Origin of the sequence: Sutcliffiella rhizosphaerae (genome assembly GCF_917563925.1) — a bacterium.
In the GTDB taxonomy this organism is placed as follows: Bacteria; Bacillota; Bacilli; order Bacillales; family Bacillaceae_I; genus Sutcliffiella_A; species Sutcliffiella_A rhizosphaerae.
This window is the reverse complement of the sequence record NZ_CAKJTJ010000007.1, coordinates 57,672-114,525: the sequence shown is the minus strand read 5'-3', so window position 1 is coordinate 114,525 and position 56,854 is coordinate 57,672. Positions and strand designations below refer to the sequence as shown.

At 36.4% G+C, this 56,854-nt stretch carries 65 protein-coding genes (2 of these 65 only partly in view); 37 read left to right on the top strand and 28 right to left on the bottom strand.

What is annotated here, in order from left to right; translation table 11 throughout:
• The 3 genes in view from LRP81_RS08920 to LRP81_RS08910 are tightly spaced (at most 28 nt apart) and all read left to right on the top strand, a layout consistent with a single transcriptional unit that may run on beyond the window.
• On the top strand, positions 1-130 hold the 3' portion of the coding sequence (locus LRP81_RS08920; RefSeq protein ID WP_230500920.1) for a gas vesicle protein. Its footprint begins 125 nt before the window's first position; 130 of the gene's 255 nt are visible here — the last part of the coding sequence; its start codon lies off the left edge, out of view; the stop codon is at positions 128-130.
• Positions 91-375: a gas vesicle protein K gene (locus LRP81_RS08915; protein WP_230500919.1), complete on the top strand. Its 285-nt coding sequence runs from the start codon at positions 91-93 to the stop codon at positions 373-375. The genes LRP81_RS08920 and LRP81_RS08915 overlap by 40 nt, the downstream gene beginning before the upstream one ends.
• Before the next feature lie 28 nt (positions 376-403).
• Positions 404-706 carry a gas vesicle protein gene (locus LRP81_RS08910; RefSeq protein WP_230500918.1) on the top strand — a complete coding sequence of 101 codons (303 nt, stop codon included), beginning with the start codon at positions 404-406 and terminating at the stop codon, positions 704-706.
• A gap of 145 nt (positions 707-851) precedes the next feature.
• Here the strand turns inward: LRP81_RS08910 and rodA are convergent, their stop codons facing one another.
• The 10 genes from rodA to LRP81_RS08860 form a co-directional block, all read right to left on the bottom strand.
• Positions 852-2,018, bottom strand: a complete 1,167-nt coding sequence (rodA, locus tag LRP81_RS08905; RefSeq protein WP_230500917.1) for a rod shape-determining protein RodA — start codon at positions 2,016-2,018, stop codon at positions 852-854.
• A complete protein-coding gene (ftsW, locus tag LRP81_RS08900; RefSeq protein WP_230500916.1) occupies positions 1,994-3,145 on the bottom strand; it encodes a putative lipid II flippase FtsW in 1,152 nt (383 codons plus the stop codon). Before ftsW ends, rodA begins: the two co-directional genes overlap by 25 nt.
• Before the next feature lie 282 nt (positions 3,146-3,427).
• Positions 3,428-3,868, bottom strand: coding sequence for an SRPBCC family protein (locus LRP81_RS08895; RefSeq protein WP_230500915.1), 441 nt, complete (start codon positions 3,866-3,868; stop codon positions 3,428-3,430).
• A gap of 356 nt (positions 3,869-4,224) precedes the next feature.
• Complete coding sequence (locus tag LRP81_RS08890) at positions 4,225-5,091, bottom strand: ABC transporter ATP-binding protein (protein ID WP_230500914.1); 867 nt, start codon at positions 5,089-5,091, stop codon at positions 4,225-4,227.
• 18 nt (positions 5,092-5,109) lie between these two features.
• A complete protein-coding gene (locus LRP81_RS08885; protein ID WP_230500913.1) occupies positions 5,110-5,919 on the bottom strand; it encodes a hypothetical protein in 810 nt (269 codons plus the stop codon).
• Positions 5,870-6,475, bottom strand: coding sequence for an RNA polymerase sigma factor (locus tag LRP81_RS08880; protein ID WP_230500997.1), 606 nt, complete (start codon positions 6,473-6,475; stop codon positions 5,870-5,872). Before LRP81_RS08880 ends, LRP81_RS08885 begins: the two co-directional genes overlap by 50 nt.
• A gap of 6 nt (positions 6,476-6,481) precedes the next feature.
• Entirely contained in the window at positions 6,482-8,716 is a 2,235-nt protein-coding gene (locus LRP81_RS08875) for an ABC transporter permease (RefSeq protein ID WP_230500912.1), read from the bottom strand.
• Positions 8,717-9,580, bottom strand: a complete 864-nt coding sequence (locus tag LRP81_RS08870) for an ATP-binding cassette domain-containing protein (RefSeq protein WP_230500911.1) — start codon at positions 9,578-9,580, stop codon at positions 8,717-8,719.
• 543 nt (positions 9,581-10,123) lie between these two features.
• Positions 10,124-10,522, bottom strand: a complete 399-nt coding sequence (locus LRP81_RS08865; RefSeq protein WP_230500910.1) for a glucose-1-phosphate adenylyltransferase family protein — start codon at positions 10,520-10,522, stop codon at positions 10,124-10,126.
• A gap of 340 nt (positions 10,523-10,862) precedes the next feature.
• Positions 10,863-11,705 carry an SDR family oxidoreductase gene (locus LRP81_RS08860; protein WP_230500909.1) on the bottom strand — a complete coding sequence of 281 codons (843 nt, stop codon included), beginning with the start codon at positions 11,703-11,705 and terminating at the stop codon, positions 10,863-10,865.
• A 139-nt stretch (positions 11,706-11,844) separates the two neighbouring features.
• Between LRP81_RS08860 and LRP81_RS08855 the strand changes: the two genes are divergently transcribed.
• Both LRP81_RS08855 and LRP81_RS08850 read left to right on the top strand, forming a co-directional pair.
• The gene (locus tag LRP81_RS08855; RefSeq protein WP_230500908.1) at positions 11,845-12,453 is read left to right on the top strand and encodes an SIMPL domain-containing protein; all 609 of its coding nucleotides are present in this window, start codon (positions 11,845-11,847) and stop codon (positions 12,451-12,453) included.
• Between the two features lie 176 nt (positions 12,454-12,629).
• Positions 12,630-13,013 (top strand): hotdog fold thioesterase, encoded by a 384-nt coding sequence (locus LRP81_RS08850; protein ID WP_230500907.1) that lies wholly within the window; start codon positions 12,630-12,632, stop codon positions 13,011-13,013.
• A 129-nt stretch (positions 13,014-13,142) separates the two neighbouring features.
• On the opposite strand, the gene LRP81_RS08845 is transcribed toward LRP81_RS08850, so the two are convergent.
• Both LRP81_RS08845 and LRP81_RS08840 read right to left on the bottom strand, forming a co-directional pair.
• Positions 13,143-13,841 (bottom strand): DNA alkylation repair protein, encoded by a 699-nt coding sequence (locus LRP81_RS08845; protein WP_230500996.1) that lies wholly within the window; start codon positions 13,839-13,841, stop codon positions 13,143-13,145.
• A 73-nt stretch (positions 13,842-13,914) separates the two neighbouring features.
• A complete protein-coding gene (locus LRP81_RS08840; protein ID WP_317987051.1) occupies positions 13,915-15,192 on the bottom strand; it encodes an MFS transporter in 1,278 nt (425 codons plus the stop codon).
• Positions 15,193-15,325: 133 nt separating this feature from the next.
• On the opposite strand from LRP81_RS08840, the gene kapD reads away from it, so the two are divergent.
• A complete protein-coding gene (kapD, locus tag LRP81_RS08835) occupies positions 15,326-15,949 on the top strand; it encodes a 3'-5' exonuclease KapD (protein WP_399207370.1) in 624 nt (207 codons plus the stop codon).
• A 38-nt stretch (positions 15,950-15,987) separates the two neighbouring features.
• On the opposite strand, the gene LRP81_RS08830 is transcribed toward kapD, so the two are convergent.
• Positions 15,988-16,368 carry a kinase-associated lipoprotein B gene (locus LRP81_RS08830; RefSeq protein WP_230500906.1) on the bottom strand — a complete coding sequence of 127 codons (381 nt, stop codon included), beginning with the start codon at positions 16,366-16,368 and terminating at the stop codon, positions 15,988-15,990.
• A 103-nt stretch (positions 16,369-16,471) separates the two neighbouring features.
• On the opposite strand from LRP81_RS08830, the gene LRP81_RS08825 reads away from it, so the two are divergent.
• The 4 genes from LRP81_RS08825 to LRP81_RS08810 all read left to right on the top strand — a co-directional run bounded on the left by LRP81_RS08825 (position 16,472) and on the right by LRP81_RS08810 (position 18,987).
• Positions 16,472-17,194, top strand: a complete 723-nt coding sequence (locus LRP81_RS08825; protein WP_317987050.1) for a peptidylprolyl isomerase — start codon at positions 16,472-16,474, stop codon at positions 17,192-17,194.
• Between the two features lie 82 nt (positions 17,195-17,276).
• Positions 17,277-17,480, top strand: a complete 204-nt coding sequence (locus LRP81_RS08820) for a hypothetical protein (RefSeq protein ID WP_230500905.1) — start codon at positions 17,277-17,279, stop codon at positions 17,478-17,480.
• Between the two features lie 117 nt (positions 17,481-17,597).
• Entirely contained in the window at positions 17,598-18,179 is a 582-nt protein-coding gene (locus LRP81_RS08815; RefSeq protein WP_230500904.1) for a superoxide dismutase family protein, read from the top strand.
• 205 nt (positions 18,180-18,384) lie between these two features.
• Positions 18,385-18,987 carry a histidine phosphatase family protein gene (locus LRP81_RS08810; RefSeq protein ID WP_230500903.1) on the top strand — a complete coding sequence of 201 codons (603 nt, stop codon included), beginning with the start codon at positions 18,385-18,387 and terminating at the stop codon, positions 18,985-18,987.
• A 138-nt stretch (positions 18,988-19,125) separates the two neighbouring features.
• Here the strand turns inward: LRP81_RS08810 and LRP81_RS08805 are convergent, their stop codons facing one another.
• The gene (locus tag LRP81_RS08805; protein ID WP_230500902.1) at positions 19,126-20,295 is read right to left on the bottom strand and encodes a MalY/PatB family protein; all 1,170 of its coding nucleotides are present in this window, start codon (positions 20,293-20,295) and stop codon (positions 19,126-19,128) included.
• Between the two features lie 98 nt (positions 20,296-20,393).
• Between LRP81_RS08805 and LRP81_RS08800 the strand changes: the two genes are divergently transcribed.
• Positions 20,394-20,657 carry a DUF1871 family protein gene (locus tag LRP81_RS08800; RefSeq protein WP_230500901.1) on the top strand — a complete coding sequence of 88 codons (264 nt, stop codon included), beginning with the start codon at positions 20,394-20,396 and terminating at the stop codon, positions 20,655-20,657.
• 105 nt (positions 20,658-20,762) lie between these two features.
• Here the strand turns inward: LRP81_RS08800 and LRP81_RS08795 are convergent, their stop codons facing one another.
• Positions 20,763-21,602, bottom strand: a complete 840-nt coding sequence (locus tag LRP81_RS08795) for an alpha/beta fold hydrolase (protein ID WP_230500900.1) — start codon at positions 21,600-21,602, stop codon at positions 20,763-20,765.
• Between the two features lie 163 nt (positions 21,603-21,765).
• On the opposite strand from LRP81_RS08795, the gene LRP81_RS08790 reads away from it, so the two are divergent.
• The 3 genes from LRP81_RS08790 to yugI all read left to right on the top strand — a co-directional run bounded on the left by LRP81_RS08790 (position 21,766) and on the right by yugI (position 24,144).
• Positions 21,766-22,266, top strand: coding sequence for an Lrp/AsnC family transcriptional regulator (locus LRP81_RS08790; RefSeq protein WP_230500899.1), 501 nt, complete (start codon positions 21,766-21,768; stop codon positions 22,264-22,266).
• Positions 22,263-23,423, top strand: coding sequence for an aminotransferase (locus LRP81_RS08785; protein WP_230500898.1), 1,161 nt, complete (start codon positions 22,263-22,265; stop codon positions 23,421-23,423). The genes LRP81_RS08790 and LRP81_RS08785 overlap by 4 nt, the downstream gene beginning before the upstream one ends.
• 313 nt (positions 23,424-23,736) lie before the next feature.
• Positions 23,737-24,144 carry a S1 domain-containing post-transcriptional regulator GSP13 gene (gene yugI, locus LRP81_RS08780; RefSeq protein ID WP_230500897.1) on the top strand — a complete coding sequence of 136 codons (408 nt, stop codon included), beginning with the start codon at positions 23,737-23,739 and terminating at the stop codon, positions 24,142-24,144.
• 297 nt (positions 24,145-24,441) lie between these two features.
• On the opposite strand, the gene LRP81_RS08775 is transcribed toward yugI, so the two are convergent.
• The gene (locus LRP81_RS08775) at positions 24,442-24,675 is read right to left on the bottom strand and encodes a DUF378 domain-containing protein (protein WP_230500896.1); all 234 of its coding nucleotides are present in this window, start codon (positions 24,673-24,675) and stop codon (positions 24,442-24,444) included.
• Between the two features lie 156 nt (positions 24,676-24,831).
• Here LRP81_RS08775 and LRP81_RS08770 point away from each other — a divergent pair, with 156 nt between their 5' ends.
• On the top strand, positions 24,832-25,995 hold the full coding sequence (locus LRP81_RS08770; protein ID WP_230500895.1) for an iron-containing alcohol dehydrogenase: 1,164 nt from the start codon (positions 24,832-24,834) through the stop codon (positions 25,993-25,995).
• A gap of 304 nt (positions 25,996-26,299) precedes the next feature.
• Here the strand turns inward: LRP81_RS08770 and mnhG are convergent, their stop codons facing one another.
• The 7 genes from mnhG to LRP81_RS08735 are packed head-to-tail and all read right to left on the bottom strand — an operon-like array spanning position 26,300 to position 32,064.
• Positions 26,300-26,656 (bottom strand): monovalent cation/H(+) antiporter subunit G, encoded by a 357-nt coding sequence (mnhG, locus tag LRP81_RS08765; protein ID WP_230500894.1) that lies wholly within the window; start codon positions 26,654-26,656, stop codon positions 26,300-26,302.
• Complete coding sequence (locus LRP81_RS08760; protein WP_230500893.1) at positions 26,643-26,918, bottom strand: Na(+)/H(+) antiporter subunit F1; 276 nt, start codon at positions 26,916-26,918, stop codon at positions 26,643-26,645. Before LRP81_RS08760 ends, mnhG begins: the two co-directional genes overlap by 14 nt.
• Entirely contained in the window at positions 26,919-27,398 is a 480-nt protein-coding gene (locus LRP81_RS08755; RefSeq protein ID WP_230500892.1) for a Na+/H+ antiporter subunit E, read from the bottom strand.
• A 5-nt stretch (positions 27,399-27,403) separates the two neighbouring features.
• Positions 27,404-28,885, bottom strand: a complete 1,482-nt coding sequence (locus LRP81_RS08750; protein ID WP_230500891.1) for a Na+/H+ antiporter subunit D — start codon at positions 28,883-28,885, stop codon at positions 27,404-27,406.
• Complete coding sequence (locus LRP81_RS08745) at positions 28,878-29,216, bottom strand: Na(+)/H(+) antiporter subunit C (RefSeq protein ID WP_230500890.1); 339 nt, start codon at positions 29,214-29,216, stop codon at positions 28,878-28,880. The genes LRP81_RS08750 and LRP81_RS08745 overlap by 8 nt, the downstream gene beginning before the upstream one ends.
• Entirely contained in the window at positions 29,216-29,650 is a 435-nt protein-coding gene (locus LRP81_RS08740; protein WP_230500889.1) for a Na(+)/H(+) antiporter subunit B, read from the bottom strand. Before LRP81_RS08740 ends, LRP81_RS08745 begins: the two co-directional genes overlap by 1 nt.
• Positions 29,647-32,064 (bottom strand): Na+/H+ antiporter subunit A, encoded by a 2,418-nt coding sequence (locus tag LRP81_RS08735; RefSeq protein ID WP_230500888.1) that lies wholly within the window; start codon positions 32,062-32,064, stop codon positions 29,647-29,649. Before LRP81_RS08735 ends, LRP81_RS08740 begins: the two co-directional genes overlap by 4 nt.
• A gap of 839 nt (positions 32,065-32,903) precedes the next feature.
• On the opposite strand from LRP81_RS08735, the gene LRP81_RS08730 reads away from it, so the two are divergent.
• The 3 genes from LRP81_RS08730 (at position 32,904) to LRP81_RS08720 (ending at position 35,458) form a co-directional block, all read left to right on the top strand.
• Complete coding sequence (locus LRP81_RS08730; RefSeq protein WP_230500887.1) at positions 32,904-33,158, top strand: hypothetical protein; 255 nt, start codon at positions 32,904-32,906, stop codon at positions 33,156-33,158.
• Positions 33,159-33,315: 157 nt separating this feature from the next.
• A complete protein-coding gene (locus tag LRP81_RS08725; RefSeq protein ID WP_230500886.1) occupies positions 33,316-34,665 on the top strand; it encodes a glucose-6-phosphate isomerase in 1,350 nt (449 codons plus the stop codon).
• Between the two features lie 385 nt (positions 34,666-35,050).
• Positions 35,051-35,458, top strand: coding sequence for a YugN-like family protein (locus tag LRP81_RS08720; RefSeq protein WP_230500885.1), 408 nt, complete (start codon positions 35,051-35,053; stop codon positions 35,456-35,458).
• Here the strand turns inward: LRP81_RS08720 and LRP81_RS08715 are convergent.
• Together LRP81_RS08715 and LRP81_RS08710 are read right to left on the bottom strand one after the other, a co-directional pair.
• Entirely contained in the window at positions 35,455-36,465 is a 1,011-nt protein-coding gene (locus LRP81_RS08715) for a potassium channel family protein (RefSeq protein ID WP_230500884.1), read from the bottom strand. The genes LRP81_RS08720 and LRP81_RS08715 overlap by 4 nt on opposite strands.
• 1 nt (position 36,466) lies before the next feature.
• Positions 36,467-36,715, bottom strand: coding sequence for an atypical membrane-integrating protein (Mistic protein) (locus LRP81_RS08710; protein WP_230500883.1), 249 nt, complete (start codon positions 36,713-36,715; stop codon positions 36,467-36,469).
• Positions 36,716-36,950: 235 nt separating this feature from the next.
• On the opposite strand from LRP81_RS08710, the gene LRP81_RS08705 reads away from it, so the two are divergent.
• Positions 36,951-37,133 (top strand): H-type small acid-soluble spore protein, encoded by a 183-nt coding sequence (locus tag LRP81_RS08705; RefSeq protein ID WP_230500882.1) that lies wholly within the window; start codon positions 36,951-36,953, stop codon positions 37,131-37,133.
• A 363-nt stretch (positions 37,134-37,496) separates the two neighbouring features.
• Here LRP81_RS08705 and LRP81_RS08700 read toward each other — a convergent pair whose 3' ends face one another.
• Positions 37,497-38,672 carry a dicarboxylate/amino acid:cation symporter gene (locus LRP81_RS08700; RefSeq protein WP_230500881.1) on the bottom strand — a complete coding sequence of 392 codons (1,176 nt, stop codon included), beginning with the start codon at positions 38,670-38,672 and terminating at the stop codon, positions 37,497-37,499.
• Between the two features lie 318 nt (positions 38,673-38,990).
• On the opposite strand from LRP81_RS08700, the gene LRP81_RS08695 reads away from it, so the two are divergent.
• The 6 genes from LRP81_RS08695 (at position 38,991) to LRP81_RS08670 (ending at position 42,756) form a co-directional block, all read left to right on the top strand.
• The gene (locus LRP81_RS08695; RefSeq protein ID WP_152445609.1) at positions 38,991-39,188 is read left to right on the top strand and encodes a cold-shock protein; all 198 of its coding nucleotides are present in this window, start codon (positions 38,991-38,993) and stop codon (positions 39,186-39,188) included.
• Between the two features lie 308 nt (positions 39,189-39,496).
• Entirely contained in the window at positions 39,497-40,273 is a 777-nt protein-coding gene (locus LRP81_RS08690) for an SDR family oxidoreductase (protein ID WP_230500880.1), read from the top strand.
• A 28-nt stretch (positions 40,274-40,301) separates the two neighbouring features.
• The gene (locus LRP81_RS08685; protein ID WP_230500879.1) at positions 40,302-40,769 is read left to right on the top strand and encodes a hypothetical protein; all 468 of its coding nucleotides are present in this window, start codon (positions 40,302-40,304) and stop codon (positions 40,767-40,769) included.
• Positions 40,762-41,778 (top strand): alpha/beta fold hydrolase, encoded by a 1,017-nt coding sequence (locus LRP81_RS08680; RefSeq protein ID WP_230500878.1) that lies wholly within the window; start codon positions 40,762-40,764, stop codon positions 41,776-41,778. Before LRP81_RS08685 ends, LRP81_RS08680 begins: the two co-directional genes overlap by 8 nt.
• Before the next feature lie 362 nt (positions 41,779-42,140).
• On the top strand, positions 42,141-42,344 hold the full coding sequence (locus LRP81_RS08675; RefSeq protein ID WP_230500877.1) for a hypothetical protein: 204 nt from the start codon (positions 42,141-42,143) through the stop codon (positions 42,342-42,344).
• Between the two features lie 112 nt (positions 42,345-42,456).
• Positions 42,457-42,756 carry a DUF3817 domain-containing protein gene (locus LRP81_RS08670; protein WP_230500876.1) on the top strand — a complete coding sequence of 100 codons (300 nt, stop codon included), beginning with the start codon at positions 42,457-42,459 and terminating at the stop codon, positions 42,754-42,756.
• A gap of 101 nt (positions 42,757-42,857) precedes the next feature.
• Here the strand turns inward: LRP81_RS08670 and LRP81_RS08665 are convergent, their stop codons facing one another.
• Complete coding sequence (locus LRP81_RS08665; RefSeq protein ID WP_230500875.1) at positions 42,858-43,832, bottom strand: S8 family peptidase; 975 nt, start codon at positions 43,830-43,832, stop codon at positions 42,858-42,860.
• A gap of 365 nt (positions 43,833-44,197) precedes the next feature.
• Between LRP81_RS08665 and LRP81_RS08660 the strand changes: the two genes are divergently transcribed.
• The 8 genes from LRP81_RS08660 (at position 44,198) to LRP81_RS08625 (ending at position 52,304) form a co-directional block, all read left to right on the top strand.
• Entirely contained in the window at positions 44,198-44,548 is a 351-nt protein-coding gene (locus LRP81_RS08660; protein ID WP_230500874.1) for a lmo0954 family membrane protein, read from the top strand.
• A 13-nt stretch (positions 44,549-44,561) separates the two neighbouring features.
• On the top strand, positions 44,562-45,215 hold the full coding sequence (locus tag LRP81_RS08655) for a PspA/IM30 family protein (protein ID WP_230500873.1): 654 nt from the start codon (positions 44,562-44,564) through the stop codon (positions 45,213-45,215).
• 320 nt (positions 45,216-45,535) lie between these two features.
• Positions 45,536-46,261, top strand: coding sequence for a cell wall-active antibiotics response protein LiaF (gene liaF / locus LRP81_RS08650; protein ID WP_230500872.1), 726 nt, complete (start codon positions 45,536-45,538; stop codon positions 46,259-46,261).
• Positions 46,258-47,295, top strand: a complete 1,038-nt coding sequence (locus LRP81_RS08645) for a sensor histidine kinase (RefSeq protein ID WP_230500871.1) — start codon at positions 46,258-46,260, stop codon at positions 47,293-47,295. The genes liaF and LRP81_RS08645 overlap by 4 nt, the downstream gene beginning before the upstream one ends.
• A gap of 4 nt (positions 47,296-47,299) precedes the next feature.
• Positions 47,300-47,932 (top strand): response regulator transcription factor, encoded by a 633-nt coding sequence (locus tag LRP81_RS08640; RefSeq protein WP_230500870.1) that lies wholly within the window; start codon positions 47,300-47,302, stop codon positions 47,930-47,932.
• Between the two features lie 97 nt (positions 47,933-48,029).
• The gene (locus LRP81_RS08635) at positions 48,030-49,442 is read left to right on the top strand and encodes a glycoside hydrolase family 28 protein (RefSeq protein WP_230500869.1); all 1,413 of its coding nucleotides are present in this window, start codon (positions 48,030-48,032) and stop codon (positions 49,440-49,442) included.
• A 27-nt stretch (positions 49,443-49,469) separates the two neighbouring features.
• Positions 49,470-50,219, top strand: a complete 750-nt coding sequence (locus LRP81_RS08630; protein WP_230500868.1) for an NAD-dependent epimerase/dehydratase family protein — start codon at positions 49,470-49,472, stop codon at positions 50,217-50,219.
• Positions 50,220-50,801: 582 nt separating this feature from the next.
• Complete coding sequence (locus LRP81_RS08625; RefSeq protein WP_230500867.1) at positions 50,802-52,304, top strand: extracellular solute-binding protein; 1,503 nt, start codon at positions 50,802-50,804, stop codon at positions 52,302-52,304.
• Positions 52,305-52,348: 44 nt separating this feature from the next.
• Here LRP81_RS08625 and LRP81_RS08620 read toward each other — a convergent pair whose 3' ends face one another.
• Complete coding sequence (locus LRP81_RS08620) at positions 52,349-53,230, bottom strand: pectinesterase family protein (RefSeq protein ID WP_230500866.1); 882 nt, start codon at positions 53,228-53,230, stop codon at positions 52,349-52,351.
• A gap of 253 nt (positions 53,231-53,483) precedes the next feature.
• Here LRP81_RS08620 and LRP81_RS08615 point away from each other — a divergent pair, with 253 nt between their 5' ends.
• The 4 genes in view from LRP81_RS08615 to LRP81_RS08600 are tightly spaced (at most 60 nt apart) and all read left to right on the top strand, a layout consistent with a single transcriptional unit that may run on beyond the window.
• A complete protein-coding gene (locus tag LRP81_RS08615) occupies positions 53,484-54,452 on the top strand; it encodes an ABC transporter permease (RefSeq protein WP_230500865.1) in 969 nt (322 codons plus the stop codon).
• Positions 54,453-54,473: 21 nt separating this feature from the next.
• Positions 54,474-55,349, top strand: coding sequence for a carbohydrate ABC transporter permease (locus LRP81_RS08610; RefSeq protein WP_230500864.1), 876 nt, complete (start codon positions 54,474-54,476; stop codon positions 55,347-55,349).
• A gap of 60 nt (positions 55,350-55,409) precedes the next feature.
• Positions 55,410-56,471: a prenyltransferase/squalene oxidase repeat-containing protein gene (locus tag LRP81_RS08605; protein WP_230500863.1), complete on the top strand. Its 1,062-nt coding sequence runs from the start codon at positions 55,410-55,412 to the stop codon at positions 56,469-56,471.
• Positions 56,472-56,486: 15 nt separating this feature from the next.
• A protein-coding gene (locus LRP81_RS08600) for an MFS transporter (protein WP_230500862.1) crosses the window boundary here: on the top strand, positions 56,487-56,854 show its 5' end (the start). 844 nt of this gene lie beyond the right edge of the window; only the first 368 of its 1,212 coding nucleotides appear in the window; it begins with the start codon at positions 56,487-56,489; its stop codon lies off the right edge, out of view.

Below are 56,854 nucleotides of genomic sequence, written 5' to 3'. Positions count from 1 at the left end.
AGTTTATTTAGACTTACGACTACTTATTACGTCAGTTGATAAACTAATGCAGTCAAACGAGCGGAAAACGATTGATGAGGAGGAAGAAGAATGGAGAGGCAACCCGAAAAAAGTGGAAAAATACAATTAGATCCAGATAATGTGGAACAAGGCCTTTCGCAATTAGTACTAACAGTAATTGAGCTATTACGCCAGTTAATTGAACGACATGCACTAAGACGGGTCGAGAGCGGGACATTATCAGAAGAAGAAATAGAGAGGCTTGGAACAGCATTAATGAAGTTGGAAATTAAAATGGAAGAGCTAAAAGTGATTTTCGAACTTGAGGATGAAGATTTAAATATCAATCTTGGTCCACTTGGAAATCTGCTATAATTTTTTCGTCCATGAAGGAGTTGTTTTTATGACAATGCAAACACCATCTAATGCAAGTAACCTTGTCGAGGTACTGGAAAAAATTCTTGATAAGGGAGTTGTTATCGCAGGAGATATCAAAATTGGTTTAGCGGACGTAGAGCTTCTTACAATTAAAATCCGCCTACTTGTTGCATCAGTGGATAAGGCAAAAGAAATTGGTATGGACTGGTGGGAAACGGACCCTTATTTTTCTTCAAAAGGGAGAGATAAGGAACTCCAAGAACATAATGAGGCTCTCCTAAAAAGAATTGATGAATTAGAGAAGCGTTTAGAGGCACCAAAAGAATAGAATTAAATTCGACGAGCAGTGGTTTGGAAGAATAAACAAGCCCTGTTTTTTTTTGCTGTATATAAAAAAGGCATTTCACATACACCTTAGTGGCTGTATGGATATGCCTTCATTTTCTGTCTTTTGCTTCTACGCTTCCGCTTTATTATTTAAACATAAATTTCTTCGTTCGATATTTCACACTCATCACTATACCCATAGCCATCATATTAGTGAGCAATGCACTTCCCCCGTAGCTCATAAATGGAAGAGCAAGTCCTGTTATAGGCATTAATCCGATGGTCATGGCGATATTTTGAAAGATTTGGAATGCAAGCAGGCCGACAACGCCTGTTACGAGATAGGTTCCATAAGGGTTATCACAGCTAATGGCAATAATAATTAATCGGTAAATCATGATAAAGTATATCGAAATAACAAGGGTTGCACCAACAAATCCAAATTCTTCACCAATCAAGGCAAAAATAAAGTCAGTCTGAACTTCAGGAATACGTCCGCTTTGCGATTGAACGCCCTCTAAAAAACCTCGGCCTGCTACTTGACCAGAACCAATGCCTTTTAATGCCTCAGTCAGCTGAAAACCATAGGATGACGCGTACTCTTCACGGCTTAACCATCCATAGATTCTTTCCAGTTGATGGGGTTTAATAACCTTCGAAAAGAGCTCAAAATAATTATTATGCAAATAAACCAAAGTTGCTAAACCAGCTGTTGCACTTCCAGCTATGATGGAGAGAATTCGCCAGGATGCACCGCTGATGAATAGCATGGTAACCATTAAAGCTCCTACTACTAAAGCAGTTCCTAAATCAGGCTGTAAAAGAATAAGCCCAAAAGGTGGTAAAGAATAGGCCATAATTTTTACTACCACACTTAATGGTGTCTTGTTATCCAACTCGTGCTTCTCTTTAGACCATTTATAAATTACTCCTGAAAGTACAAGAAGTAAGAAGATTTTCATAAACTCTGAAGGTTGGAGTAAAAACCCACCAAGATTAATCCAACGCTGTGAACCATTTCTCTCGGTACCAATGAATTCAACAGCAAAAAGAAGGATAAGCCCTATCGAATAAAAAGGTAAGGCGAGATTTTCCAATAACTCATAATCAAAAAACATAATGGCAAACATAATGCCAATACCAACGATGTACCAAACAATCTGCCGTTTTACAAAATAATACGGGTCATTAGCAAAATATTGACCCGATGCACTATAAACAGCTAATAAACTGATAATAAATAGTAAAAACAGCAGAAATAACAGCGTATAATCAATACGATTATACTCTAGCTTGTTATTTTCTGACCCCATGTAGATTCTGTCTCCTCTCTAGCTTCTCGCGCAATGGTGGCGTGTTTCGATAAGTGGACAAGAACTCCTGCTGCAAAAATAGTGATAAGGAGGGAGGATCCCCCATAACTTATAAACGGTAGTGTGATTCCGGTAATTGGTAAAACACCACTTACCGCACCAGCATTAAAGAAAACCTGACTGCTAATTTGAAAAGTGATTCCAAGTGCGAGCAGTTTTCCAAACGGCTCTTTAATGGCGACGCCAATTCTAACTCCTCTAATCAATATTATCAAGTAAAGGAGAAAAAGAAACAATATCCCGAAAATACCTAATTCTTCAGAAATGACTGCCAGAATAAAATCGGTATGGGCTTCAGGCAAGTATCCTAATTTATGGATTCCCTGGCCAAGGCCTCTTCCAAAAATCCCAGCATCTCCTATAGCAATAAAAGAGTTAACTAATTGAAACCCAGTATCAGATTCGTTTCCGAAAGGATCGATAAACGAGGTTAAGCGTTCCATTCTATAGCTAGCAGATGTTGCCAGGAAGCCAACAGAAACTGCTGCAATGGTAGCTAACACAATGATATGCTTCCATTTAGCTCCAGAGCAAATTAGAATTGCTCCACAAGCGACAAGTATAGATGTGCCTGTCCCTAAATCAGGCTGGAGAAGAATTAAAAAGAATATAAAAACTAGCACTGCTAATGGTGGCATAATCCCTTGTTTAAACTGATGGATATATGGCTGTTTTCTTGCATATACCCTTGCAAAATAAATAATCATCACTAATTTTGCGATTTCTGAAGGTTGTATACGAAAACCAAACTCCAACCATCTTCTAGATCCATTAACCTCTACTCCAATGAATGGAATTAATACTAATAATAGTCCGAGAATAATGCCTCCAACAAAAATTGGAGTAAGTTTATCATAAATTCTATAATTAGTAATAATAGCAAAAATAAAAACAGGTATACCAATAATCAGCCAGTCCTTTTGACGATTAAAAAAGTAGGCATAGTCTCCGTGTCTTTCATAACCTAGCAGCATACCTGCACTATAAACCATAATCAATCCATATGTACATAGCAGCACGATTGCAGCTATCAATATCCAGTCAAGCTTTTTAAAATGTGTAATCATCTTCAATACTCCTTATAAACAAAGGCTCCAGTATGTACCAAATCGTCAATCAGAAAAGAATCTCCCAACATAATTATACAACACAAGTACATTACAAAGATATTGGGAATATATGAAACTTACATTACATCAAAAGCCTGTCAGGCATATGAGGGTTGGATGAAATGCACTGTTAAGTTAAATGGGGAACCGTCATTTGTTGAGGTTCCCCATCTATTACAACTATCTCATCAAAAAGTCCACAAGTGAACCTTGTATTTTTTTCGTGTGGTCGATGAAGTTTTACTTAATTAATGATGCTCTTAGCGTAGTCACATCATTTTCCAAATAACCCTTTAAACAAGTTAAGGTATATACCCAACCTTCTTTCTGTCCCATCATTTTATTTACTATTTCCGGGTCATCTTCATTCAAACCTGATTCGTTAACTTCAATATCTGAATTTGAACTATTCCACTCTTTTAACGTAATAGTTACAACTGTTTCTTGTCCATAATCTCCCCACGAGAACACGATTTGCTTATTATTCACTATTTCTAATACCTTTATATTGCCTTGAGCATTATATTCGTCATATCTCAATGTTATTGTTTTACCTTGTTCCCAACGTTCAGAGCTCTTTGAGAACCAAAAATTCCCTATTTTTTCCGGATCTACGATTGCTTCAAAAATTTCATTTGCAGTTCTTTGTATGTTCATTTTCGTAAATACTTGAGTATCCATCTAAATCATCCCTCTCTGAGATCAATAATTGACACTTCTAAAGAAAAACTACTATAAATCCCATTAGTTAAGACTATTCATCGATATCTAATAATTGTAAGAGTCTGTACTTTTCAAAACAAAAGATGATAATGGGTATTCCTCAAATGTTTGTGCCAATAACAATTATACAAAGGATTGGGATAGGTATCAATTATCACCATTTTTAACACGTCCTCATGAAAAACCTGAATGGGGTACTTGGAAGAAAAGGATCTTAAGATCTCGAGGACAAAGCCATGGAGCTAGCCCTTGCCGATTCAAAATTTGCATTAGATCCCTTCGAACCTCATAAGCAAAAAAGAAGCTACAATATTTCAGCTTCTTTGCTGGCTATGTTTTCTGATAAAAAATGCATCTTCCATAGTAGGTGCTACAGCTTTAAATCCTGGTGCGGGTTTTAGACTGTTTGCACATCTCACCACAAGTTTATCTTTTATTCTTCCAGCATAGACAATAAGATGTTTTTTGGAAAAATTTTCGTACAAACTATCTTCCATTTCACCTGTCCATATTGTAAGAGGCAATTCGTGTTTCCACATTGTTTTAGTTCCTTCGTATTGTAGGGTTCCTTCATTCATCCAAATGACGGAGTTACAGATTGCCTCCCACTCATTTAATTCATGGGTAGCAACAAGAATAATAGTATGTGGAGCAATTTTCGATAAAAAGTTTAGCAGGCTTTTCCGCTCGTGAATATCTAAATAATTAAGAGGTTCGTCTAAAAAGATATAGGTTGGTTTTCCTAAAAATGCTTGTGCTAAAGCTAAACGCTGTTGCATCCCTTGGGAGAGTCGTTTAATTTTTGTTTTTTGAACATCTCTTAAATGAAAGATTGAGAGTAGCTCTTCTGTTTGATGAATAGAAAGCTTCTTTGGGAGTCCTTTTAATTGGGATAAATAAAGTAAAAGCTTTACTGGAGTAAAATCCTGATAAAGCTCTAACCCAGTAGGAACATAGCCAATTTTACTCCTTACCGCTAGGAGATTGGAATTCATCGTATCTCCATGGTAGCTAATCTCACCTTGTGATGGCCTCTTGGCGGTTGCCAAAAGGCTTAACAAGGTAGACTTTCCAGACCCGTTATGACCGACGAGAATATTAATGCCATGTTGAATAGTTAGTTCTTCAATAGTCAAAGAGAACTTTTTGTATTTCCACTGAATGTCATTTATTTTTATCATTTGAAGGCCTCAATTGTCTTACACTGTCTGGATATTTAAACTTTTTTTATAGGACAGGAATAATAGTAATAATCCTAATGTTATGAGTGTTCCTTGCGCAAACAATACCTGGCTATAGGAAACCCCTACATATCCAAAAATGATTTGATAGATTGGCCCAGAAAGTATAAACCCAATCCAGGTTGCTATTCCAAGTCCGATTCCGTATTTAACACCTTTTCGCATCATCATATAAGCAATTACTCCATAAATAAACATCGATGGAGCGATCCAATAGAGTAGAAAGGAAAGCAGGTTAAATGCCAATTCCGTAGTCAAACTTATATAAACAGAGCCTACTATACCAAATAAAATATTCATAGCAAAAATAACAATCATTCTACTTAATAAAAGCAATGCAGGAGGGAAAGGTGTAATGCTTTCAATGGTCCGCATTTGTTTATTCCATGTTTGATACGTATAGAATATCCCTAATAAAATGGACAATGGAACGGCAAACTGAAAATATATTTTTGCATCTGAAAATGGTTGGTTAGATGCTAATAGAGTTAACATAATAAAGATAAGCATGCTTGCAATCCAAAAATGCCATTGGTAAAAAGAAACTTGTGCTTTTAGTTGTGATATTAGACTTGGTGGCTCAATAGAATTAAAATTAATCTCTTCCACTGGTTCATTCCCGATTTCGTTAAATGCAGGTTGAAGTGATGCTAACAAAGCTTTAGTATCTTGGCTTGAAGGTGCCTTTACGACATACGAAGAAAATGCGTCTTTTAATTCATCTTCCAGCTGATATAGTTCTTGTTCTTGGTTGTGTTGTTCTTTCATTTTCAATCGCCTCCTCTTCATCTTCTTCAAGTACCTTTTTAAGCTTTTTTAAAGCGTGGAATAGATTAGATTTTACGGTTCCTAACGGTAAGTCCATTATTTCTGCAATCTCCTTGAGTTTCATATCTTGGTAGAACCGGAGCATGACAATTTGCTGTTGAGATTGTGACAGATGACTTAATGAGTGAAGTATTTCTTTTCTTGTCTCTTGTTTTTCATAAATTTCAACAACTGATGCCAGTGGATCTTCCGTGACAGGCATTTCTTCTTTCGCCGTATCTTCTGAACGATACTGTGCACTCCTCCAATAATCTTTGCAAATATTAGAGGCGACTCTATATAGCCATGCTTTTGGATAACTGGGAATTTGTTTGTTTTTTAATTGTTTTAATAACCTAATAAATGTTTCTTGTACGACATCTTCTGCTTTTTTAGCATCTTTTAGTAGTCGTTCTACATATTGATGTATCGGAACATGATAACGATGAATAAAGGCTTCAAAAGCTGCCTGATCTCCATCTGCCATTTGTTCCAATAGCATTTCATCACTTATCACCAAATCTCACCCACTTTCAAACGTATTTTTCCAGTAATTTAACCACTCAAAATATGTGAAGGAATCCTTCTTATTGGTTTGAATGTCCCAGTAAATTTCTTTTAATAGTACTTTTACTTTATCTAAGTTCCCTTTTTCAATTTCTTTAATAATCATAAGAATAATACGTTCATTGTAATTAGGGTGATACTCATCAATCATTTTATCTATTGCTTCAAGTGTAGTTTGTTCCTCAAGATTCAAATTCCAACTCAAATGAGATGACGCTGAAAGATAATTACTTGAAGACCAATTGAATATATAGAAATCATCCCATTCATAGTTGTACAAATCTTTAAATAGTACAACTAGATATGCCTCGTTAATTCCTTGTAGAACGTCAGCTTCACTATGATTCGTAGATACTCCAAATTCCTTGAATAACATGTATGATAAAAGTTGAGTTTTTAAGTCTAACATGGTGACATCAACAAGTTCTTCATCTATATAAGTGATGCTTGCTATTTTATTTTCAAAAAATAACGTTTTGTCAAGTTGGTTGGTTGGATAGGATTCCATTCCCGTTATTCTTAATGAAGGGAGATAAGCCAATTTGATTGAATGCACTTCAGATATGTCAAGCCAGGAGCTAAAGTATTGAACTGCTTGGGACAAGTCGTTTAGTTCCTCCCCTAACTTCTTTGCATTAGCAGGAGTGGATATAACAGGAAAAGGTAGAATATTATCTGCTTCTATTACATTTTGGTTAGAAAGCAAAGTTATTCCCTTAGCTTTTAAATTTGAAAAAACTTGCTTTCCATCTTCAACTTTTCTCTCACCACTACTATATACTTGCTGCTGAAACCCTTGTAATTCCACGTAATAGTCTGAATCAGGGAGGTTTTGCTGCAATATGAATAGCCTATTATACAAAATGTTATATAAATAAGAATCAAATTCATTATCTACAATTGTATAAATAGCATAATCTCCTGGAAGAGGATACCATCCAATATAGGAAGGAAAGAACATATCATTTTTGTGTAAAAAAGCATAGTTTCTTTCTTGTGAATTGATATAACCCCACTCATTCAAACTACCCTTATAGATTACCTCTATACGATTAATATTTTCTTGTTCTAGAGGAGGCAATTGTATTAAATAGTTCTTTTTCTCAAATGAAATAGGTTGCCCATTCCATTTTATAGACTCTATTTCAAAGGTAGGATATAGAGAAAAATTAATTTCTGAGTGATCGTTTTTTGGTATCAATAATTCAGCATGAACGGTGAATGTTGAGTTACCTGTTCTCGTTACATGTAAATGATAGCTTTCTACGTCATAAAAATTTTCAAAACTGGCTTGATCATAAGAGTAATACTCCTCTTGCTTGGCTGTCGCTTTTAAATAATTGTAGTTCTGTAATCGATTTGCCCACAAGTTTCCATATGGCATAAAGGATGCAAAGGTAATGACAACTACGATTGCAAACAGTATCCATTTTTTATTTCTATAAGATGTAATTCTGTCTGTGGATGATTTTATTATGGTGATTGCAAGTAATAGTAAACTGAAAAAGAAAACAAATACTTGAGAGTATAGCTTTTCTTTTTGATTTAATCGATAGCCCCAGTCATCTGATGAGGTGCTATCAAGAAAAAATTGGTTCAAATGAAACGTTTTAAGAAAATATAAATTGTAACTTGTGATAATAAAGCCTTCCATAAAGAAGGTACCAAACATCCATGCACAAAAAACTATGATGTAAACAATTCGATTGGAAATTAAAACAGCTAGTACCATTCCTAGTGCAATAGAAACTCCGTAAGAAAGTTGGCTTTGAATAGTAAGCTGTATTCCCTGTTCCATTAAGTAAGCAAAGGGTTTATCAAAATCTCTTCCTAGCCAATAAAAGGTAGCAAAGAATAGAAGAGAATAAACACTGCTATATATAAAAAGAGCTAAATATTTTGCAAGTACTATACTCAAGAAAGAATTAGGTAATGAATTAGTCCAATCCAATAATACTGTTTGTTTTTCTCGCCTGATGGCTAGAACACTGGCTAGAAAGATAATTCCAAGTGATAATGTATGACCGATGGAAAGAAACTCCGTAATGATTGTATAGAAATCTGTAGACGTTTGACTGTTATTATTAAACCAAAGAGCCATCCCTAACAAATAGATGAAAGGTCCTAACATAAAGAACCAATTTTTTAGGGTAAAAGCTCCTTCAAAGTGTAATAGTTTAAGAAATTTCATCTAGTTAGTACCCCCCAATAGGGCAAGGTATCCATCCTCAAGAGTTGGTTCCACTAAGCTTGCTCCATAAAAAGGTTTTTCATCTGCTAGGATGCGAACATTCATATGGCTTCCCTTATATTCTGTGCTAAGAAGTGTTCCGTCTGAAAAGCTTTCTAAAAATGTAGAAGCGACCATTCCCTCCCAAACCTTGTTGCATGCTTTTTCTTTTAAATCTTCAATTGTAGAATCTAACAACAGCTTTCCGTTTTGAAGAACGGCAATGTCATAACAGCTACTCTCAATATCTGTTACCACATGTGTAGAAAGCAGAATACTTTTCGTTAATCCTTCTTTAGAAATCATATTTCGAAACCTTAATCTTTCTTCTGGATCCAACCCGACTGTTGGTTCATCTAAAATAACCAGCTTTGGGCTCCCCATAAAAGCTTGTGCGATTCCAACCCGTTGCTTCATCCCATGGGATAATGTTTTTAGTTTCTCCTTTGCTTTTTTCTTTAAGTTGACTTCATTTAACCAGTAATCTATTTGATCTCGCCGTTCTGCTTTGTTGTGAATTCCTTTCATAACACCAACAAAGTCAAGAATTTCAACTGGAGTCAGCTGTGGATAAACGTGAAAATGCTGTGGTAAGTATCCGATAACACTTCTAACTTTTTCAGGATCAGAATTGATGGAGTACGAATCAATGAAAATATCTCCTGCTGTTGGTTTCATAAGAGTAGCCATTATTCTCATTAAAGTAGACTTGCCAGCACCATTTGGACCAAGTAGACCATAAATTCCATTGGAGATTTCTAAATTAACAGATTGTAATGCTTTGTGGTGTTTATATAATTTTGAAAGATTCTTTATCTCTATCATTAAAATGCCTTCTTTCAAAAAATGCTAATAGTTATGTGTCTCATTAATTATAACGAAAAGGAAAGAAAAAGGTTTAAACCTCTTAGGAATTATTTAAGGGGAATGTTTCCAATTTAATAGAATGCAGGTAGAGGGTGAGTTTTGGTTAAATGGTAGCTTGCTTGTCCATTTTGATAAAAGGCTGTTTTCGCAATCTTTGTTAGAATATTATTAATAAATTGTAACCATCGTTACTGTCGTGCTCTTTTCCTGCCACTTAGTATAATGTAAGAATAAGTATTCAAGCAACAGGTTAATTGCAACAAACTTTTAGAAAAGAGCCTAATTAAAAGGTCGTAATTACCCCTAGCCCCTTATTAATCATAATTTTGACCATAAGAGGCTATTCAAGGTTTCTTAGTTATAGGCTGTTTTCGCAAACTTTGTTGCTTTTATGAACTTTATTAATAAATTGTAATTCGTAATTATCGTCACTGTCGTGCTCTTTTCCTGCCATTTAGTTGAATTTAATGGATAAGTATTAACTTTTAGAAAAGAGCCTAGTTATAAGACATTCCATCTTAATTCAATAGTAAGGTGGCAGCATTGTGTTCCTTCTGCCTGGGAGGACATTGTTAATCGAATGCCATCAGGCGTAAAGTCAACATGTATTCCTGCGTGCACACCTGTGGACTTTATCAGCTGATCGACCTTTTTTTTATTTCCCTCTTGTGCTGCGCTCATTACTTCTGAAGCGAATACTTTGGAATCTGATAATTTTTGCAAAATGATACTTGCTTCTTTCATCAGGCTTTGCATCGCACTAGCAGATTCAGAAAAGAATGTGGCATCAACAGGAGGATATGGACGCTGATAGTAGACGATTGGATAAGAAGGATAATAAGCTGGCATATAGCCATTTCTATGAAAATGATAATAATGCGGATATTCGTAATAGTACATAGAGTCCCTCCATGTATTTCATTATGGCTGTATTTTCCCTTATGGGGGAGAAACACCCCGAACTTACGTAAAAGTAACAACGGAAATCCAGCCTATACTAATATTCACTCTATGCTTTGGAAGACAGAATGGTTAATTTCCATTCAGTCTTTTTTATAGCTGTTTTCGCAAACTTTGTTGCTTTTACGATTTTTATTAGATACTCGTAATAATCGTTTCGGTCGGGCTCTTTTCCTGCATGTAGTTTCAGTCAAAAGGACAAATTTTGAATGAACAGCACGTAAAAAGTCCAAAACCCGACTTTTTACCGGTTACTAGCAACAATCTTTTAGAAAAGAGCTTATTTATTTAATTGTGTAAGGACTAGCTTTTCCCATAGTCGCCAAGGAAGTAGTCTTTTCAAGAATACTGTCACCCTTACACCTTTTCCAATCTTATACCGCAAGGAAGGAGTTGTTGTAGAAGTGGCTATTTCTAAAACAAGTTTACCTACTTCTTGGGGGTTTCCATAGGAATGACTGTCTTTATTAAGTCTGCTGCTAAGTTTTTGAAACATCTTTGAATAGGGGGAATGATCTTGGCCAGCTTGAGCTGACATATACGTTCCAGAAGACCAAATATTTGTTTGAAATGAACCAGGTTCAACTAGTACAACATCCACACCAAAACTAATCATCTCAAGTCTCAAGCTTTCCGTGTATCCCTCAAGAGCATGTTTAGAAGAGACATATGGGGAAAGTCCTGGGAATCCTATTAAACCACTAATGGAGCTGATATTGACAATTCTTCCACTATTTTGTTTTCTCATAATGGGGAGAATGGTATTGGTTACTCGGATTACGCCAAAAAAATTGGTTTCAAATTGAAGCATATATTCGTCTACCGTTAACTCTTCAGAGAAACCAGCCACTGCAAATCCAGCATTATTTATAAGAACATCCACTGAACCTAGCGTATGTACAAACCTTTCAAATTCATTTACAGAAGGTGTATCTGAAACATCCAATAGTTTAATAGTTAAACATTTTGTATCCAAGTCCCTTAATTCGTTTAATAGTATTTGTTTCTTTGCTTCATTTCTAATAGTAGCAACGACATGATATCCAGCCTGTAGAAATAATTTAGTGAAAACCATACCAAATCCACCAGAAGCGCCTGTAATTATCACAGTTTTTCTTATCATATATATATTATCTCCATTTCATTTACTATATTATCAGTTTGCCATAAGCATAAAGAAATCGGCAAACGTATATATCAGTCTATTCTCTCATAAACTATAAAAAAAAATGTTGGGGGTGGAGGAGATTTTACCTCGGAAAATGAAGGTTCAAGGAACTGCAAAGAAAGAAGTCCAACCAGATATAGCCATTCTTCAATTAGGTGTAGTTACAACAAACCCCGATGTAAGAAGGGCGCAGGAAGAAAATAGAATACTAGCCAACAGGATGGTTCAAGCACTAATTGAAGCAGGAATTACTCAGCAGGATATCGAAACGTCCTCCTACACTTCCTTTCCTCGTTATGAAACTGATTCAGCAGGGAATTCAGTTATTTCAGCATATGAAGTGCGTCACATTTTTAGGATTAAAGTACGGGATATAACAGGAACAGGTGAGATAATTGACCTTGCATTTGAAAATGGTGCTAATGTATCGGAAAGTGTCTCTTTTGAAGTTTCTCAATATACGAAAATTTATCGGTATGTTCTCCAACTGGCAGTCAAGGATGGAGCAAAGAAAGCCCAAGCCATCGCTGAGACAATGCAAGTGTGCCTAGTCCCCATACCGGTAAAGGTAGAGGAGGTTTCACAACAGCTATTCCCGGTACCGCGCTATACTGCTTTTTCAATTCAAGAAAAAGCAAGTACCCCTATTGAACCACAGGATGTAACGATTAATGCAACGGTAAATCTGGAATATATTTATTAGAGTTGTAGTCGTAAAAACGAAAAGTTCTAAATTGACTGTAGACCAGTTTCTTCATAAATGGGGTGAGATCATTTCGGATTTGCAGGTAATGCTTCCTATTCTAATTCTATTTTCTGTGTATTTCCTTCTTACAATAGTATTATTAAGAAAGAAGCGATAAAAGGGAGGAATTTGAATTGGAGCTAAAAGATACACTCATAGATTTATTAGGTATTGAGGTAGTGGAACTGTCAAAAGAAAGAGCTGTGGCAACTATGCCAGTTGATAAACGAACACATCAACCATTCGGCTTGCTACATGGAGGAGCATCTGTTGTACTGGCAGAGACAATAGCAAGTATCGGTACATTTAACCTAATAGATCAGAAAAATGAAATCTGTGTAGGGTTAGAAATTAATGCAAATCATATAAAAGGAAAAAAAGAAGGAGTTGTAACAGCGATTGGGACTCCTCTTCATCGTGGCAAAACTACGATGGTATGGGATATCAAGATAGTAGATGAACAGGAAAAATTGATATGTGTCTCTAGATGTACAATGGCGATAATGAAAAAAAGATGAAGGATATTAGAAGCAGGATAAAAAATATGATTTTTTGTCCTGCTTGAGTTTTACATGCAATAAGTCGAGCACGAACGGCTCATCAACTTCGGTCCCCATTCAACTTACTTCAACCCATTTCAAAGTGAGCTACTTGCCTGCATTCATTTGTAGCCGCTCTATATGCTTCAAGCCTTCCCTGCGACTCAATGGCGCAAGCTTTGTGCCTTCAATAAAATGCATTACCTGTTCTGGAGAGGTTTTTGAATATTCCCTTAAGGACCACCCAATTGCTTTTTGGATAAAAAACTCTTTTGATTCCTTCGTTTTATTAATATAGAAAAACAATTTTTCTTCGTCCGTTTTCTGTTTATATTTCAACTGATATAGAATGGCTGATCGTTGTAGCCAAAAATTTTCTTCTGTTATCCATCTATCCGGGAAATCTTGAATATAGTTTCGATTTTTTAGCAATAATTCTCCGACATGATGTGGTGCAAGATGATCGACTGTATCCCACCAGGAGTTTGTAATAATTAGTTTTTCAAGAAACACGAGGTGCGAAGGGTTCATTTTTTTGATTTGTTTATCAATCATCGCCAATGCAGCATAATGAAATTCCCGTTCAGGTTGACCATACAAAAAAGTCACAAGAGGTTCGATCCATTCAAGCTCAGGCTTACCATTTTTCTTGAAAAAATCTTGAAGGAGGGCCTTGCGTTCTGGGGATTTAATTCCTAAGAAAGGAAAGAGATTGCGCATGTATTGTTCCATTGGTTCTTTTTTTTCAAGATTTATATGTTCTTTAAACAAGACTAACAGTTCTTTTCTGTAGGAATCTAACGTTATGGACAAAAAAATCCCCCCAATTTCTCTGATTATCTAAAAGAATACAGGAAAATAGGAGGAGATGATAGCTATATTAAGATTGTACCGTTTTTTTAGCACTTTCCGTATGAAGGATGCTGTATAACAGCATGATCCCAGAAATTAAGAAAATAAAACTAGTGATATAAAATACGGTAGAGATTCCATAGAAACCTGCAATTATTCCCCCCATTGCAGGACCAATAACATTTCCCAAAAAGCGGAAGCTAACATTATATCCAAGTACTTCACCTTGCATGGCAAGTGGAGCAACATAACGGATATATGCTGTCATACAAGGAATAAGTCCACCGACCACCATTCCAAATAAGAAGCGGAACAACACAAGCTGCCAAAGTGAAGTGGCAAGTGCTTGCGGGATAAATAGTAAGGAACTTGCCAACATGAGGATGACTATCACTTTCTCGTGACCAATGTTATCCCCAAGTTTTCCCCAGTTTCGTGAAGCAAGTAAATTCCCAAACCCAGTGGCAGAAAAAGCAAAACCAGCAAGAAGAGCAATGTTAGAAGCGCCACTTGTTAAATCGGTTACATAAAGAGCAAGAAGAGGTTGAATGCTGAAGTTCCCCGCTTGAATGAGAGTTGATAAAATCATTATTTTTAATAACAATGGTTTTTTCATAATGGTCTGAAGTACTTCTTTACGTGTATATTGCTTTTCCTTCTTTGTTAAGATTTTTTCTTTATTTTCTTTAATTCCGAATGCTACTAGAATAACTGCACCATAAATCAATGCTGCTGTTAAGAAAAATGTGTAAGCAAAACCGAAAGAATCTGCAAGCATGCCACCTATTAATGGACCGAGAAGTCCTCCTGATACTGTGCCAGTTTGCAAAGTTCCTAGTGTTTTCCCCGCAATTTCCTTAGGTGTCTGAGAAGAAATTAAAGCCATGGAAGTGGGAATAAAGCCTGTTGCAAGGCCCATGAGTAACCGCAAAATAAAGAGCTCATGAACAGAACCGACCACACTCATTAATAAAATACTTGTGGCGATTCCTGATCCTGTTAATAACAGAATCAGTTTATAGCCGTATTTATCCCCAATTCGCCCCCAAATCGGTGAAACGAAGAACGCAGTAAGAAAGGTAATTCCAAAAATAAAACCAGACCAGCGCTGTACATAGGAATCGGAGTAATTCCCAAACGTTTCAATGAATAAAGATAAGAAAGGGAGAATCATGGTAGCACTAGCAGCAACGAAAAAGTTCGCAATCCACATGATGAACAAATTTCGTCCTGATGTTGAAATGATAGTCACCTTCTTTGAAAATTTCGGATTATAAATATTTCGTATAACTAAATAATAGCGCATTTGAAATAAAAATCAACAAACTTACATGTATTTTCCTGGAAGGTACTAAAACTAATGGATTGACATGCAAAAATATTATTCTATCATGATATAATATGGTAATATTCTGAAAAATCAGGAAGGAGGCTGACATTTGAAAATATCACCGTTGCATTTTTTTATAGATTTTGAGTTTACGATGTCTGAAAACCGCAGTACCCCAAAGAACTTTTTCCCGGAAATTATTGAAGCGGGAATAGTTATTGTTGAAAAAGACAAAATCATTAATCAATTTTCCACCTACATCCGCCCTAAAGCATTTCCTACCCTTACAAATAGATGTAAATCATTTTTGAATATTTCTCAAAAGAAGGTACAGGACGGTGCAAGTTTCAAAGAACTGATCCATATTTTTAATACTTATAATGTACAAGAACGTGGAATTGTAGTTACTTGGGGAAATATGGACATGAAAGTTCTTAAGCATAATTGTGAATATCAAGGGATTGCATTTCCTACCCCATATAAACATGTAGACCTTTCTTTAGAGTATAAGAAGTTTTTTGGGGATCAAAATCAAACAGGACTATGGAAAGCTGTTCAGGAATATGGAAAAGAAGGTACCGGAAAACATCACCGCGCATTGGATGACGCGCTGACGACATATAATATTTTTCGGTTAGTGGAAAAGGATAAACGATATCTTGCCAAACCAATGCCTACCACGATCGGTGAAAGAATCGATTTAACTAAAATTTTGAACAAGTATGCATTATAAAAAGCCAAATCCCTTTGTTTGGAGATTTGGCTTTTTGTTTATAGTTTATAGTCATTTTTGAGAACGGAAAAATTCGCTAGACTTTTTTTAGCCCATTCGCTATCTTCCTTTTCTAAAGAGTGAACAGCAGCGTCCACCGCATCTTTCAACGAATCTTTATATTCGGGGATATTTTCTTCATATTGTTTGACCATATTTTTAGGGATGTTTGTCTGTTCGTGATAGGCAAGTGCTCGTCTTTCATGAAATAACGGAACCTCGACACCTTTGGGAGTATGAAGATCCCCTTGCAGAGGGTGCTTCAATACTGCTTTAACCTTAACAAGAAAATGCATAGGACGGATGTCTGTCACTTCGCCGATATATTTTCCAGTCTTATATATTCCACTTACTATTGATCCAACTTTTATTTCCTGCATCATTAGTCCCCTTTCCAAGTAAAGAAGATGATTTTTCTCTGATAATTTAGTATTATCTTTTGTAAAGAAGGTTTTCTGAAAAAAACAATGGAGTGTGAAACTTTTGAAAAAACTGATCATTTTATTTTTAGCACTAGTATTTATTGTAGCAGGTTGTGGGTCAAGTACAAATAATGAAAATGCAAATAGTCAGGAGAATGGTGAAAATGGGTCAACTACAGGAAGTTCAGAAGAGATTGGAGAATTTCAGCAATTCACTAATACAAGTGAAACCATCAGAACGGTAGAAATAGAAACAACAAAAGGGAAAATGGTTGTAAACCTTTATCCTGATGCAGCGCCTAAGGCAGTAGAAAATTTTATCACACATGCTGAGAATGGATATTATGACGGACTCATTTTCCACCGTGTAATCGAGGATTTCATGATTCAGGGTGGGGACCCTGAGGGGACTGGAAGAGGAGGAGAAAGCATTTGGGGAGAAGCCTTTGAAGATGAATTTGACCGTAACATGCTTCACTTTAAAGGAGCGCTTTCCATGGCAAACTCCGGAGCAAACACAAATGGAAGTCAGTTTTTTATTGTTCATGCTAATGAAGTTCCAGAAGCAACCATTGAGTCGATGATTCAAGCTGAATATCCAAATGAAGTGATTGAATTATATGAAGAGCATGGCGGAACGCCGCATTTGGACTTCAGACACACTGTTTTCGGACAAGTTGTGGAAGGGATGGATGTAGTGGATTCCATAGCAACAACGGAAACAGGAGAAGGGGATAAGCCTGTTGAGGATGTTGTGATTGAAAAGATAACAGTAGTGAAGTAAAGAAGGTATGGCATTAGTCGTAAGAGACAAACTTTGATATAATGGACAAGGTCATTATATGTGAAAGGTCGTGTTCATAACGATGCTTACATCTTGGTTAATTCAGTTGTTCTTATATTTTCCAGAAGATAAATCGGAATATATACCGGCTGGAATCACTTTCGTCATCTTTCTGATCGCAGCAATTTTCGTCTTTCGATTTATTATTAACGTTTCTAAAAAAGAAAGTCAGAAGGCAAAAGAGCTAGAGAATCGTTTAAAGAGAGAGAAGATAATTAAAGAGTAATATTCTATTGTGATATGCTCACCTGTGCTAAGCAGGTGAGTTTATTTTGTTTTCTCATATTCCTCCAACTTTTAGGAAAAACTTAAGAAAAACGACTAATTGGAGGATAATTAATATATGCTTACTATCAGAACTTTCACTGCCATAGGTTTCGTGGTATGTATAGTCCTTACTGGCTGTATGGAAAAAGATATAACAACATTGGATGTTGAGCTATATAATGCAGACGGTGATAGTCTTGGTGTCGCAAAAGTATCAGAAGATTCTGGAGGAGTTAAGATAGAGTTGAATCTAGAAGGGCTTCCACCTGGAGAACATGGAGTCCACATTCATGAAACAGGATTGTGTGATCCTCCTGATTTCAAAACTGCTGGAAATCATTTTAATCCCGATGACAAAGAGCATGGTTTAATGCATCCAGAAGGTGCCCATGTCGGGGATCTGCCAAATATTATTGTAAAAGATGACGGCACAGTGATAGCGGAATTAATAGCCCCTGAGGCTACTTTAAAAGATGGAAAGACATCATTATTTGGCAAAGATGGGACAGCTATAATCATAACGGAAACTCCTGATGATGGAATGACACAGCCAACAGGTGATTCTGGGGAAAGAATTGCTTGTGGCCTTATAACAAAAGAAGTTGCAGAAAAAGGAAAAGTTGTGGAAGAACCTGTAGATGAATCAGAGGAAGAATAATCCATTAACATATAGTAAAGAATGCTAGAAAAGTGTCAATCACTTATTCAGATGTTGACGAAAGTCTGACTATACAAATACAGCCCATTTCAATAAGAAAGGGTTGTATTTTTTTGTCTTATTATAGAAATATTCGTAATGGTATTGACATTGTTCATATTTTTAAGATAATTTAAAATTTAAAGATAAAGAGGGGGTTGCATCTTTGGAGATACTTTTAATTAGACATGGCCAATCAGAGGCTGACCTTTTAAATGTGCATGAAGGTAGAGCAGATTTTCCACTAACTGAACTGGGAAAAGAACAAGCAAAGAAGCTAGCTTGTTATTTAAATAATCATAGTCCACCTGATATTATATGGGCTAGCCCGTTAAAGAGAGCGTCCGAAACTGCAACCATTTTAGCAGAAGAGATAGGATGTATGTTAATAAAAGAACCCAGTTTAATGGAATACAACAATGGTGTTTTAGCTGGGTTACAGAAGGAGGTTGCTGCAAGCACATATCCACTTCCCCTTGGTGGCAGGAAGCCTCACGAGAGAATCCAGAACGGTGAATCCGAAATTGAATTCAGAATGCGGGCGGAGTTGGCATTATCAAAAGTTTTATCAGAAAGCTCTGCCGTAGTCAGGATTGCAATAGTTTCTCACGGGGGAATGATATCCAATCTTTTAAAAGCACTTTTACAACTCCCAGTTCTAACAGACATTACATTTTCTACAGGAGATACGGGAATTCATAAATTAGATAAAAGCGAAACAGAAGTAAAAATAAGATATCTTAATAGTAAAGAGCACTTATACAAATAATCATATAGAGGGCTGTTAAAAAATCGTGCTTATTGACTTTTAACAGCCTTTTTTCAAGTATCAATAAGAATATCCAAAACTCATAGAATTAGATATTTTCCCTATCGAGTTCTTCAGGCATTTCGTACAAACAACTACCTATTCGAAAGCAGCTTTTAATCTTTTGAGTCCCTCTTCCAATACTCCTTTTGAGCATGCTACATTCATACGGACAAAGCCTTCTCCTCCTGGACCAAACTTATTACCGGGTTCAAGCGCTAATTTCCCTTTTTGTAAAAGAAGTCGTTTTAATTCTGAGTCAGAAAGCCCTAGTTTTCTGCAATCAATCCATAAGAGATAGGTACCTTCAGGCTTATGTGCAAAAACTTTTGGAATATTTTTTTGGATAAAATCGATTGCGGTATCCATGTTGTTTTCTAGATAATCCAATACTTCATCAAGCCAGCTTTCCCCATGAATATAAGCCGATTCCATGGCAGTAATCCCAAATAGGTTTAGGGTGAAATGGCCTTGTCTTTTCATAAAAAGTTCTAATTCAGCTTTCATACTTTGGCTGGAAGTAATCATTACAGAAGCTTGTAGGCCAGCTAAATTAAATGTCTTTGTTGGGGCGATGCACGTTATGGTCAAGTCAGCAATCTCTTGAGAAATAGAAGCAAAAGGGGTATAAGCATGTTCTTTAAATATAAGGTCACCATGAATTTCATCGGCCACGACAATAATTTGATGTTTGACACAAATCTCCGCAAGTTTCTCTAAAACAGACTTTTTCCATACATTTCCGCCTGGATTGTGTGGATTGCAAAGTAGTAACATTCTTACATTACTATCTAATTGAGACTCTAATAGTTTAAAATCCATTTCAAATTGACCATTATTCTCAAAAAGTGGGATTGTTACAAGTGTTCTATCATTATCTGTAACCATGCCATAAAATGGGTAATACACCGGAGAAAATAATGCTATTTTGTCACCAGGGTTTGAAAAAACTTGAATGCTTGCACTGATAGCTGGAACTACACCGGAGATATAAGTGAACCACTCAGCATTAATTTTCCATTTATGTCTCTTTTGATACCATGTAATGATGGATTGGCTAACGGAAGTGGGAATGGAAGTATACCCAAAGATTCCATGTTCAGCCTTTTCTTTAATAGCTTTCACAACTTCTGGTGGTGCCTGGAAGTCCATGTCAGCCACCCACATGGGCAGAACATCTTCCGTTCCAAATATTCTCTTTCTCTCATCCCATTTCACACTGGATGTATTTTGTCTTTCAACATATAAATCAAAATTATGTTTCTGCAAAACCGTTCACTCCTTTATGATTGATATCATATCTAAACAATTAAGCTAAAACCATGTATAATTAGATGATAAAATACTCCTAAGTTAGGTGATATAGTATGGAAAAACCGAGTATTAATGTACGATTGATGGAAAACCTCTTACAATGGGACCCTCTAGGATATGGAACAGATGCATATGATACAGAATGTGTTGATGTGGTCCAGGCAGTACATGAACTGGATAATCCAATTAGTCTTGCTAATAAAATTCAACAAATATATGAATTTTCCTTTGAGGAATATATCCCACTGCCTACATGCAAAATGAAAGCATTGGAATTACTAGCTATAAAAAATGAAGATACATCGTGTTCTATATAAAAAAGAGAAAAGCTATGGTTGCTTTTCTCTTAGATTTGAAAACAATAGTTGGAATTAATTGTAGAGATTTTATTGAAAATTGCTGTAACCTGAAAAAATTACTGCCTAGGATGTAGTTTGTAAAAATTCCATAATATTGTCGTACACATGCTGGGGTTTTTCCTCTGGTAATAGGTGACCGGTATTTTTATATGTAATCAATTGTGAATTTGGAAGATCACGATGGAGGCGTCTGCCGATTTCAATTGGAACCACTTTGTCTTCTTCCCCCCAGATTAATAAGCTTGGTGTATTTATATTGCGTAATATTTCAGATGCTAAATCTCCTTCTCGATCTCTAATCATTCTTGTTAATGCATGAAATATTCGATCATCATAAAAAGGCTCTGTGTAACCGGCAATCATTTCATCATCTATGAGTGAATGATCATGAACTACGTTTAATAGGTTTTGAATGGCTCCTTTTTTTGCTAGCCAATATTTTAAATATAAATAAAAGTACGGAATCCTAGAAGAATAAACTAGGGCTCTTTTTAGTTTCTTTAAATAGCCAGAGCTACATAAAAGCACTACCTTTTCAACTAATTCTGGTTTTTGCCTGCTAATATTTAGACAGATTTGTCCTCCCATAGAATGTCCAATTAGTACTGTTTTTTCTATCCCGAGCTCACTCAACAATTCCATGACAACTTTCGCAAGATTTTCATATGAATACACAAATTTTTTGGATTTTTCGCTTTTCCCAAACGGTGGGAGGTCAATAGCCAAAACGGTATATTCTTTTGTTAGAAGAGGAATTAACCTTCTGAAACTGAAAGAAGAGGAAAGAAACCCATGTATAAGTACTAAAGTGGGCTTGCTTGCGATGGTAGAATCAGCATCATGATGAAATTCATAAAAAATATTAATCCCTGATATATTCATTGTAAAATGATTGGACTTCATCTCAAAATTCCTCCAAAAATTAGTTATTGGTATTTTATCCTCTTTACTGCTTTTCAAACATGTGTAATTTTGTTAAGGTGTTCTTTAATTAATCTCATACACTTTGAGTAGATTTTTGCTATAATGAGTCAATGTTTGTTTAGAAGGAGTGAATGAAAGGCATATGCAATTAACAGAAAAAGAGTTAGATTTATTACAAATTATAGAAGAGAACGGAAAGATGGAAATTGGAGTCCTTTCTAAAATGGTTGAGCTTTCAGTCGAAGAAACATCTCGAATTATTCAGCAACTGGAAGAGCAACGAATTATAGTAGAATATGGTGCAGTTATCGATTGGAGAAAGGTAGATAACTTTGAAGGTGTTACAGCAATGATTGATGTGAAGGTGACTCCAAAACGAGAAGTTGGATTTGATGAGATCGCTAAGAATATTTATTTGTTCCCGGAAGTGAAATCGGTCTACTTAATGTCAGGTGCTTATGATCTCTCTGTTGTGGTGGAAGGTAGATCTCTGTCCCAGGTTGCTAATTTTGTATCGGAAAAGCTCTCAACGCTAGATTCAGTAATTTCTACTACCACACACTTTATTATGAAAAAATACAAGCATGACGGAACTATTTTTGATCAGGGAGAAGATGATCATCGTATTGTGGTGTCACCATGAAAAACAGAATAGCAAGTCATGTACAGCAGCTTCAACCATCTGGTATTCGACGTTTTTTTGATTTGGCAGCAAATATGGAAGGGGTCATTTCATTAGGGGTTGGGGAACCGGACTTTATTACCTCTTGGAATATTAGAGAGGCTTGCATTGCTTCCTTACATAATGGGCATACATCCTATACAGCAAATGCAGGATTAATAGAATTACGTACAGAGATTAGCAAATATTTAATGCACCAGTTTAATGTCGATTATCGTCCAACGAGTGATATTATCGTAACTGTCGGGGCTAGCCAAGCACTTGATTTGGCCATAAGAGCGATTGTGGATCCTGATGATGAAGTAATTGTGATCGAACCAAGCTTTGTATCATACGCACCATTAATTGAGCTTGCTGGAGGAAAAGCTGTTAAGGTCGGAGCAAATCCTGATAAAGGATTTAGTATAAACTTTGAAAAATTAACTGCTTCGATTACATCTCGAACGAAAGCGATCCTTCTCTGTTTTCCTAATAATCCAACTGGAACGATGCTGACTAAAGAAGAACTGATTCAAATTAGCAGAATAGTGGAAATGCACGATTTGTTAGTTTTATCAGATGAAATATATGCAGAACTCTCTTTTGATGATGCTTTTACGAGTTTTGCGACGCTTCCTGGCATGAAAGATCGAACCATCCTTATTTCAGGGTTCTCGAAAGGCTTTGCAATGACAGGTTGGAGATTGGGATTTGTTGCTGGACCTTCTGATATTGTGGAAGCGATGCTGAAAATTCATCAATATGCCATGATGTGTGCTTCGACAATGGCTCAGTATGGAGCAATTGAGGCTCTCAAAAATGGAAGAAAAGATATCGAAGAAATGAAAAAAAGTTATAAAAGAAGAAGGAATTATTTTGTGGCTTCACTAAATGAAATCGGAATGCCTTGCCATCAACCGGGAGGAGCATTCTACGCATTTCCTTCCATAAAACAAACAGGTCTTAGCTCACAGGAATTCGCTGAAAAGCTTTTGATTGAAGAAAAAGTGGCAGTTGTTCCTGGCGATGTCTTTGGTAAAAGTGGTGAAGGATATGTCAGATGCTCCTATGCCTCTTCATTAGAGCAACTCCAAGAAGCTGTGAAGCGAATGGAGAGATTTGTTAAGAATTATCGATAATTAGTAAAACGAAAGCTTCTTGATCAGCCCTGAAGAGCAAAAAACGTGTCGGAATACGAGCTATTTTAACCACCAATAAAAAAGGGACCAAATCCATCGGAGGATTTGGTCCTTAACAAAAGGGGGAATACTAGAAAGCCTTGATGGTATAAGTATTCCCCATTTTTTTTTTGATAAACCTCAATTTAGAAAATTCTTTTATTTTTTTTGTATCCTCCTATTATTAAGTATCTTTGATATAGTAGTGGAATTGTGGTATAATTTTTTATTGCGTTCAATGTGTATAAAAATAACTTTAATTAGGAGTGTTTTCATGTCTGATAAATTTGAAATTGGAAGTGTATTAGCTGGGAAAGTAACGGGTATCCAACCTTATGGAGCATTTGTAGCTCTTGACGAGGAAACTCAAGGTCTTGTTCATATTTCTGAAATTACTCATGGGTATGTTAAGGATGTAAACGAACATTTAAAAATGGGCGATGAAGTGCAAGTAAAGGTTCTTTCTGTTGATGAGAACTCCGGGAAAATTAGCTTATCTATCAAAGCAACTCAAGAAGCACCTGCAGAGGCTCCAGTAGCTGCTAAAAAACCTAAGAAGCGCCAAGCTACAGTTGTTAAACAACAACAACAAACGGAATCTCCACAAGGTTTCAACACATTAAAAGACAAATTGGAAGAGTGGATTGAACAATCCAATCGTGAAGATTTAATTAAAAAGTAATAAAATTTAGAAGGCATCCTTAGAGATGTCTTTTTTTATTTATTCTGTAGATAAAATCAGGCTAAAATCTGAACTTCTGTAGGGAAACTGTGAGAACCTAAGACCATTACGGGTTTCTTGTATATAAAAAAACTCTTCTACATCGTGAAGAGTTTTTTTAAAATCACTGCAGTTTTCGTTTTTACCATTACATGGACACAGTAATTACCACCTGATTGCATCTTACAAACTTGTTTATGTAAATTGGTTCTTTCATAGTAAAACCGCTTCTCCATGGAAGAAGCGGTTCGCGGAGTATTATCTGGTTGTTCTTGGTTCAACTTCTCTTTCATGCTGCTCACTTGGTACGAATAGTAGACCAAGATTAATTAATCCAGCAATCCCAACTAAACCATAGATAATACGTGATAGAGCAGCACTCTGGCCACCGAATATTGCTGCTACAAGGTCAAATTGGAAAAAGCCGATAAGTCCCCAGTTAATTGCTCCAATAATAGTCAATACTAAAGCGATACGTTGAATGGTACTCATGTCATACCCTCCTTGAGAATATAAGTGTTTCCTTCATATAATTTGTAACAAATCGAATATTATACATGGTGAATATCAAAATTAATTATGGAAAAGCTAAATCTTTGCATGGAAACAAGAAATAATCCATAATCAATGCAAAAGGGAGGGAAACATATGGAAAACTTTACATTTTATAATCCAACTAAATTAGTCTTTGGAAAAGGGCAATTGAATACTTTGCCTGAGGAGCTAGAATCATACGGGAAAAATGTTCTTCTGGTTTATGGAGGAGGAAGCATTAAGCGAAACGGGCTATATAACGAAGTGATGGATCAATTACATAAAGCTGGTGTAACAGTGACCGAACTTTCTGGGGTTGAACCAAACCCAAGACTTTCTACAGTTCAAAAAGGCGTAGAGCTATGTAGAGAGCATTCAATTGACTTTCTACTTGCAGTTGGTGGAGGAAGTGTAATCGATTGTACGAAAGCGATTGCTGCAGGGGCAAAGTATGAGGGAGATGTTTGGGATATTGTCCTAAGAAAACATATTGCTACAGAAGCATTACCATTCGGAACGGTGTTAACATTAGCTGCAACTGGTTCTGAAATGAATTCTGGTTCGGTTATTACGAATTGGGAGACCAATGAGAAATATGGCTGGGGTAGTCCTGTGACTTTTCCTAAATTCTCTATTTTAGATCCTGTTAATACATTTTCCGTTCCTAAAGACCATACAGTTTATGGGATTGTAGATATGATGTCACATGTATTGGAACAGTATTTCCATAACTCCACTAATACACCATTACAAGATCGCATGTGCGAAGGGGTATTGACAACTGTGATGGAAACAGCACCAAAGCTTCTTGAAGATATGGAAAGCTATGAGCACCGAGAAACAATTCTTTTTAATGGAACCATTGCTTTAAATGGAATGTTACAGATGGGATATCGAGGAGATTGGGCAACTCATGGGATTGAGCATGCAGTATCTGCGATCTATGACATCCCACATGCAGGTGGATTAGCAATCCTATTCCCTAACTGGATGGAGCATGTGCTTGACACTAATGTAGATCGTTTCAAACAATTGGCTGTACGAGTTTTTGGTGTAAATGAAAAAAGTGGATCTGATAATGAAATTGCACTTGAAGGAATTAGAAGACTACGCGAGTTCTGGTCAAGTCTTGGAGCACCAAGTCGTTTAGCTGACTATGATATTGACGATAAGAACATTGAAAAAATGGCGGAACATGTTATGTCTCGTGGTGCGGTAGGTAACTTTAAGTCCCTTGCATACGATGATGCGGTAGCCATTTTACGTGCTTCTCTTTAATAAGAGGATGTTTTCGAAAATAAAACGGTTTTTCTCTAGGAATCGCTACTTGTAATTTTGCTGAATATCGGAATGACCAATTTCCCTTGAATGGAATGTACCCTATCTTCTTCGTTTTTTTAGCGAATGTATGTAGTAGTTCTCTCTTCAAGGGTTTTTTGACTTTGTTTATTGTTTGCCGACGGATTTGGTGATTTAATTCCCCGTACACCATCGAACATGTAATAACTCAGTACCAATTAACCACATCACTGTCTTTCTAATAAAAAATAGCACCAACCATTGTCTTGGTTGGTACTTCTAACTAGTTTGTTTTATTTTCCTTTTGATGCATTTCTTTCAAGTCATCATGGACACTTTTTTCCCATAATGGAATACCTGCATGGTAAGCGGAACGCCCCATCATTAATCCTGCAACTGGTGCAGTCATGAAAACGAAAAGAATGGTCAAGAGGATTTTACCAACATTCTCTCCATGTTCTAATAGAAAAAAGAGATATGTACCAAGCATTATGGTCATCACGCCTAAGGTCACACTCTTGGAAGCAGCATGAATTCGACTATATACATCCTGTAAGCGAATGATTCCAACAGCGGCTATGAGGGTAAAAAAAGCACCAATAAAAACAAGAATGCTTACTATAATCTCAATCGCGGTCAATAATTACACCTCTCTCAATGAATTTTGACATCGCTACTGTCCCGACAAACGCTAAGATACTTATAACAAGAATTACTTCTGTATATGCCAGAGTTTCTTGTAACATCATAATTATCCCGATGAATCCAATTAATGTTATTCCGAATGTATCCAGTGCTACAATACGATCAGATGTCGTAGGCCCAATTATCGTGCGAACGAAGCAGATGAATAAAGCGATAGATATCATAATGAGGGCGACAAATAAAATGGTTTCAAACATTTATCGAGTCACCTCCATAATGGCGCGTTCAAAAGATTCTTGAATATCACGGATCATTTGTTCTTTATTTGAAATATCTAAGGCATGTACATAAATATGCTTTCCGTCTTTAGAAAAATCCATAGATAGAGTACCGGGGGTAAGTGAGATTAACGCTGCTAAAAGCGTTATTTCCCAATCTGTCGTTAATTTTGTAGGTACTGCTACAATACCAGGTTTATTATCAAGTTTAGGCTTTAAAACAACCCGTAACACATCGATATTCGCTTTGATAAGTTCCATAATAAATAAAAATGCTAACTTCATACTTGCCCAAACTCGACGCATATAAAAGTCGGATCTTAAAAATCGACGGAAAAACAATAGGATGAGAATTCCGATAACATAACCAACTAAAAAATTATTGAAACCAACAGGGCTATTTGAAAAAAGCATCCATGCAAATGCAATGACAAGATTAATAAAAATTTGATAAGCCATAGCAACTACTCCTTAAGAACAGAATCGATATAAATGGTTGGGTCTAATAATTGTTCAGCAATTTGAAGTGAATATTGGAAAATTGGTTCTGCTAAAAATCCTAATCCAATCGTTAAAGCAACAAGTGGAATGATGGGAATTAACAGTTTACCAATGTTAATTTGTGCTTGTTCTTCTGTATGCTTTTGATTTCCCCAGAACGCATACATAAAGATTTTCATCATGGAGAACAACGTTAGTAACCCTACAATTAATGCAACTCCTGCTATTATGTAGTTCTCTTGTAAGAATGCAGCTAAGATTAAGGCAAATTTACTGAAGAACCCACTTAAAGGTGGAATCCCTGCTAGAGAAATTGCTGAAATAAAGAAAAGCCACGATAGATATGGATGTGTTTTTAACAAACCGCCCATTTTCTTTAAGTCCGTGGTGCCAGTGATTTTTTCTGTAGCACCAGCGAATAAGAAGAGGGCAGCTTTAACTATAATATGGTGAGCAATATAATAAATCGCACCTGCAATAGCTAATGGCGTAAAAATACCTAATCCCATTACCATGTATCCTACCTGGCTAATAATGTGATAAGACAGAATACGTTTGAAATCAAATTGAGAAACAGCTCCTAATACCCCAAAGAACATCGTGAAACCGGCTAAGATTAAAATAAGGGTATGAGTAAAATTAATGTCATGAATAAAAATTAAAGTGAACGTTCGCATGATAGCATAAATTCCAACTTTTGTTAGTAGAGCTCCAAATAGTGCTGCAATCGCAGCGGGAGGTCCGAAATAAGAACGTGGTAGCCAAAAATATAGCGGGAATAAACCACCTTTCATTGCAAATACAACTAGAAAGATAACCGCAGTGACATTCAGTACACCGACTTGTTCTAATTCTCTTACCTTAACTGCTAAATCCGCCATATTTAGCGTACCTGTTACAGAATAGATATATGCTACACCAACTAAGAACAAAATCGATGCAAATACATTTATTACGACATATTTAAATGACTCTCGTAATTGATACTTTGTTCCACCATGAACGATTAAAATATAAGAAGAAATTAACATTACTTCAAAGAATACGAATAGGTTGAAGAGGTCACCTGTTAAAAAGGCACCATTTACACCTACTAATAAGAAAAAATAAAATGGGTAAAAATATGCTTTTTCCCGCTCAAGTGAAAATGTTTGGAAAGCAAAGAATAAACAAACTAAACCAACGATACTTGATAATATGACCATCATCGTCGCGAACATATCTGCCACCAATACAATACCAAATGGTGCTGTCCAGTTTCCAAGCTCTAGTACGATGATTCCATTTTGATAAACAATTATTGCAAGATAGATTGAAATGGCTAACATACTTATCGAAGCTAGGGCACTTATAAAACGTTGGATATGGGTTTTTTTTGCAAATATTATTAAAATAGCTCCAATTAAAAATGGAATTATTATCGGTAAAATAATCAAATTATTCATCGGCAGAACCCCTTAATTGCTCTAAATCATCTGTCTTATGTTCCTTATATGTACGATAAGCCAACACAAGCAAGAATGAAGTGACCCCAAAACTAATGACAATAGCAGTTAAAATTAATGCTTGAGGCAATGGGTCCGTATAGGAATCTGCTTCAAGACTTAATAATGGAGAAGCTCCTCTTTGTAATCCTGCCATGGTCAACAATAGCAAATGTGCCCCATGTGAAAGTAGTATCAAAGAAACTATTACTTTTAATAAGCTTTTTGATAGAAGTAAATAGGTACCTACCATAAAGAAGACACCGACTGTGATGGACATTAATATTTCCATTACGCATCATCCTCCGCAATAACTAATATAATGGTGAGTGCGATGCTGACAACAACGAAATAAATACCCAGATCGAATAGAACGGCTGTTGATAACTCCGTTTTTCCAAGAATAGGTAGTTGGAAATAGTCAAAGTACTGAGTTAGATATGCTTCACCATTCAATACACCAATTAATCCTGTAACAATGGTAATAATTAAACCAATCCCAATAAATGCTTCAAAATTGATACTTACCATTTTTCTTATGCTTTTTACATCAAACACTAGATACATTAGTATTAATGCGCTAGCTGTCATTAATCCACCGATAAAGCCTCCACCAGGACTATTATGACCCGCTAAAAAAAGGTATACAGAGAAGATTAGGATAATAAAGACAACAACACGTGTTTTGGTTTGAAGCAATACATCATTTGTTTTCATATTTCTCACACATCTTCCCTCCCTGTCATACGTAATTTTATTAAGACAACAATACCTAAAGCAGCAATACCTAATACCAGGGCTTCTAGCATCGTATCAAGACCACGGAAGTCTACTAAAATAACGTTAACCATGTTGTACCCACCGGCAAGGGTTTTAGAATTCTCAATATAATATTGAGAGATAGATTCCATTCCTGCTTTGTTTCCTAAAGCTAAAGAACTCAAGGAAAGGGCTGTAATTAGAATACCAACAGCAGCTGAAATGATTAAATTTATAAAGTTAAATCTAGTTTTAGCTTTTTCTTTTCTCAACTCTGGTAAATGGTAGAAAACAATCATAAATAAACAAACTGTAACGGTTTCAATTAACAATTGTGTTAATGCAAGGTCTGGTGCTCTAAACACAACAAATACAAGAGCTAGTAAGAACCCAATCACACCTACTACAATTACGATAGTCATTCTGTTATGGATAAATGGCACACTTAATGTAGCAAGAGTCAGCATACCGAATATTAACCACATATATGGGTCAATATATGAGACATTTGTTGTATCGATTGCAAATGCATCATAGCTATACATGGTATATGTAAATAGAATAATCATAAAGATAATCATATAAGCAAAATAATCTCGTAGTAGTCCTGTCATTTGGAAACGAGTCACTGCTTTAGAACCTTTAATGACACCATCTAAAGAACTATCATAAAACCAGTTAAGTAAATCCCGTTCACCTAAATAGAATCTCGTTTTTGCCCATTTTTTCATTAGTAGATAGAGTAAGGTTGCTATTGCGACAACACCAATGGTCATCAAAAGCTCCATATTAAAGCCGTGCCACATTGAAATATTAACTTCAAACATATCACCTGGTTCAAGTACCATCGGTAAGATGGAGCGCATTGCAGGTTCAATAAGTGAGTATGAAAGATTATTTGGAAACAATCCAAAAATAATTACTAGGGAAGCTAGAATTATCGGACTGATTAACATTCCAATTGGTGCTTCATGAACTTTTACTTTAAAGTTCTCGGGTTTAAATTTCCCTAAAAATGTTTTGGTGAACATAATTAAGCAATATAAGAATGTAAAGATGCTTGCTATCCAAGCAACAATCGGCAAGATAACACTGAATGTTTGCATATTGAATGTGCCAATTTCTTGAGAACGTAATAAAGCCGTAAAAAACATTTCTTTACTTAAAAAACCGTTAAATGGTGGAAGGCCGGCCATTGAAGCTAGTCCAACTAATGAAACAGTAAACGTTATTGGCATAATCGCCATTAGTCCACCGAGTTTTCGTATGTCCCGAGAACCAGTTTCATGGTCAATAATACCCACTGCCATGAATAAGCTTCCTTTAAATGTTGCATGGTTAATCAAGTGGAAGATTGCCACCATGACTGGCAATGCATAATAAGCTGGATCAGGGCTATCAACGTAATGAACCGCAGCTGATCCAACACCTAATAAACTCATAATTAATCCGAGCTGACTAATAGTAGAAAAAGCTAATATCCCCTTTAAATCTTTTTGTCGTACTGCGGATACAGAGCCCCAAATTAATGTTAATAAACCAAATCCAGTTAATAGCCAAAACCACTCTGCAGCTCCACCAAATACCGGTGTTAATCGAGCAACTAAATATATTCCGGCTTTAACCATTGTTGCCGAGTGCAAGTATGCACTTACAGGAGTTGGAGCTTCCATTGCATCTGGTAACCAGATATGAAATGGGAATTGAGCTGACTTAGTAAAGGCACCAAGTAAAATCAAGATCATTGCGGGTAAAAATAATGAACTAGCTGTTACTAAATCTACGTTAGCAATGATTTCACGGATACTAAATGTTCCAGTCATCACATAAAGAAGAGAGAAACCAGCTAGCATGGAAAAACCACCTAATACAGTGATTAACATTGATTTTAAGGCACCGTAAGTAGATTTTTCCCTAGTGAACCAATAACTAATAAGTAAGGACGAAGCTAAACTCGTTAATTCCCAGAATACATAAAGAACAATCAAATTATCTGAGATAACAACTCCTAGCATGGCTCCCATAAACATGAGCAGATAAACATAGAAGTTATTAAGTTTTTCTGTTTTTTTTGATAAATAAAAAATAGAGTAAAGAACTACAAGAGAGCCGATACCTGATATTAATAAGAGAAAAAGTAAACTTAAACCGTCTATATAGACGGTGAAGTTAATCCCTAACGACGGCACCCAATTTACAGTATGTTCAACGAAATTACCCATTGATGTTATGGAAAGATATTGCAAGAAATAAGCAAATATTACAGAAGGAAGTATTAATACAAACCAACCTGTATGTATTCTTTTAGCATACTTAAAAAGAAAAGGGACTAATATCGCAAGCAAAAAAGGCGAAATAGTTACCCAATGTAAAACAGTCAAACGACATACCTCCTTAGATACTATTGGGAAACCTTATATTCCATATGGATGATTTTTCATTACATGTAAGGCATCAATAAAGTTAAATAGGATTATAACGTAAAATAAACTAGTGTGCATCCTTGCTATACCTGTTTTTTTGCTTCTATGTTAAATAGGTAGAAATAGGAGAAATTGCTCCAAAAAAAAATTTATTTTCCTTGGGAATTTGAAGGTTTTCTATTTGTTAAACCAAAAAAATGGGGATTATGTAAAATTTACAAATATTAAATTGAATCTTTATAGACCGTATTTTAAGAGAAGCTAAATAAAGAAAGCGTTACCAAAATTATTCAAGAGAAAGTTTTTACTAATTGTGAAGAAGAAAATAACGTACAAAAACGATCGTTTATAGTCACAGTTAAATCAAAGAAGATATTCACATTAAATAAAGGAAAAGTGAAGATTATGTAATCGAAAGCACAAATCAACATGGTCTTGAGTAGAATAAAAAATGTATTAGCACTTCTTTCTCAGTAACTAAATGATTAATGATAACTCTAAGTCTGTTATTAGAAAAGACTTAAAGAATAAAAACAACAAAGTTTATGAAAATAGCCTGTTGCAAAAATTCTCCTCAAGAAAAAGCCTGTTTTACTTATTTGTTTCGCCAGAATGTGACAATAAGTGTATTACTTCAAATTATATACTAAATGATTCCCGCATGCATTGTTATCGTTGGTAAGATTGGAAGCTAAATGTCCAGCTATATATAAACAAGAAGCAATTATAACAAAATGTATATATATCAGCATAAAATGTCGAATTTTTAGCCATGCTATACATAGGTGGTGGTAGATATGGTAAAAAGAAAAGCAACAGTGGCACTATCCATATTTTCTACTTTATTTGTAGGTGCATGGTGGTTAAATACAGAGCATAAAAAGGATTATATGGAGCATTATCAACACGAGGATTCCTCCATCTTGCTCATTGAATCTAATCAGCAGACCAGGATTAATGTCGTCCAACCATTTGAGCCGCGAGAATATATACGAATTGTTGCGACAAAAAAAGATAAAGAGGAAATGGATCCAACCCAAATAGGCAATTGAGATAACGGTTATACAGAACTGTATGGCCGTTTTCTTATGGAAACAATATTATTTCTGATTGTATCCGCTTACAAGGGGCTGTCACTCTTGAATTATGAGAACGAATTCTGTAAAGTGAGTGTTGAAATGCAATTATGTTTATTTTGGAGGTTATCAAATGACACATATTCGCTTCGATTATAGTAAAGCATTATCATTCTTTGGCGAACATGAAATTACATATTTACGTGATGCTGTTAAAGTGGCACACCATTCTTTGCATGAAAAAACGGGTGCAGGAAACGATTATCTAGGCTGGGTTGATCTCCCTACTGATTATGATAAAGAAGAATTTTCTCGAATTGTAGAGAGTGCTACAAAAATTAAAAATAATTCTGACATCCTTCTAGTAGTGGGTATTGGAGGTTCATATCTTGGTGCACGCGCTGCAATTGAAATGTTGAACCATTCTTTTTACAATGCTTTATCAAAAGAACAACGTAAAACTCCACAGGTGATTTTTGTAGGAAACAACATTAGCTCTACGTATATGAAAGATGTAATGGATCTTTTGGATGGAAAAGATTTCTCCATTAATGTTATTTCTAAGTCTGGTACAACGACTGAACCAGCTCTTGCATTTAGAATCTTCCGCAAGCTTTTGGAAGAGAAATATGGAAAAGAGGCAGCAAGAGAGCGAATCTATGCGACAACTGATAAAGCTCGTGGTGCATTGAAAACATTAGCAAGTGAAGAGGGCTATGAGTCCTTTATTATTCCGGACGATGTTGGGGGCCGTTATTCTGTTCTTACAGCTGTTGGTCTATTACCAATTGCAGTTTCAGGTGTTGATATCGAAGCTATGATGAAAGGTGCAGCTGAAGCAAGCCGTGACTTTTCTAAATCCGAATTGGAAGAAAACCCTGCGTATCAATATGCTGCAGTTAGAAATGTCCTTTATAACAAAGGTAAAACAATTGAAATGTTAATTAACTATGAGCCAGGACTTCAGTATTTCTCTGAATGGTGGAAGCAATTATTTGGTGAAAGTGAAGGAAAGGACCAAAAAGGGATTTTCCCAGCATCCGCAAACTTCTCTACTGATCTTCACTCACTTGGACAGTACGTTCAAGAAGGGCGTCGTGATTTATTTGAAACCATCATTAAAGTGGAAACTCCACGTCACGAGTTAACTGTTGAAGAAGAGGCAAGCGACTTGGATGGTTTAAATTATTTAGCAGGGGAAACGGTTGACTTCGTTAACACGAAAGCATATGAAGGTACTATGCTTGCTCATACAGATGGAGGAGTGCCAAACCTTGTAGTAAATATTCCATCAATGGACGCTTACACATTTGGTTACTTAGTTTACTTCTTTGAGAAAGCATGTGCGATGAGTGGTTATCTGCTTGGAGTAAATCCTTTCGACCAACCTGGAGTAGAAGCATACAAAGTAAACATGTTTGCACTATTAGGAAAGCCCGGGTTTGAAGAAGTAAAAGCAGCACTTGAAAAGCGCTTAAAGTAAATGTTTCGATTATAAAAAAGGGGCTGGGACAAAAATGTTTTAGCCTAAGACAAAACCGAACTTATTTGTGATTGATCAAATATGTTCGGTTTTTTAGTATAAAAATATGCTTTTATTTTTTAGATTACACTAGCGGTTGATTGGAGGGCAAGACGTAGACTCCTGCGGGAGAAGTGGCCAATGTGAGACCCCGCAGGCGAAGCCGAGGAGGCTTGCGGGTCACCCGCGGAAAGCGAAGTCTTGCACGGAAATCAATAGCGGTATTTATTGTCGGCCATTAAATTGTTCGTCTTTTTGTTTGTGTTCTTTAGTTTTGTCCCAGCCTCTTTTTTTGCATGAAATGCCCCCTATCGGTAAAACTAAGCACATAAAAGGAGGGGTTATTATGATTCCTATTCCTTCTAAAATAGAGGGCGCTGAGTTTCAGCTATATAAACTAGAGCAAGAGCTTAAACCACTTGGGTATACTATTGGTGGAAACTGGGATTATGATCACGGTTTTTTTGACTATAAAATAGATGATGAGGTTGGATACCAGTTTTTAAGGGTTCCTTTTCAATCTATTGACGGTCAATTGGATTCTAAGGGAACTACAGTGGAGCTTGGACGGCCATTTTTGTTATCCCACAAGTATCAGGTCGGTATTGACGATCACGCACATGTTGGGAATGGGAGCGCGTCCATTAACCAATTTTCAGAACCTCAAGACCCAGATGCAACTTTTCCAAAAGAATTTTTAGAACTTGGGCAAACTCTTGTACATGAGCTAGAAGCTGTATTAGGTACAGATTAGTCTCTAATAACTAATAAGCAATCATCTTTCTGGATTAGAGTTAAGAGTGGAGGGTTGACCATTGTGTCTCCTCTTCTTTTAATCCCAATGAGTAACGTCTTTTCTTGCAAAAGGATGTTACTTACTTTTTCAAAGGTTTCACCTATTAAAGAATGATCAACATCAAGGAATTTTAATTTACTTCCTTTTAGCTGGTCAAGCATATTCAGTAGTGTCTCTGACATTCCATTTGACATCATGCTGTTTATCATCACATAGCTTGTAAACATGTTAGTTTGAACGACTTCATCTGCTCCTGCACGCCAAGCATTTTTAACTTGTTGGGAAGTAAGTATTTCCACTATGGTATAGACTTCTGAATTCAGTCCTTTTACTGTCAATAATGTCAGCACAGAGTTCATATCGGCTTGTACCTCATTTTTGCTTTGATCTGCAGATATGACTACAAAGGCAGCCTGCTTTATATTGGCAGCAAGAAGGGTTTGATCATAACTGGGATTCCCTTTAATAAAGTGCACATTCTGATCATGAAGAGGATTTTTTTGTAAAGACTGATCAATCAGTACCATAGATAAGGGTTTACTACTCATTGAATTAATTTGCCTCAATGTCTCTCTAACTCGTTCATTCCAACCAATAACGATGATATGCTCTGAACCACGATAATCCACTTTACCCTCCAAGTAATTATTTTGCGTTGCAATAGCACTTGCAGCCAATGTAACAAAATATGTTGATACAAAACCAGTACCTACAAGAATTAGAATAATTGCAATCGATCTGCCTAATACCGTCACAGGTACAAAGTCGCCATAACCAAGTGTTGCGGTAGTAACAATTGTCCACCAAAATCCATCAAACCAATTTGGAAATTCTTCCGGTTCGATTGTGTGAATAATTGCACCAAATATACTATTTATTATAAAAATTAAAATTAAAATTCGTGCAATTAATGGCCAATGTAAGAACTTGAACAAAAAGGATGTTTGTTCTTTAATTTTATTCATTTTACTGTTCTTTCTCATTTGAAATGAAAGATAGCACTTCTTTCATAATGGCATTAATTTTTTTATTAAAGAGATCTTCCCCATATTTAGTTTTTCCGGCATCTAGTAAGGCTAGAACCTCTTCATCAAACGGGATAATTGGGGTGTCTTCCTCCGAGTCATTATAGTAGTCTATAAATACTTCTAATCCCTCATTCATTTTATCAATGGCTGCACTTAACTTTTCTTTTTCATCCTTACGGAGCTTCATACATTTCACCTCTGCTTACTATTGTTGACAAAAAAGGAGAAAGATTAAACTTATAGAGGATAATTCGAAGTAGTTATGGAAAAATAAACTCGAAAAGTACGGGTCAACATAAAAGGCTGTTTTCTAAAAAGTTGTCTCGATTAATGTTGCACGACAGTATCAATTCTCGTAAATGTTGGAAAGAAGCACAAATGTTTGAGAAAGTAGCCCTATTAAAAGAGCAGGAGTGAAGATGATGGAAGAAAGACGTGTAAGACAAATATTATCCTCCCCGGCAATAACAGAAGTAACCTTCCAAGGAACAAAAGTATGGATTGATGCCGTTAGTGAAGATGGCATAATGGCAACGGTACATCTTCGAGGACCAGGTGAAGAGAGGACAGAAGTAGCAGTTGCAGATTTAGAAGAAGTAGAGTAGGTATAAAGGAGGGGCTGTTTAGAGTTCTAATAGCCTCTTTTTGCTGGGTTCCTATTTTTCCCTTACTAGTCAAAGAGACTTTTAATTAAATGGTCACTTCAGAGCCTGAAATTGATAGTGCTGGATTTTTGGCTCGATGATCATGGTAGTTAGTAGACGCACCAGTTAAAATCTCTATAAGAGGGCGATTTAGAGACTCCTATCTTTGGAGTCTCCAATCTACCACTACTTTAAAGCAAGTGGCTACACGAATTGCTTCAATCAACAGCTAGGTTGAGATGGCATGCGTTTTAATCAAACAATGTCACATAATCGTTAACTTAACCTATGGTCGATTACAAGCTTCGTGTTTGAAATAAATCCTTATAGGTACTGCGCCTTATCTTTATTTGTAATTTTATCGACTACATTTGCAATGGCGCCGTCTCCGGTAACATTACATGCAGTGCCAAAGCTATCTTGAGCAAGATAAAGAGCGATCATCAAGGAAACCATAGTAGCATCAAATTCAAGCATGGTTTGTAAAAGGCCAATTGCTGCCATTACTGCTCCCCCCGGTACACCAGGAGCGGCGATCATCGTAACACCTAATACTATGATAAAAGGAAATACAATGAAAAGTGAGTAATTCATTCCATTAATGAACATGATGGCCATTGCGCATGACACAATGGTAATCGTACTTCCTGAAAGGTGAATATTAGCTAGCAGAGGTACAGTGAAATCTGCAGTCTTTTCCCTCACTCCCATAATTTTTGTACGTTGGAGTGTTACAGGAATCGTTGAAGCGGACGATTGAGTCCCAAGTGCTGTAAAATAGGCAGCCATCATCGCCCTTAACATTTCAAGAGGATTTCTTTTAGAAAGTGCTCCACTTGCTGAGAATTGTAAAAGTAACATTGTAAAGTGTAAAAGGATGATAAGGACAAATACTTTAGCAAAGACACTGATGATGGTTTGTACTTGTCCACCATAAGTCATATTGGCAAATATACCGAGTATATGAAATGGCAGTATTGGAATGATGATTTTTGAGATGACAAGCTCGACGATAGAACGAAATTCAATAAATCCATTTTTCAGCACATCGCCCTTAATTGCTGCCATACCTAGACCTAACATGAATGCAAGGATCAAAGCTGTCATAACGTCAAATGGAGCAGGAATTTCTAATTCGATAAAAGGATGAAGTAGTGCTTCTTCTGGATTTTCCATTGCGCCAGTTAGACTGGCATTTTTTAAAATGACAGGGTAGAGTGTAATTGCAGCTAAATAGGCAAGCATACCAGCAACCAAAGTAGAGAAATAAGCAAGGGATGTTGTCAGTCCAAGTAGTTTCCCAGCCCCTTTTCCTATTTCTCCTATACCAGGTGCGATAAAAGCAATGATAATTAACGGAATGGCAAAGCCTAAAAAGTTACCAAAAATCTCATTGAACGTCACGAAAATCTTAATAAACCACTGTGGTGCAAAACTTCCAACTGTAATGCCTAAAATAATGGCAAGTATGATTCTTGGTAATAGTCCTAGTTTAATCATGTTGTCCTCCCTAAAAAAACAATTGTCTATTTGAACTAATAATGTTCTATCTTACATAATCTGCTTTAAAAAGAAAAGGCACAAGATTATCTAATTAAATAAAAAATTTCCAAAAGTAATCAATTTATTGGTATTAAGTAGAAATATCATTAATAACTTGATTTTTGTTTGTAAATGTTCTATGATTAACCTAATTGTTTTTGTTCGGTAAGGCTGAGAGAAGAAATCTACTTTCATGTTTTTTTCGTCTTGAAAGATTATGCAGAGCAAGAATGGTAATACAATTGTGTGAGTTATTCACACTAGGAGGTAACACATATGTTAGAAGGTAAAGTAAAATGGTTCAACGCTGAAAAAGGATTCGGATTTATCGAAGTTGACGGTCAAGACGACGTATTCGTACACTTCTCTGCTATTCAAGGCGACGGTTTCAAAACTTTAGAAGAAGGTCAAACAGTAACTTTCGAAGTTGAGCAAGGTGCTCGTGGACCTCAAGCTGCAAACGTTCAAAAGTAATTTTGACGTAAAAAGGCTCTCCATTTTGGAGGGTCTTTTTTTGTTTTTTTCTAGTTCGTAAAAATTGCCTTCTGGACTTTGTACTTGTCTATTGCTTAAAAACTTAATGTAGGTAAGGGGGGAATGATTGGCGATTATGAGTTTAAAGTTCTTAAAAGCAAGAAAGATGGAGAAATCCTTCTTTTAATCTTGAGAGTATTTTAACACTCCACGATTTCATCAATTTATACACACCTTTATAGTTTCTCTACTATACTATATGGAATCTATTAGCATTTGCTAGATTATTAAAATGAGGGGGATTCCATATGGAAGTAAATGAATTATTTAATCTATCAAAAAAGACTGCTATCGTTACTGGTGGTGGAAAGGGTCTAGGGGCTCAGATTGCACATGGCCTCGCTGAAGCAGGCGCTAACGTAGTTGTCTGTTCTCGAGACCTCGCCTCTTGTGAGAAGGTAAGTCAAGAGTTGCAATCAAAAGGGGTAAGTTCGAAGGCTTTTCTTTGTGATATTACGAATGAAAAGGAGATTCAGAATGTTATTGATGAAACGATGAAGCATTATGGCAACATTGACATTTTAGTTAATAACAGTGGAACATCCTGGATGGCTCCAACCTTAGATTTACCTGCTGATAAATGGGACAAAGTAATGAATGTTAATTTGAAAGGTTTATTTTTGTTCAGTCAAAAGGTAGCAAGAATCATGATGAAGCAAGGTAGCGGAAAAATTATCAATATTGCTTCAGTGTCAGGAATGGGTGGAACAGATCCAAGGTTGATGGATACGATTGCTTACAATACGAGCAAAGGAGGAGTTATTACATTCACCAAGGATTTAGGTGTTAAGTTAGCACCACATAATATCCAAGTGAATGCGATTGCGCCGGGGATGTTCCCTACGAAGATAACAAAAGGAATTCTAGAACATGCAGCTCCATATGTAAAAGATAAAATACCCGCAAAACGCTTTGGCGGTGAGTATGATTTAAAAGGAGCGGTTGTATTTCTTAGTTCTAAGGCATCGGATTATTGCGTTGGTCACGTTCTAGTCATGGATGGTGGAATGACATCCTTAATATAGCCATTCATAAAGAAAGGATGAATGAACATTGACATTTGGAAAAAAAGATCAAGAAAGAAACAAAAAATTAAAAATAAGAGCAGTGCAATTAGAAAATAAATTAAATGAAATAATTAAAAGTGGATTAAACCGTGAATCTGTTTTCGAACTAGTTGGTCTTGAAAGTGAGAAAAAAGCGGAAAACCTAAGAAGGTTACGAGAGCAGGTAGAGGTTCTTTCCCTTCAATTCAACTTTCCCACAAAAAATGATGTAGCAAACCTTGCGAAAATGCTTATTCAAGTAGAAGAAAAAATCGATAGTTTGGAAGAAAAGCTGGAGGTGGGATTCCAATCAGCAAAATTAAAACCGGATGCGCCAAACCGAGGCGTAATTAAAAATAGAAAAACTCCAACTCCCACAAGAGTGCTCCTTAAGATTAATAATTCCTCAAAAAGTAACGTAAAGGGAACTGAGGAGAAAATAGCACGTTTCAGAGAGGGGGAAAACCATGGATAATGATATGGAGAAGTGGAAGAGTGAAATGAGTAAATACAATGATACTCCGTATAAAGATGGGATTACTCCAAGAGTGAAAATTTGGACGAAAAATAAAGCCACATTGTGGCATTACCCTGCAATAAATAAAAACAATAAAACGCCCATTTTTATTATTTATTCTTTGGTTAATCAACCATTTATTTTAGATCTCCTACCAGGAGCAAGCACGATTGAAGCTTTTGTTAGCAATGGATATGATGTGTATTTAATTGATTTTGGAAAGCCAGGCTTAGAAGACCGTAATATGACTATTAGCGATTATGTATCAGATTACATCGAACGAGCCGTCCAAAAAACACTTGCACATGCAGAGACAGACAATTTGACAGTTTTGGGTTATTGTCTTGGAGGAACTCTAGCTGCTATCCACGCCTCCATTACCAGCGCTCCAATAAAAAACCTCATTCTATTCGTCACTCCAATTGACTTCCACACCCCACCATATTTTGATAAATGGGTCAAAGCGTTAAGAAAAGGAAACGTGCAAGAAAATAAATTTGTGAATGAAATAGGTGTATTGCCAGCCTCTTTTGTAGAAGCAGGAATAAGACTAGTTACTTCTCCCATTTACATTACTCCGTACCTCTCATTACTCACAAAAAAAGATGACAAAAATTATGTCGAAAAGTGGCTTCGCTTTAATGCCTGGACGAAAGGACATATACCGATGACAAGTGGAGTTGCCAATCAAATAGGAGAGGATTTAATAAAAGACAATAAGTTAATGAAAGGCACGTTCATGGTTAATGGGAAGCAAGTAAAGCTTGAAAATATAAAAGCAAACCTGCTTGTTGTTGGAACAGAGGGAGATAGACTCGTACCATTGCATCAAATCATGCCCATCATGGAAAAAGTATCAAGCATTGATAAACATATCCACATACTGCAGGGTGGCCATACAGGAACCTCTGTGGAAAATGGAAAAATACCAGCTTACTTGGATGAATGGCTTTCTAGTAGGTCCTAGATTACGTTATGACGATTAAGGAGGGGATATAGAAATGTTTTATTTAATGGAAGATAGAGTTTGGTCCATGGACCCCTATCTAGAGTATTTAGGATTTGGCCCTTTAGTTTATACACAGTTTTTACACAGTTTGAAAGAAAACTAGGGAGAGAGCTCTTTTATTGCTTCTCTCTTTATTTTATTCTGGCAAAAATTTAAAATTAAATGGACAAAAACGAATGATTTTCGTTAGAATTTATAAAAAGAGTAAAAGTAGATAATAGCTTATTCAAAGCTTAACCACTCCTATTAACTTCTTGAACAAGGAATTAAACCTTTAATTTGAAATGTAGGATCAAAACATAGAGTTTAAGGAGGAAGTAATGAAAAAGTACAAGATTCTTTTAATTGGTACCATCCTAGGATTTATGGTCTCCTTGTTGTACGCAGTTTTTATCAGGCTTTCAGACCCAATGTGGGGAGACTTAACTGCTATCGCATCCTTTATGGTGCTTTTCCCCATTTCTATCTTACTCTCTCTATTATTGCAGCTAGGGATACTTATCTTTCAAAAATACAAAAGGTAGTTCTTGTAATAAACATGCCCTTTCACAAGATTGTCAGATGTGAGGACGCACTATTAGCTTCTACTACTATATAATGAGAGTAGAAAATAAAGTAAGGAAAGACGGGGGTAGTATGGCAAATACCACAATGCAAAGATTCAGAATGATGGGATTAGTGGAAGGCGGTTCATTATTGGTACTTTTATTTATTGCGATGCCGTTAAAATATGGACTGGATATTCCACAAGCAGTAAGTGTAGTTGGAGCATTACATGGCTTTTTATTCATTGCTTATGTACTCTTCGTTGCTTATATCACCATAAAAATTAGATGGTCGATAAAATGGGTTGCAGGTGCTTTTATTGTTGCATTTATTCCTTTTGGGAATATTGTTTTTGATAATTATTTGAAAAAGTCTTCTTTTGTAAGCTAGATTTCATTATATTTGCAATGGCTTCATAAAACTAATAAGCAGGACGGAAAAAGTAAGTTTTCCGTCCTGCTTTCATTTTAGGGACAATCTTGAGAAAACGCCTAAACTCCCATTGATTTTGCAATATTACTTTGTTTTAAATATTCTGCAAGTAAATCGGGGACCGTTAAATACAATAATCCATTTCCTTCTAAAGCCTTAGGGTAGCCAAGAGGGATAGTTCTCTTTATGAGTTGAGCATAAATTTCTGGCTCAGAAAGTGGTCTTGAAAATTCCTCTTCTTCCAATGATATAATTAAGGCAAGTGCGCCAGAAACATGTGGTGCGGACATAGAAGTCCCACTGAATACGGCATAGCTTCCTCCTGGAACCGTGGAGATAATTTTTTCTCCAGGTGCCACAAGGTCTATTTCATTATTTGAATTTGTAAAATAGGAGGATTCTCGTTGTAGGTTGATTGAACCTACAGCAATAACCTCTGTATAAGCTGCCGGATAGGAAAATTCATCTGTATGATGATTACCATCTCCTTCATTGCCGGCTGCACAAACTACTAGGATGTTTTGTTCAATGGCGGCTTTAATTGCTTGATGAAGTTCCGGAACGTCCAACGGTCCGCCGAGCGACATAGAAATGATATCAACATTTTTGGAAACTGCATAATTTATCGCATTGATAATCCATTCATATTCTCCGGAGCCAGTTTCCCCTGCCAATGCTTTTAAGACAATAAGCTTAGCTTCTGGTGCCACTCCAACTACTCCAGATTGAGAATTTATCGCAGCTATAGTACCTGAAACATGCGTACCATGACCATTGTAATCCGTAAAATTCTCAGAATCCCCTTGGTCATCATCTGTAAAATTTCTTCCTTCTAGCACTCTTCCTTCTAAATCAGGATGATTACTGTCACAACCTGTATCAATAACAGCTATTACCTTATTTTCACCGTTGTACCCCTTTTGCCACATAGCTGGGGCTTGAATCATTTCGATACCTTCTGGAATTCGGTGAGTCTCAAATAACTTGTTCTCCAATTGGTACGGAATTAAATGAATTAGTTTACCTTTTTGCATACAAACGCCTCCTAATCATTTTTTTCAATCAGTGAAAAAGAAAGAAGGTGTTACGTGTTACTTTCAGAAAATTCTATCAACTAAAACCGAAAAGGACAAGGGCTAAAAAACCTGAATTAATATAATTTTTTCCCAATTTTAAATAACTCTCCTAACTAATGAGTAGTATGACATAGTCAATTAGGGATAAAAAAGATGAAAGTGTGACTTTTTAAGAGCGATTTTTTATTGATTTTCGTGCGCTTATAAACAAGTCTTATCGTCTATAAGCCTCAAGTCTTATAGCAAAATATGGCTGTGGCTCATTATAACAACACTGTCAAAAAGGTAAGCTAGAGACATAGAAAAGAAAGGAGGAACAGTCAATGAAGAAGTTTTGTTTGTTTTTGGTAGGTATCATCGCATTCTTTGTTCTTCTGGCAAATATAGGGCCTTTATTGGGGCTAGCGGTTAGTTTAGTAGTTACCTATTATGCAGTAAAAGAATTCATGAGAACAGACTCGACAGGAACAAAAATCCTCTGGGGTATTATAGCTTTCATTGCTATTTCGTTCTCCATTGCAAATGTCCCAGCAATCTTGGCAGTTGTTGCAGCGTATATTCTCTATGTTGTCTATAAAAACTGGAATAAAACAAAAGAACATAAAGAAGACATCATCGATGCAGACGATCCATTCACTAACTTTGAAAGACAATGGAATTCACTAAACAAATAAAGGGAGGAAAAAAATGGCAAACTTATTTTCAAGAATTAAACAAACCATTTCAGCAGATTTTCATGAAGTTTTGGATAAAAAGGAACAACAGAATCCTATTGCGATGCTCAATCAGTATTTGCGAGATTGTGAACGCGAGGTAGAGAAGGTTCGTAACCTTGTGGAAAGACAACATCGATTAAAAGAAGAATTTATTCGAGAATACAGAGAAGCAAGGAATCTTGCAGAGAAACGTGAGGCTCAAGCAAAAATAGCAGAAAAAGCTGGCGAAGTGGAATTGCAAGAGTTTGCAAGCAGGGAACATATGCAGTATCAAGAAAGAGCTAGTCACTTGAAGAGCTCTCTTGAAAAGACATCAAAGGATTTATCTTCACTTGAGCAGAAGTATGAAGAAATGAAACATCGTTTGAAGGATATGTATATTAAGCGGATGGAGTTAATGGGAAGAGAAAATGTTGCCCGAGCTACACACCGTATGAATCAAGTAGTGGATGCCAAACAGATGGAAAGCTCCTACACTAGGTTTAATGAAATGGAAAACTATCTGGATCGTTTAGAACATCAAGTGAATACAAACTATCACCGCAATACAATCGATGCAAAAATTGCTAGTTTAGAAAAAGAAATTCATCATTCTGAAGAGAAAACTCATTCTCTTTCCCAATAAAAACTGCTATTCTTAAAAGGCGTGCATATTACGCCTTTTTTGCTAAGTTTATTAAAAAATTTATCTACAGTTTAAATAATGACTAGCTAGTCTGAGGCCCAGGCAAGCTGCCAAGAAGGTAATCTGCGTCTTGTCTTATGCTTGTTGGGGCTAACCAAGGCGCTACCGCATTTCGGATTGTCCAGCTTCAGCGCCTAGCCCCTCGAGGTCATAATCCAATTCGTCAAGAAGGTAAAAACCCTCCTTCATGTCGACTTGTCTTATGTTTGTCGGGGCTGAACGAGGCGCTTCCGCATTTCTAATAAGGAGGGATAAGGCAAATGTTAAGCAGAATGAAATCAGATTATTTAAATTTTATCATTGTAGTTGGCAGCATGATTTTTCTTCTGGAAATATTATTTTTTAATACTGGCCTTATTTTTTCCTTTTTATTTTCAAGTTTAATGATGTATGTTGGACGGAAGAAATGGCATTGGATAATGGGGAAGGCATTATTTATCATAGGGTTGCTCTCTATTACCTTTTCCGTCTTCAATATGTTGACATTTCATTTTATGCTGATGGCGACGGTTGGCTATTTTTTATATAAATACTTTCAATCAAAGAAAACACCAGTGGAATTGAGACCAAATATAATGGAAAGTAACAGTGAAAGCCTCGTAACGCAAGAGCAAAAATGGTTTACTAATAAAATTTTTGGCAACCAGCGAACTCCTGATTCCACTTATACTTGGGAGGATGTCAATATTCAATGTGGAATTAGTGATACATTAATTGATCTTAGCTACACGGTGCTACCTAAAGGAGAAGCAATCATATTTATTCGTAATATCATTGGAAATGTTCAAATACTCGTTCCTTATGAGGTAGAGTTAAGTATAAAGCATTCAGGGATGGTTGGTTCCACGACTGTGTTAGAACATGAAGAAAAAAGTATTTTTAATCAAACAGTTCATGTTCAAACAGCAAACTATAAAGAAGCTACAAATAAAGTAAAGATTGTCACCTCTATTGTTGTAGGAAGTCTTGAGGTGAAGAGGGTATGAGTGTACTCCAACGGCATGTATGGTTTGCAATAGCCCTTTCTGTCTCAAGTTTTTTATTACTGGTAAGTTTCTATTATTTATTTTTTCCTGTGATTAGCATTGGTGACCTCTGGGATGTAAAAGTGATGGATTTACCCTTTATCATTTTTGTATTAGTTATCGCGATTGGCATCGGGCTCTTGTACGGTCTTTTTTCAGGATTTTATTGGCGCAAACAATTGCATCAGGTTCATGAGGAATTGAAGGCCGTGGAGCAAGGAAAGAGCTTATGGGAAATTCAAGGGAGCTCTGTTCAAGAAATCGCTTCTATAGAAGAATCTATCTGGAGACTCCATAGTCAGATCCAGGAGCAGACCAAACTTGCTCAAAAAGTAGCGAATGAAAAAGCAGTGGATTTGGAAAATAGGATCCAAGAAATTGTATCCCAAGAGCGAAATCGATTGGCTAGGGAATTGCATGATTCCGTTAGTCAGCAGTTGTTTGCAGCGTCCATGTTGATGTCAGCATTAACTGAAACGAAGGAAGAATCAAATACAGGTGAAGCAAAACAGCTCCGATTAGTAGAAGAGATGATACAGCAGTCTCAGCTGGAAATGCGAGCATTATTACTACACTTACGACCCGTTGCTTTAAAGGGGAAAACGCTCCAAGAAGGTGCAGAGGAATTGTTATTGGAATTGATGCAAAAAGTTCCAATGACAATAAAGTGGAAAATTGAGAGCTTTCCGATTGAAAAAGGAGTGGAAGACCACCTTTTTCGTATCCTTCAAGAAACACTATCCAATACATTAAGGCATTCTAAAGCTAGTTCTTTAGAAGTTCTTTTAATACAAAGAGATAATTTAATCATTCTTCGTGTTGTAGATGATGGAATTGGCTTTGATGTGGAGCAGGCAAGGGCAGGATCTTATGGGCTGCAAAATATGCATGAGCGAGCAGTCGAACTTGGTGGTACGTTGAAAATCGTAAGTGTTGAGAACGAGGGAACAAGGCTAGAAGTAAAAGTACCAAAACTAAACACAGAGGAGGGTTAATCATATGATAAGGGTGTTATTTGTCGATGACCATGAGATGGTGAGAATTGGGGTTTCTGCTTACTTGTCAGCACAACCTGATATTGAAGTCATTGCAGAAGCTGACGATGGGACAGTTGCAGTAGACCTTGCATTTGAACTTCGACCAGACATTATATTAATGGATCTCGTTATGAAAGAAATGGATGGTATTGAAGCTACAAAAAGAATTATTGAAGAGTGGCCAGAAGCAAAAATAATCATAGTTACCAGTTTTCTAGACGATGAGAAGGTCTATCCTGCACTTGAAGCTGGGGCAACTAGTTATATGTTGAAAACGTCTAAAGCCAGTGAGATTGCAAATGCTATTCGTTCCACCTATAAAGGGCAATCTATACTTGAGCCAGAAGTAGCTGGGAAAATGATGCGTAAAATGCGTAGTAAAACGGAAATACTCCCACATGAGGAACTCACCTCCAGGGAAATGGAGGTCCTCTTACTAATGACACAGGGAAAAACAAATCAAGAAATAGCAGATGAACTATTTATTGCTTTGAAAACAGTAAAAGTTCATGTGAGTAATATATTGGCAAAACTGCAAGTTCAAGACAGAACGCAAGCAGTTATTTATGCATTTAAACATTCATTAGTGAACTAGTGGATGTTTTTTATTTTCCTAAGAAAATGATTATTAAGCTATCGACTGCTCTCTTATATAATGAACTTTAATATTCATATAAAGGGGGAAGGCTATTGTGGCAACTGACTATACGAAAATAGAATGGCAAGTAATGATGCCCACATTTAGAGATGTTAATTATGATATAAGAAATTTTGGTGCAATTGCTGGCGGTTTCCACCTAAACACCGAAGCGATAAATAAGGCTGTCCAAATATGTTCAGGAGAAGGTGGGGGTAAAGTAATAGTATCTTCTGGTATTTGGTTAACAGGTCCCATCACCCTACATAGTAATGTGAACCTACATTTAGAAAGTGGTGCTACTATATTATTCAGCAGTAATATGGATGAATATCCATTAATAGTATCTAGCTTTGAAGGTTTAAAGGCAGTAAGGTGTCAATCACCAATTGATGCAGAAAATCTAGAAAATGCAGCTATTACAGGTGAAGGTACCTTTGATGGGGCAGGCGCGGCATGGAGACCTGTGAAGAAATATAAAATGACAGAAAGTAAATGGAATAATTTAGTAAGTTCAGGTGGAGTGGTAGATGAAGAGCAGGAAATTTGGTGGCCGACTGATAAGGCGATGCAAGGATTACAAAAAGTGCCACAACTTCAGCAAAGTGGCTCCTTGATACTTGAAGATTATCAAGTGGTAAAGGACTTCCTACGACCTAACATGGTCAGTCTCCGAAAATGCAAAAACATTTTAATAGACGGCCCGACTTTTCAAAATTCTCCTGCTTGGTGTTTGCATCCATGGATATGTGAGAATGTTACGATTAGGAACTTGACAGTCAGAAACCCTTGGTATTCCCAAAATGGGGACGGGCTGGATGTGGAATCTTGTAAAAATGTAGTAGTGGATAACTGTATTTTTGATGTTGGGGATGATGCGATCTGTATCAAGTCCGGAAAGGATGAAGAAGGCAGAAAGCTAGGCAAACCAGCTCAGAATATAATGATAAAAAACTGTACTGTCTACAGCGGGCACGGTGGATTTGTAATTGGAAGCGAAATGTCAGGCGGTGTGAAAGAGGTAACAATTAAAGATTGTACATTTTTTGGAACGGATACTGGGCTTCGCTTTAAAAGCAAAAGAGGGAGAGGTGGCACCGTAGAAAACGTAGCCATCGATTCTATTAATATGATAGGCATAAAAAAAGAAGCAATAGTTTTTCATATGTTCTATGAACAAGGTGATTCTAAGGTTTTGGAAAGTGCTCCTTTTTCAGAACAAACACCTGTTTTTCAAAAAATATCAATAAGCAATGTTAATTGTATAGAAGCGGAAACGGCCATTTTATTACGTGGATTACCTGAGAAACCGTTGGAACAGCTATCTTTTGAAAACATCTTCATTAAATCAACATTTGGCATCGATTGTTCCTATCTAAATCATTCTACATTTACTAACATAAAAGTTGTAGTAAATAAAGGAGAAAGGGTTACAATAAATAACTGTGTGGGAATAAGAGGATTATAAAGCTGTATTAAAAGGGAGGTAATCCCCTTGAAAAAAGTCGTAATTGTAGGTGGCAATGGTACTATTGGATCTATATTAAAAGAAGGCTTACAGGTCAGTTTTGAAGTGGTTATTTGTGATAAAAGCATACAGGAAGATACAGTAAATTACATTCAACTTGACGCAACCAATTATGACGAAGTGTATGAAAAAATACCGGTCGATACGGATGTGCTTATTAACTTGATTGCTACAGACAACGGTAAACATATTGTTGATAATAAGCATTTTGATCTAATGACAGAGGTATTCTTTAAGGCAGGTTATTATTTATTGGATGTAGCAACAAGAAAAAAAATTCCGAAAGTAATTATAGCAAGCAGTAACCATGTAACAGACGGCTATGAGGATGAAGGTCACTCCTTGCTTGGTCGAAAGATTACAATAGATGACTATCCTTATTCACGTGGCCTATACGGGGTCCTGAAGCTTGCCTCAGAAAATGTTGGCAGACTATTTGCAGATGAAAGGGAAGTATCAGTCATCAATTTAAGAATTGCTTCTGTTCCTAAGGAAGAAGTAAAAGACTTAAAAGAAGATGACCGTCTCGTCCATACATTGTTAACAAGAGAAGATGTTGTAAATATTTTCCAAGCAGCAATTGAATCTGATGTTAAATACGGCACATATTATGGTGTGTCTGACAATCCGGATTCACCTTGGGATACAAAGAACGCAAAAAACGAACTAGGCTTTGTATCAGAACAAAACTCAAAAGATATTATGGAAAAAAGCTGACCTCTGTCAGCTTCAGTGTGTAGACAAAGGTACTTTTCTTATGTTAACGCGATTCCTATGTTGATCGTAGTGAAAGACGCGAAGACTCCTGCGGGAGGAAGGGACATGGGAAACCCCGCAGGGCGCAAGCCCGAGGAGGTTCCCGGACCGCCCGCGGAAAGCGAAGCGTCTGCAACGAAGATCAACAGTTAAATGCAAGTCTACAAATAATTTGGGTTTGTCAACAGTCTGAAGCTGACCTCTGTCAGCTTTTTTTGTGTTAACCCCTAATCATTTCATCAGCATGCAAGATGAAAAGGTTATTATATCAAGGATAGAAGTGATGATATGAGCAATTGATTATATTCTAATTGAAAATTCTGAATTAAATTGAAAGTAAGACAAGTATAGATAACGCAACGTGATGTATGAGCGTTCGTCTTAAAATGGATTCGGAAGGGGGAAAATAATTAGCTTAAATGAAAGCGCATTCTTTTATGGGGCTTTTGGTAATCTTACCTAAAAGTAAAGTTGATATGTACAAACTAGGCTTTAGTAATCTATCATTAAATTAGTTATCAATTAACGTGGGGGTATTCAAAAATGAATGTAAAGAAAAAATCATTTGCATTTTTACTTCTTGCCTTGATGCTGGTATTTGTCAGTGCATGTAATAATGAAAGCGCTTCAAATACAGAGATTGATCCTGATAAGCCATTTTCTATCTCTATCATGGCTAATCTTCATACACCAGAAGTGCCTCAGGATAAAATCAAAACATTGCTTGAAGAAAAAACAAATACAAAATTGGAGTTTCAATGGGTACCAGATAATAACTATGAAGAAAGACTGAACACTGCATTTGCAACAGGATCTCTTCCACAAGCAGTTTTCATGAAAAACCAAACTACTTTTAATCAATTTAAGGATGCAATCCGTGACGATCAGTTCTGGGAAATTGGACCTTATTTGGATGAGTATGAAAACTTAAGTAAGCTGAAAGAGCAAGTTCTTGAAAATACAAAAGTAGATGACAAAATTTATTCTTTGTATCAAGGAAGACCTCTTTCACGTCAAGGAATTATCTATCGTAAGGATTGGGCAGATAATTTAGGATTATCAGCTCCAACTACAACAGAAGAGTTTTTTGAAATGGCAAAGCAATTCACTGAAAACGATCCTAACAAGACAGGTAAAAAGGATACTATCGGTTTAACGGACCGTAGTGATTTAGTTTACGGAGCGTTCTATACAGTGGCATCTTGGTTCGGTACGCCGAATGAGTGGGGAGAGGATGAAGATGGAAAATTAAAGCCTTCATTCATGTTCCCTGAATATATGGAAACACTTGATTTCTTCAAAGATATGCATGAGAACGGTTATATGAACCAAGACTTCCCTGTTACAAGTAAAAATGATCAGCAAGCATTGTTCATTAATGGAACTGCTGGTATTTATGTAGGTTCTATGGGAGATGTCCAAACACTATATAATGATTTAGCAAAAGTACACCCAGACGCAGAGGTAGATGTACACAACTATGTAGAAGGCCCACAAGGTGATTATGGAATTTGGAGTCTTCCTGGTTACGGAAACGTAGTTATGTTCCCGAAATCTTCTGTAAAGTCTGAAGAGGAATTAAAAAGAATCCTACAATTCTTTGATGATTTAATGACTCCAGAAGTATCCAACTTAATTTTCTGGGGTATCGAAGGAGAGCATTATACAGTGGAGAACGGTATGGGTAAACCTGCTGAAGATACTGCGAAAAACGATCGTGAAGTAAAACCTTTCCAAGCAATTGAAATTGGAGAGCCAGAAAATAACGGTCGCTTTGAAGGGTTCCATACGTTTGAACCAAAAGCAAAATCAGAAGAACTATTTATCGATAATGAGAACTATTTGATTATTGATCCGACACTAACGCTTGATTCCGATGCATTCTTAGCCAATGGAGAGAGATTACGAACCATCATTCAAGATGCTTCGTATCAATACATTCTTCGTCAAATTGATAAGGATGGATTCGAAAAAGCGGTTCAGAGATGGTTGAATGACGGTGGTCAGCAAATCATTGATGAGTTTAACGAATCTGCTGGTAATTAAATAACAAAAAACAGGAGGCATAAACTATTCGCCTCCTGTTTTTATTACCAATTAGATAACAACCTATGAATTTCGTAGGTATCTGCTTCTTCTTTTGTTAAAGCTTTTGACCAGGAAACCCGAGCTTCAGTAAAGGCTCCAGGTCCAGTCGATTCAAATTCTCCGTAGTAGCTTGTAGATTCGTTCTCCATATTTCTCCAATTATCCCATCCAACCTGTTTTATATGTGATCCCATCCAAGTATTAATAAATATGGTATGTGCATAAGGTCGCCACGGTCTTCCTAAAAAGACAGAGTCATCTGTCGCAACCCCTGTTAATTTACAATCAATGAATACAAAACCATAAGGGGCATCTTCAGGTGTTGATGCTGCTGTAATATAGCCTTTTCGTAAACTATGAATCTCGCATTGGTGAAAAATAGCGGATGCAGCTCCAAAGATAAAGTCAACATGTCCTTCAATATAACAATTCTTATATAGTTGTTTTCCCTTGCTTGCATAAAGTGTATCTTGGTTACCTAATAACTTGACTTCTTTTATGGTGCTTTTATCCCCGGATATATAGAGAGCAAGGGCTTGGCCAATCTCATGTCCATAACCTGCACTGTTTACGATAGTCAAGTTTTCTATTCTAATATTATCTGCAAAAGATGTGACAACGGCCGTTTGAAAGGTGCCAATTGGTTGCCCCTTTTTATCCTTCATCGTTGCACAACGATGAAAGGTAATAATCGTTTTTTCAGAACTTTCCCCCTGTAACGTAATAGGTGATTTATTCTCTGGGATTATGACTCGTTCCTTATACTCTCCATTTTTGATCAGGACAGTCACAGGTTCCAATGGATGGACCCGAATGGAATCAATAGCTGCTTGAATAGTGTCAAAATCTGATAAACCATCCTGGGATACAGTTATATATTGCATGGAAAAACTCCTTCCAAAAAAATTGTGTGATGCTCACATTATAAATAAAATTCTGTATTTTCGGATAATCAGTTTGTTAGGTTTTCGCCATGATTCCCCATCAGATTTAGGTTTTACGCTTTCTATATACTGTGATGATTATATACGTTATGAAAGCGCTGTCCTATGATTTGAATATACAAAGCAATATCACTTTTTATATTTGTTAGGGAAGGGGCATTATGGAAAAAAACTGGGGAGAGGTAGAGATGCCATGAAAACGGAGAACAACGTAGCTTTAAATCAGAATCCAATAACACCGCCAAAAATAGACAGGCGGGCAGAATTGAAAAAGCAAATTTGGAAAAATCGAATGATCTATCTAATGATCTTACCAGGAATATTGTACTTTTTCATTTATAAGTACATTCCTATGTATGGATTAATCATTTCCTTTCAGGATTATAAACCATACTTAGGAATACTTGGGAGTGAATGGGTAGGATTTCAGCATTTTAATAGACTGTTCACAGACCCTGACTTCTGGAATATTTTCCGAAACACTCTTATATTATTTGCTTTAAACTTATTTATCTTTTTCCCAATTCCAATTATCATTGCGCTTATGTTAAATGAGGTAAGAATTGAGCTCTTTAAAAGAGGAGTTCAAACGCTTATTTATATTCCTCACTTCATGTCTTGGGTTGTTATTGTTTCCATCAGTTTTGTCATGTTGACACTTGATGGGGGACTTGTAAACGGAATTATAGAGTGGCTAGGGTTTAATAAAATTAACTTTCTACTAAATCCGGATTGGTTCAGACCAATGTACATTCTTCAAGTAATTTGGAGAGAGGCAGGATGGGGAACCATTATTTTCCTTGCTGCGATTGCTGCTGTAAATCCGCAGTTATATGAAGCAGCTAGAATAGATGGTGCAACAAGGCTTCAAATGATGTGGCATATTACATTACCAGCTATTAAAGGGGTTATTGTGGTTCTATTAATTTTGAAAATTGGTGACGTCCTTGAACTTGGATTTGAACATGTTTACTTACTATTGAATGCTTCCAACAGGGAAGTTGGAGAGATATTTGATACGTATGTTTATCGTGTCGGACTTCAACAAGGTCAATTTAGCTACAGTACTGCAGTTGGATTCTTTAAAGGCATTGTAGGATTGATTCTCGTTGTTATAGCAAACTGGTTAGCGAAAAAAGCAGGAGAAGAAGGCGTATATTAACAGTCAAAGGAGGCGGAAAAAATGGTGGATGATAAAACATTGGGAGGTCGTCTGTTTAACTATACGAACCTCTTTCTACTAGGAGCCATTGCTTTAATTACAGTATTGCCATTTTTACATGTTATTGCAGCATCCTTTGCGACCAATGCGGAGCTGGCAGAGAAGAAATTCCTTCTGTTTCCCACTGTGTTAAGTCTGGATGCATATAGATATATTTTTTCCACAGATACAATATTTAAAGCGATGGGTGTTTCCATCGGAGTTACTGTTTTAGGGACATTATGGAGTATGTTCTTTTCCATCTTGACAGCTTACGGCTTGTCCAGAAAAGATCTGGTAGGGAGAAGATTTCTATTATTCTTCGTTGTGTTTACCATGCTTTTTAATGGTGGAATGATACCAACATTTCTTATTGTTAAATACACTGGATTGCTTGATACTTTAGCAGCTCTTGTAATTCCGGTTACGCTGAATGCGTTTAACTTAATCATCTTAAAGAGCTTTTTTCAAAATATGCCAGATTCATTAGAGGAGGCAGCTCGAATTGACGGATGTAGTGATTTTGGAACCTTGTTCCGGATAGTGATTCCTTGCTCTATGCCAGCTATTGCAACGATTTCGTTGTTTTATGCAGTAACATATTGGAACACATATATGCATGCGATTCTTTACTTGAATGATGCTTCTAAATGGCCAGTTCAAGTCCTTTTAAGACAAATTGTAGTATTGGCAACTGGAATAAATTATGACGGCTCTGAGTTGATGGATGTAGCCCCACCTGAAATTACAGTTAAGATGGCCGTAATCGTAGTAGCTACCATTCCAGTATTACTTGTCTATCCATTCTTGCAGAAACATTTTACAAAGGGAGCTTTGTTAGGGTCTGTGAAAGAATAATCAATTGAAAGGGAAGTGTGTTAAATCATGAGGGTTCTGGAAAGTTTGGAGAAACTGGACATGTTATTCGATGGTTTTATTCCTTGGTTAGCAGGGCAATATGATTCCGGTACAGGTGGATTCTACTATGCTCAAAGCGCAAAGGGAAATCCTTCATTTGTACCGGACATTGAATCAACTTCCCAAGGGCTGAACATTTTGATTCGCAATAATATCTTAGAGAATATGTCTGAGGATCAGAAAAATCAAATGATCGCTTTCTTTCAGGGAAAACAGCATGTTCGTTCTGGGTATTTTTACGATGAAAACCCTGCTATGAAAAAGGATGAAGTAATGGTACATAGGGCTTTAAGCTATACGAAGGGTTCTCTTTCAAAGCTTGGAAGTTCACCGAAGTACCAGCTTCCACTTCATGCAAAATCAGCACCAGAATATGTTACGTCTACACAAAGTTATTTGGAAAAGTGGAAAAGCATAGATTTGAGTAACAGTTGGCGGGGATGCGATTTACTTGCCACCTCCTGCGTTTATATAGGAGATATGGACGAGAAGGAGCAAAGACCTTTCTTGGACGAAGCTGTGGCATATTTAGAGAGCATACAAGATCCTGAGACCGGTTTATGGGGAGAGGGTAGTCTTTATGTGAGAATATCAGGTACGTTCAAGCTGCATACCTTCTATAGTAAATTCAATATTCCGATGCCAAATACAGATAAAATATATCAATCTATCTTAACTTGTTTAAGAACGGAAGAAGCAGAGGATATGTGCTATATACGTAATCCTATTAATCTATTGGCGTACATGAAACCTAACATTTCAAGAGAAGAGTTAATAGAAATGATAGACATAACAGCACATAACATGAAAAAACTGAAGAGGGCTGATGGCGGTTTTTCTAGGGAGTTAGGTAATTCGCCGACTGCGCCAAATGTTGCACAAGTAAAAGACGGTGCTTATCCTGATATGCCTGAAGCAGTTCATTTAAGTGAGGGGCTTTATGAAGGGGATATGAATGCTAGTACACAAGCTGTGTTAATTAGGATGCAATGTTACGAATTAGCTGGAGAGGAATGTGCTCCAGTTTACGGATCAAGTAATTTTTATAAACTCATACAATGAGAGAAGTGTTCTTCTATGAACATAAATCTAAAGATGTTCAAAGTACCAAAAGAAAAGAGATTTTCCGAACAGGCTGTAATCACATTAGTGAATCAGAGTGTATTCCAGTTCGGAAATTCCCTTTCTATCATTTTTATCAATCTCTACTTATGGCGACTGACGAATAGCCTTTTAATTAACGGGTTGTTCAATCTAATTGCCATTCTTACACAAGGGATTATGACCCTTTTTCTTGGAAAAATGGCAAAGCAGCGGGACAGGTTGACCATGTATCGGTATGGAATCTTTCTGACTGCCTTTTTTTATTTGTGTATCGTCCTTACGAAAGAATTGATGGTAGAGTATTTCTATTTATTTGCTTTATTAAAAGGGATCTCACAAGC

Bases quoted from the DNA above. Each gene is read 5' to 3' on its own strand.
- LRP81_RS08915 (WP_230500919.1), top strand. From the start codon at position 91: ATGGAGAGGCAACCCGAAAAAAGTGGAAAAATACAATTAGATCCAGAT.
- LRP81_RS08910 (WP_230500918.1), top strand. From the start codon at position 404: ATGACAATGCAAACACCATCTAATGCAAGTAACCTTGTCGAGGTACTG.
- rodA (WP_230500917.1), bottom strand. From the start codon at position 2,018: ATGGGGTCAGAAAATAACAAGCTAGAGTATAATCGTATTGATTATACG.
- ftsW (WP_230500916.1), bottom strand. From the start codon at position 3,145: ATGATTACACATTTTAAAAAGCTTGACTGGATATTGATAGCTGCAATC.
- LRP81_RS08895 (WP_230500915.1), bottom strand. From the start codon at position 3,868: ATGGATACTCAAGTATTTACGAAAATGAACATACAAAGAACTGCAAAT.
- LRP81_RS08890 (WP_230500914.1), bottom strand. From the start codon at position 5,091: ATGATAAAAATAAATGACATTCAGTGGAAATACAAAAAGTTCTCTTTG.
- LRP81_RS08885 (WP_230500913.1), bottom strand. From the start codon at position 5,919: ATGAAAGAACAACACAACCAAGAACAAGAACTATATCAGCTGGAAGAT.
- LRP81_RS08875 (WP_230500912.1), bottom strand. From the start codon at position 8,716: ATGAAATTTCTTAAACTATTACACTTTGAAGGAGCTTTTACCCTAAAA.
- LRP81_RS08870 (WP_230500911.1), bottom strand. From the start codon at position 9,580: ATGATAGAGATAAAGAATCTTTCAAAATTATATAAACACCACAAAGCA.
- LRP81_RS08865 (WP_230500910.1), bottom strand. From the start codon at position 10,522: ATGTACTATTACGAATATCCGCATTATTATCATTTTCATAGAAATGGC.
- LRP81_RS08860 (WP_230500909.1), bottom strand. From the start codon at position 11,705: ATGATAAGAAAAACTGTGATAATTACAGGCGCTTCTGGTGGATTTGGT.
- LRP81_RS08855 (WP_230500908.1), top strand. From the start codon at position 11,845: ATGAAGGTTCAAGGAACTGCAAAGAAAGAAGTCCAACCAGATATAGCC.
- LRP81_RS08840 (WP_317987051.1), bottom strand. From the start codon at position 15,192: ATGCGCTATTATTTAGTTATACGAAATATTTATAATCCGAAATTTTCA.
- LRP81_RS08830 (WP_230500906.1), bottom strand. From the start codon at position 16,368: ATGCAGGAAATAAAAGTTGGATCAATAGTAAGTGGAATATATAAGACT.
- LRP81_RS08820 (WP_230500905.1), top strand. From the start codon at position 17,277: ATGCTTACATCTTGGTTAATTCAGTTGTTCTTATATTTTCCAGAAGAT.
- LRP81_RS08815 (WP_230500904.1), top strand. From the start codon at position 17,598: ATGCTTACTATCAGAACTTTCACTGCCATAGGTTTCGTGGTATGTATA.
- LRP81_RS08800 (WP_230500901.1), top strand. From the start codon at position 20,394: ATGGAAAAACCGAGTATTAATGTACGATTGATGGAAAACCTCTTACAA.
- LRP81_RS08795 (WP_230500900.1), bottom strand. From the start codon at position 21,602: ATGAAGTCCAATCATTTTACAATGAATATATCAGGGATTAATATTTTT.
- LRP81_RS08790 (WP_230500899.1), top strand. From the start codon at position 21,766: ATGCAATTAACAGAAAAAGAGTTAGATTTATTACAAATTATAGAAGAG.
- LRP81_RS08785 (WP_230500898.1), top strand. From the start codon at position 22,263: ATGAAAAACAGAATAGCAAGTCATGTACAGCAGCTTCAACCATCTGGT.
- yugI (WP_230500897.1), top strand. From the start codon at position 23,737: ATGTCTGATAAATTTGAAATTGGAAGTGTATTAGCTGGGAAAGTAACG.
- LRP81_RS08775 (WP_230500896.1), bottom strand. From the start codon at position 24,675: ATGAGTACCATTCAACGTATCGCTTTAGTATTGACTATTATTGGAGCA.
- LRP81_RS08770 (WP_230500895.1), top strand. From the start codon at position 24,832: ATGGAAAACTTTACATTTTATAATCCAACTAAATTAGTCTTTGGAAAA.
- LRP81_RS08760 (WP_230500893.1), bottom strand. From the start codon at position 26,918: ATGTTTGAAACCATTTTATTTGTCGCCCTCATTATGATATCTATCGCT.
- LRP81_RS08755 (WP_230500892.1), bottom strand. From the start codon at position 27,398: ATGGCTTATCAAATTTTTATTAATCTTGTCATTGCATTTGCATGGATG.
- LRP81_RS08750 (WP_230500891.1), bottom strand. From the start codon at position 28,885: ATGAATAATTTGATTATTTTACCGATAATAATTCCATTTTTAATTGGA.
- LRP81_RS08745 (WP_230500890.1), bottom strand. From the start codon at position 29,216: ATGGAAATATTAATGTCCATCACAGTCGGTGTCTTCTTTATGGTAGGT.
- LRP81_RS08730 (WP_230500887.1), top strand. From the start codon at position 32,904: ATGGTAAAAAGAAAAGCAACAGTGGCACTATCCATATTTTCTACTTTA.
- LRP81_RS08725 (WP_230500886.1), top strand. From the start codon at position 33,316: ATGACACATATTCGCTTCGATTATAGTAAAGCATTATCATTCTTTGGC.
- LRP81_RS08720 (WP_230500885.1), top strand. From the start codon at position 35,051: ATGATTCCTATTCCTTCTAAAATAGAGGGCGCTGAGTTTCAGCTATAT.
- LRP81_RS08715 (WP_230500884.1), bottom strand. From the start codon at position 36,465: ATGAATAAAATTAAAGAACAAACATCCTTTTTGTTCAAGTTCTTACAT.
- LRP81_RS08710 (WP_230500883.1), bottom strand. From the start codon at position 36,715: ATGAAGCTCCGTAAGGATGAAAAAGAAAAGTTAAGTGCAGCCATTGAT.
- LRP81_RS08705 (WP_230500882.1), top strand. From the start codon at position 36,951: ATGGAAGAAAGACGTGTAAGACAAATATTATCCTCCCCGGCAATAACA.
- LRP81_RS08700 (WP_230500881.1), bottom strand. From the start codon at position 38,672: ATGATTAAACTAGGACTATTACCAAGAATCATACTTGCCATTATTTTA.
- LRP81_RS08695 (WP_152445609.1), top strand. From the start codon at position 38,991: ATGTTAGAAGGTAAAGTAAAATGGTTCAACGCTGAAAAAGGATTCGGA.
- LRP81_RS08690 (WP_230500880.1), top strand. From the start codon at position 39,497: ATGGAAGTAAATGAATTATTTAATCTATCAAAAAAGACTGCTATCGTT.
- LRP81_RS08680 (WP_230500878.1), top strand. From the start codon at position 40,762: ATGGATAATGATATGGAGAAGTGGAAGAGTGAAATGAGTAAATACAAT.
- LRP81_RS08675 (WP_230500877.1), top strand. From the start codon at position 42,141: ATGAAAAAGTACAAGATTCTTTTAATTGGTACCATCCTAGGATTTATG.
- LRP81_RS08670 (WP_230500876.1), top strand. From the start codon at position 42,457: ATGGCAAATACCACAATGCAAAGATTCAGAATGATGGGATTAGTGGAA.
- LRP81_RS08665 (WP_230500875.1), bottom strand. From the start codon at position 43,832: ATGCAAAAAGGTAAACTAATTCATTTAATTCCGTACCAATTGGAGAAC.
- LRP81_RS08660 (WP_230500874.1), top strand. From the start codon at position 44,198: ATGAAGAAGTTTTGTTTGTTTTTGGTAGGTATCATCGCATTCTTTGTT.
- LRP81_RS08655 (WP_230500873.1), top strand. From the start codon at position 44,562: ATGGCAAACTTATTTTCAAGAATTAAACAAACCATTTCAGCAGATTTT.
- liaF (WP_230500872.1), top strand. From the start codon at position 45,536: ATGTTAAGCAGAATGAAATCAGATTATTTAAATTTTATCATTGTAGTT.
- LRP81_RS08645 (WP_230500871.1), top strand. From the start codon at position 46,258: ATGAGTGTACTCCAACGGCATGTATGGTTTGCAATAGCCCTTTCTGTC.
- LRP81_RS08640 (WP_230500870.1), top strand. From the start codon at position 47,300: ATGATAAGGGTGTTATTTGTCGATGACCATGAGATGGTGAGAATTGGG.
- LRP81_RS08625 (WP_230500867.1), top strand. From the start codon at position 50,802: ATGAATGTAAAGAAAAAATCATTTGCATTTTTACTTCTTGCCTTGATG.
- LRP81_RS08620 (WP_230500866.1), bottom strand. From the start codon at position 53,230: ATGCAATATATAACTGTATCCCAGGATGGTTTATCAGATTTTGACACT.
- LRP81_RS08615 (WP_230500865.1), top strand. From the start codon at position 53,484: ATGAAAACGGAGAACAACGTAGCTTTAAATCAGAATCCAATAACACCG.
- LRP81_RS08610 (WP_230500864.1), top strand. From the start codon at position 54,474: ATGGTGGATGATAAAACATTGGGAGGTCGTCTGTTTAACTATACGAAC.
- LRP81_RS08605 (WP_230500863.1), top strand. From the start codon at position 55,410: ATGTTATTCGATGGTTTTATTCCTTGGTTAGCAGGGCAATATGATTCC.